This is a genomic window from Fusicatenibacter sp. (genome assembly GCF_977045365.1).
On sequence record NZ_CDRRUH010000022.1, the window covers coordinates 1 to 41,969 of the forward strand.

Sequence of the window (41,969 nt, forward strand, 5' to 3'; positions counted from 1 at the left end):
GGTCGATATAGCTCTGTGCCTCCTCCTGGGAGTCAAAGAGCAGATCGAAATTCGGATCGCTGTTGCGGAAGTAGAGCTGCAGCATCTCTTTGCTGTAGTTCTGTACCTCGCCGTCTGCCTGCTCTACAGTGAGCGCCCAGTCGAGACCGATCTGCGTGTTCGCCGGGAAGTTCTCCGGATTCTGGAATTCCGTATCGAGAATCGACTGCATGTAGGAATCCTGTGTGGTATAGATTTTGAGGCCGCCGCTGTAGACAACGTTCTTTGCCTGCACTTCGGTGTAGCCTTTCTGTACCATCAGATCGTTGATCAGGTTGGTGATGACTTCATCGATAAAGTAGGAGTACGGCGCGCTCTCCGCCTGGGACTGCGTGTGCATGGCGATGCGGTCGTAAACGTTGTCGTTCATGGCAATGGTGTATTCTTCTTCGGTGATGTAGCCCTGCTCTTTCATATTGTTCAGGATCTTGTCGCGGCGCTGCTGGTTTTTCTCCGGGTGATTTTTCGGATTATATGCCGTCGGCGCCTTTGGAATTGCGGAAAGAACGGCGCATTCAGAGAGCGTCAGATCTTTTGCATCCTTTCCGAAATACGTCTGCGCTGCCGTCTGGACACCGTAGCAGCCGGAACCTAAGTTGATCGTATTCAGATAATTTTCCAGAATAACGTCTTTGGCGTTTTCACCCTCTGCGGTCAGTGTTTTTTCCAGCTTCAGCGCCAGGTACTGTTCCTGGATTTTCCGCTTGAAGCTCTGCATCCGCGTCTCTTCCATCCAGTCGGTGAAAACGTTGTTTTTTAAGAGCTGCTGTGTGATCGTGCTGGCGCCCTCGGTAAAGTGAAAGCCGTGGCTGACACCGACAACGAAGGCACGGATAATACCGCTCGGGTCAATGCCGTTGTGTTCGTAAAAACGGGCATCCTCAACCGCGACGATCGCGTGCTGCATGTCGAGCGGAATCTCCTCAATCGAGATCGAGACACGGTTTCCCTGCGCCCCGGTCAGCTTCTGTACCTGGTTGCCGTCAGCATCGTAGATAAACGACGCGTTGCCGAGCGGCATGATATTTGCCTCCGAGATATCAGGGGCACTGTCAATCACGCCGCGGACAGCGCCGATCACAAGCCCGGCACCGCAGACGAGAACGACAAGAAGAAGACAGAACGCGATGCGCAGCGCCGTCACGCCGGCCGTCTTTTCAATCTTTCCGTAATGGGACCGCAGATCTTCACGTTTGTCTTCCAGATGACTTTTTCCAAAGTGCATATAGAAAATCCTCCTTATGTTCCTGCAAAACTGATTCAGTTCAGTAATCAATGGTGTTCCTGCCCTGCAAAAAGCAGGGTATACTTATTTTTATTATACCAAACAAAGGGCCGGAATAAAAGTATTTCGTAAAAAGAATGCTGATTTTTCGGAGGTGATATGATAGAATAAAAACATATTTGGTGAAGGAGTACAAAAATATGATCGATCAGTTTCGGACGGTTTACCGGGGTGGAACCGGGGAAATCGTGGAGAAGAAATCACGTTTTATTGCGACGGTGCGTCTGGTGGAATCTGAGGAGGAGGCACTTTCCTGCCTGGAAGCTCTGCGGAAAAAATACTGGGATGCGCGGCATAACTGTTTTGTGTATATTATTGGAGAAAATCAGGAGACGGTGCGCTGCAGCGACGACGGGGAGCCTTCCGGCACGGCAGGGCGGCCGATGCTCGATGTGGTACAGGGAGCAGGACTCCGCAATGTGCTTGTTGTGGTGACGCGGTATTTCGGCGGTACGCTGCTGGGAACGGGCGGCCTGGTGCGCGCGTACTCGCAGGCGGTGCAGGAGGGGCTGGCAAACAGTGTTCTGATTGACGAGATCTGCGGCGTGCGTCTGTTGATTGAGACGGATTACAACGGCATCGGTAAAATCCAGTATCTGCTCGGCCAGCGGGGGATTCCGATTCTGGAATCCGAGTACACCGATCAGGTGAAAATCCGCGTTCTCGTTCCGAAAACGGAGGTGGACCGTCTCTGCGCGGAGATTACCGAGGGGACGAACGGAAAGGCAAAACTGGAAAAAGAAGAGGAGCTGTACTTTGCGCAGAACGACGGAGAGCTGATCTTCGGGGATGCGCTGACGCAGTATAAGAATCTGGAGGCAGAAGAATTAGGATAAAGGAGGATGCGACATGAGGTTTCCGGAAAATCTGAAAAAGGGCGGAACGATCGGCTTTGTGGCACCATCGTTTGGATGCACAACAGAGCCATACAAGTCCGCGTTTGCAAATGCACAGAAAAAATGGAAAGAGATGGGATATCAGCTGGATCTTGGGCCAAACTGCTATGCAGAGCACGGCATCGGAATCAGCGCGGCACCGGAGGAGTGCGGAAAAGAGCTGACGGAATATTATGTCAGTGAGAAGAATGACTGTCTGATTTCCTGCGGCGGCGGAGAGCTGATGTGCGAGGATCTCGATTACGTGGATTTTGAAAAGATCAGAAAGGCACCGGCGAAATGGTATCTCGGCTATTCTGACAATACGCATTTTACGTATCTTCTGCCGACCATCTGCGATACGGCGGCTGTTTACGGTCCGTGTGCGAGTGATTTCGGCATGGAGCCGTGGCATAAATCCGTAGCGGATGCGTTTGGCGTACTGACGGGAGAAGTGCGTACCGTCCGCGGCTATGAGGGATGGGAAAGAGACGATGCGAAGGGCAGAAGCGAGGAAAATCCGTATCTGCCGTACCAGATTACAGAACCGCGCGTTCTGCGCCGCTTCCCGGATGCGGACAGTGCATTTGAGGGACGACTCATCGGCGGCTGTCTCGACTGTCTCGTCAATATTCTTGGAACGAAGTACGACGGAACGGTTGATTTTGTGGAAAAATATAAAGAGGACGGTTTTGTCTGGTTTCTGGAAGCGTGCGATCTGAACGTCTTTGCGATCCGCCGCGCAATCTGGCAGATGGAGCACGCCGGCTGGTTCCAATATGTGAAAGGCTTTCTGATTGGCCGCCCGCTGCAGTTCGGACAGAAATTCGGGGAACTCGACCAGTACCGCGCCGTGACGGATCTGCTTGGAAAATACAACGTGCCGATCGTGATGGATCTCGACATCGGACACCTTCATCCGGCGATGCCGCTGATCGTCGGAAGTTATGCGAAGGTGGCCGTGGAAGGAAATGAGATTGAAATTAAGATGGAGTGCCGTTAGAACGCTTTTGAAAAATATTTTCTCGAGCGGCAGGGCAGAGCCTGTGGGAAAATGTTTGCGCACGTAGAAGAACTATCGGCGCATCCGGCAGATGCCGCGGAGCTTTTTGACATCGAGAATCGTGACCGTGCCGCGGGAGAGTGCGACGATGCCGTCTTTCTCGAACGACTTTAAGGTGCGGGAAACGACCTCTCTGGCACTGCCGAGGTTCCGCGCGATCTGCTCGTGCGTGGTGGAGAGCACCGGGGAACCGGTGCGGATGCGTTCATCCTCGAGATATCCGGCAAGGCGCTGGTCAAGCCGCGTAAAGAGAAGCTGGCCCATCGCCCACATGACTTCGGAAAAATGCTCCGTTGTTTCCCGGTAAATGTAGTTTTCAACGTAAATATTCTGATTCAACAGTCTGCGGAACGTGCTGGCCGGAGTGATGAGAACTTTCGTCTCCTCCTCGGCCTCAATCAGAATATCAAAGCTGATTTCCTGCATCGCACAGGAGGCAGACAGCGTGCAGACTTCGCCGGGACCGGTGGTAAACAGGGTAATTTCCCGCTGCTCGCCGGACTGGATAAGGATGCGGAGCTTGCCGGAGAGGACAAGCAGAACGCCGAGACAGTCATCGTCGCAACTGTAGAGAAAATCGCCGCGCTGATACGTCGTCAGGACGGAAGAGAGCACGAGTGTCTGCTGTTCATCGGTGGTAAGCTTTGAATAAAATGGATAATGCTCCTGAAAACAGGATTCCAGAAAAGATGACATAAATAAAACTCCTTTCGGAAGAAGAACGTTCTTTTGTAAACTACGGCAGCAGCCGTTTCTTCCATGATAGAAAAGAACAGAAAGAAATGCAAGAAAAAACGTATCGGTTTTTGTGCCGATACGTTTTTTCTGCATTTCCAATATTACGCTGTTTATTTTACAGAGTTAATCAGTTCTTCCAGCTCCTCATAGGAAACGGCGCCGACGTTTTTCTTTACGAGCTCGCCGTTTTTGAAGAAAGCGAGGGTCGGAACGCTCATGACTTTAAAGGATCTTGCCAGCTCCGGTGCTTCGTCAACGTCTACTTTGTAGAACTGGATCTCCGGCATATCCTCAGCTGCCTCTTCGATGACCGGGGCGAGCATTTTGCACGGTCCGCACCAGGTAGCAAAGAAATCAACAACGGCAACGCCAGGTGCTGCCTGCAGAGCTTTTTCAAAGTTTTCGGATGTAACATGAATTAATGACATAATAGAAGTCCTCCTTTTTATTGTACGGGTAATTCCCGGTAAGTGTTTTCCTGTTATGTCTGTAGAATACCACAGCGGAACGGGAATTTCTGTGACTAAGTCACAAAGTGATTTCTTAGTTTTATTTCGGTTCTTTCCCCAGGCGGAAGCATTCGATCATCTCGCCGGTCAGGCTGATGAGGTTCGGGGTCTCCGGGAGGGAAGCACGGTCAAACCATTCGGCAACGGAGAGTTCCTCGCGGTCGAGGGTAATGGACGGATCGCCGTCCACATCGCAGTAAAATCCGGCGAGCAGCGAGCCGCTGAAGGACCACGGCTGACTCTTATAGTATCTCAGATTTTTGACCTTTAATCCGACTTCTTCCATGACTTCACGGTGCACCGTCTGTTCCAGCGTCTCACCGACCTCGGTATAGCCGGCCACGAGGGCGTACTGGCGGTGGCTGCTGTGGGAAGGTGCGTACTTCGTGAGCAGCAGGCGGTCACCGTCGGTGATGGCAACGATGACGCTCGGGCAGATGACCGGATAGGAGAGCGCGCCGCAGGAAGGGCACTGCATCGCGCGTTCATTTCCAGGCGCATGCATCTTCGTTCCGCAGCGGCCGCAGTAGGTGTGGTCGGTGTACCAGGTGTGGATCTGGTAACCGGTGATACCGGCAAACCCGAGCCATCCCGGAACGGCGCTGCGAAGAATTAGTGTATTTTCGTATTTCCAGATGCCAAATTCCGGAAGCTGCGGACTGCGCAGTTCATAATAGTCCGTCTCATCAATGCGGAACAGAAATTTTGCCTTTTCTTTAATCTCCGGAAAAACAGCTGCAATTTCCGCAATGGAAGGGTAGCAGATCTCGGGATCTTCGAAATTGCACAGAATTGTATGATGACCGTAAATTAAAACAAGATCCGTATCGTTCGGAACAGAAGGCTGGTAATCTACATAATATTTATGCGGAGCAATGTCCTGAATCATAAGAATTCCTTTCTTTGGTAAAAAAGTTTTTGGAAAAACAAAAAACCGAAATTCCTGTGAAGAAATTTCGGTAATAAAAAGAGCGCGAGACGGGATTCGAACCCGCGACCCCAACCTTGGCAAGGTTGTACTCCACCCCTGAGCCACTCGCGCATATACATCCTTTTGGATGAAGCGGGTGATGGGAATCGAACCCACGTATCCAGCTTGGAAGGCTGGTGTTCTACCATTGAACTACACCCGCAGATGATTGGCACTGATTTTTTTCTCTGTCTTGTTGACTGCCGTGCCTCACTGACAAAACGTATTCTACAGGAAAGCCGGAGAAAAGTCAACCCCTTTTTTAAAAAAATTAAAAAAAATTTTAAAATACTGAAAAAGGTGAAAATTCAGGGCAAATGGCGCAAGTGAACGTCCGGTGAATAGCACGTAAATATCAGTCTTGTTCCGGGAAGGAAAGTGTACTATAATAAAAAAACGGAAAACAAAGAAAAAGGGGGAACTTCCCTATGCAGGAGAATGGAGCAGAACATCTGGTCGCCTGTACCGGCTGCCAGGGCTGCATGCCGTGTATGGTAAAAATCAACATCCCATTGCTGTTCGAACTCTACAACCGGACGGAGAGCGAAGGCATCGAGGCCGTCCGCGCAGAATACGAAAGCCAGGAAAAACGCGCCGACGACTGCATCAACTGTTACCGCTGTGAAAAACAGTGTCCGCAGCACCTCGGGATCGGCATTCTGATGCAGGATATTGCAGAAACCTTCGAAGAATAGAAAAACCGGCATCTGTGCAATTTAAAGAGGAATTCTAATCTTTCTATAAAATGTTTTGGGAAAAACTGGACTTATCTGAAAAATTTGATATAATAGAAAGGTAGTGACAGGGAAATTTTATGCTAAAATCTGGAAAGAAGAGCCCTGTCAATTCTTATGGGAGGAAAAATACATGGATGCCATTGATTATAAGATTCTGAAGATATTGCAGAAAAATGCCCGCGAGACGGCTTCCAATATCAGCAAAGAGATTCATTTATCGGTTTCTGCAGTCATCGAGAGAATCCGTAAAATGGAAGAAACCGGAGTGATTAAAGAATACACCATTATTGTAGACGAAAAGAAAACGGGAAATGAGATGACCGCGCTGATGGAAGTCAGCCTGGAGCATCCGAAGTTCTTTGACAGTTTTGCAGATGCGATCCAGAAACTGGAGTACATCGTATCCTGCTATTATCAGACCGGAGATTTTGATTTGATTATCCGCATTTCCTGTCACTCATCCGACGAACTCGAAGAAATCCACCGCCAGGTGATGAGCCTTCCGGGCGTCGATGCGACAAGAACGCATGTAGTGCTGAAAAATGTAAAAAATATCTATTCCGCCATCCGCAGACCGGACAAATAAAAACCGGCATAGCCGGAATCTGATACGAGAGCGTGTCTGAAAATAATCCGAAAGAGTTTTCAGGCACGTTTTGGCGTCTCAGAAAAAGTACGGAAAGAAAGAAGGAAAAAAGTGAACAGATACTTACGCTGTTATGCAGAGATTTCACTCGAAGCGATCGGGCATAACATCAGAGAAGTGAAAAAAAGACTACCGGAGGGAGTGAAACTCCTTGGCGTTGTAAAAGCGAACGCCTACGGCCACGGTGCCGTTCCGGTAGCATCCTATCTGGAAAACCAGGTTGATTATTTTGCAACCGCAACCATCGAGGAGGCTGTCGAGCTCAGAGAAAACGGCATTTCCGCGCCGATCCTGATTCTCGGCTACGTGTCCCCGTCCCAGTACGGCGACCTTGTGGAATACGACATCACTCAGACGATCGACAGCTACGCACAGGCACTTGCCCTCGAAAAAGAGGCAGCACGCCAGAACCGGAAAGCAAAAGCACACCTCGCGGTCGATACCGGCATGACGCGGATCGGCTTCCAGGTGACAGAGCACGATGCGGATGAGGCGGCAAAAATCGCGGATCTTCCGCACATCGAGCTGGAAGGTATGTTTACGCATTTCTCCTGCGCCGATCAGGAAGACAAGACGTACTGTTCGATGCAGATGGAAAAATATGATAAGATGACGGCACTTTTAGCAGAGCGCGGCGTGACGATTCCGCTTCGCCATATCTGCAACTCCGCCGGAATCATGGAATTTGACGATCACCACTTTGAGATGGTGCGTTCCGGTATCATCACCTACGGCATTTACCCATCCGAGGAGGTAAAAAAAGAGCGCCTCGATCTGATCCCGGCGCTTTCATGGAAGAGCCATGTCATCCATGTGAAGGAAGTCGGCCCGGGCATCGGCGTCAGCTACGGTGCCACGTATGTGACCGAGAAACCGATGACACGGATCGCAACTGTTTCAGCCGGCTATGCAGACGGCTATCCGAGAGCTCTCTCGAACCAGGGCTGTGTGCTGATCCACGGGAAAAAAGCACCGATCATCGGAAGAATCTGTATGGATCAGATGATGGTGGACGTGACCGACATCCCGGATGTGCAGGTGGAGGACGTTGTAACGCTTGTCGGAACCGACGGGGATGAGACCATCACGATCGAAGAGATCGCCAACCCGGCGGCACGTTTCGATTACGAGATGCTCTGCGATATCAGCAGCCGTGTAACAAGGGTTTATAAATAGTTATCCAAAATAGAAAAATCAAAGTCTCCGAAGACGGAAAAAAGCAGAATCTGCTGACCGTTTCGGAGACTTTTTTGTGTTGGAACAGGTTTTCTGGATTATTTAACCGGTGCGGGTTGACAGGCGGTGCCGGAGTATGGTAGGATACCAATTAGTTTAGCGTAGTACAGTGATAACATGATCACGTAGAAAAGGAGAAGATTATTATGAAAAAGAAAATGGTTAGCATTTTGACAGCAGCCTTTTGTGTATCTGCCCTGCTGGCTGGCTGCGGCTTTGCAGACACAGCAAAAACATCCGCCTCATCAGCAGGAGCAGCATCCTCTTCCACAGACGGAACGACAACCTTTACCGTAGGCTTCGATGCAGAATACCCGCCGTACGGCTACATGGACGATGAGACCGGCGATTACACCGGATTTGACCTGGAGCTCGCCGAGGCAGTCTGCGAGATTTACGGCTGGAAGCTGGTAAAAACCCCGATCAACTGGGATGCGAAAGATACCGAGCTGAATTCTGGTGCGATTGACTGCATCTGGAACGGCTTTACCATGAACGGCAGAGAGGACGATTACACCTGGTCCGATCCGTACGTGGACAACAGCCAGGTGATGGTCGTATGTGAGAATTCCGGCATCAACAGCCTGTCCGATCTGGCAGGAAAGACGGTTGGTGTGCAGGCAGCATCCGCAGCACTCGATCTTTTACAGAGTGAGGAAGAAGGCGGTCAGAAAGAACTCGCCGATACTTTCGCCGCTCTGCAGCAGTTCCCGGATTACAACAATGCGTTTGTAGAGCTTCAGGCAGGTTCCATCGATGCGGTTGCCATGGATATCGGCGTTGCCAAATATCAGCTGGAAAGCCGCGGAGAAGGATACAAAATCCTCGACGAGTACCTGAACTCTGAGAAATATGCGATCGGATTCAAAAAAGGAAATACCGAGCTCTGCGATAAAGTAAACGAAGGCCTGCAGCAGGTTCTGGCCGACGGAACATTCGACAAGCTCGCAGAAAAATACGGAATCGCAGACATGGTGTGTCTGGAGAAAAAAGGAGAGTAAAGCAGCATGAAGTTGTCCATAATTCTATCACAGCTTAGTACCGGAATGGCGGGAACGATCTCGATATTTGTCCTGACGCTCGTATTTTCCCTGCCGCTCGGTCTGCTGATCGCCTTCGGGCGTATGTCGAAAAACCGGATTGTGAGCGGAATTTTCCGGCTCTATATCTCCCTGATGCGCGGCACGCCTCTGATGCTGCAGCTCATGGTGGTTTACTTCGGACCGTTCTATCTGTTCGGTATGAACATCGGAAAATGGCGCTTTCCGGCGATTATCACCGGATTTGCCTTAAACTACGGCGCCTATTTTGCAGAAATCTACCGCTCCGGCATCGTTTCGATGGATCGTGGACAGTACGAGGCAGCAAAGCTTCTTGGTTATTCGAAGGGACAGACGTTTGTCCGAATTATTCTGCCGCAGGTTGTGAAACGGATTCTGCCGGCGATCACCAATGAGGTGATTACGCTGGTCAAGGATACGTCGCTGGCCTTTTCCATTTCCTATGTGGAAATGTTCACGATCGCAAAACAGATCGCGGCGGCCAAGACCACGATGGTTCCGTTCGTCGCCGCCGGTATTTTCTACTACATCTTCAATTTTGTCGTGGCGTGGGTGATGGAACTTTTGGAAAAGAAATTTTCTTATTATCATTAACTATAGAAGAGAGCGGAAAACGATATGATTTATCTGGAAATGAACCATGTAAAAAAGAGCTTTGGGGATCTCGAAGTGTTAAAAGATATTTCCCTCAAAGTAGAAGAGGGCGAGGTGCTCTCGATTATCGGCCCGTCGGGATCGGGAAAATCGACACTGCTGCGGTGCGCGGCAATGCTTGAAACGATGGACGGCGGTGATCTGGCGTACCTTGGCAAGCAGGCAGTTACAATGGAAAACGGAAAATCCGTCTATGCGAAGCCTGCCGTACTACGGAAAATACAGGAGAATTTTGGAATGGTATTCCAGAGTTTCCATCTGTTTCCTCATTATAATGTTATGAAAAATCTCTGCGATGCGCCGATCCATGTACAGAAGCGAAACCGCGCGGAGGTGGAAGCACAGGCGGAAGAGCTGCTTGGAAAAATGGGTCTGACCGGAAAGGAAAAGGCGTATCCGTGTCAGCTTTCCGGCGGCCAGTGTCAGAGAGTTGCGATTGCGCGCGCGCTGATGCTGAAACCGAAGGTGCTCTTTTTCGATGAGCCGACATCGGCACTCGATCCGGAGCTGACAGGCGAAGTTTTAAAGGTCATCAAATCTCTTGCGGAGATGAACATGACGATGGTGATCGTTACCCACGAGATGAATTTTGCCCGGGAAATTTCCGACCGCGTCATCTTTATGGACCAGGGTGTGATCGCCGTGGAGGGAACACCGGACGAAGTCTTCGATTCCGAAAATGCCAGAATGCAGGGCTTTTTGGGAAAATTTCGTGAGAAGTAACGACGTTGCACTTGCCTAAAAAAACAACATGCGTTATACTAGAGCGTGGTTGAAACGTATTTCAAACACGCTCTTTATACGTCCCATTCTGTTTTTGGGGATGAAAAAGAGCGGGGATAAAAGAGAAACCGAATACACATTTTGACAAGAAAAGGAGAATCGTGTCTATGAGCGGAACTGACAGATATGTAAGCCCTCTTTCCGAACGTTATGCAAGCAAGGAGATGCAGTACATCTTCTCCCCGGATATGAAATTCCGTACCTGGAGAAAGTTATGGATTGCGCTGGCTGAGACAGAAAAAGAACTGGGACTTTCTATTACAGATGAGCAGATCGAAGAACTGAAAGCAAATGCCGAGAACATCAACTACGATGTGGCAAAAGAAAGAGAGAAAGTCTGCCGTCATGACGTAATGTCCCATGTGTATGCCTACGGCGTACAGTGTCCGAAAGCAAAAGGAATCATCCATCTGGGAGCAACCAGCTGCTACGTAGGCGACAATACCGATATCATTGTCATGAACGAAGCCTTAAAGCTGGTGAAGAAAAAACTGGTGAACGTTATCGCTGAGCTGGCAAAATTTGCGGATACCTACAAAGACCAGCCGACCCTTGCCTTCACCCACTTCCAGCCGGCACAGCCGACCACCGTCGGAAAACGTGCAACCCTGTGGATGCAGGAGTTCTTAATGGATCTTGAAGATCTCGAGTACGTACAGAGCACCTTAAAGCTGCTCGGCTCCAAAGGAACAACAGGCACACAGGCAAGCTTTTTAGAGCTGTTTGACGGAGATCAGGAGACGATCGACAAGATTGATCCTATGATCGCTGAAAAAATGGGCTTTAAGAACTGCTATCCGGTTTCCGGACAGACGTATTCCAGAAAAGTCGATACGAGAGTATTAAACGTTCTGGCAGGCATTGCGGCAAGCGCAACGAAATTCTCCAACGACATCCGTCTTCTGCAGCACTTAAAAGAAGTTGAGGAGCCGTTCGAGAAAGGACAGATCGGATCTTCCGCCATGGCATACAAGAGAAATCCGATGAGAAGCGAGCGTATCGCATCCCTGTCCCGTTATGTGATCACCGATGCATTAAATCCGGCCATCACCTCTTCTGTACAGTGGTTTGAGAGAACCCTTGATGACTCTGCAAACAAGAGACTTTCCATTCCGGAAGGCTTCCTTGCCATCGACGGTATCCTGGATCTGTGTATGAACGTCGTAGACGGACTTGTGGTTTATCCAAAGGTTATCTTAAAACACATGATGGCAGAGCTTCCGTTTATGGCAACTGAGAATATCATGATGGATGCGGTAAAAGCAGGCGGCGACCGTCAGGAGCTGCATGAGAGAATCCGCGAGCTGTCCATGATCGCCGGAAAACATGTCAAAGAGGAAGGCCGCGACAATGATCTTCTGGATCTGATCGCAGCGGATGAGATGTTCCATCTGACCAAAGAAGAGCTGGAAAAGACGATGGATCCGTCCAAATACACAGGCCGCGCATCCGTACAGGTTGACGCATTCCTGAAGAACGTAGTTAATCCGGTGCTTGAGGCAAACAAAGAGGCACTTGGCATGACTGCGGAAATCAACGTCTGATGCGTTTGATAAACAGAAATAATAAAAAAACAAATTTTATAAGTAATAATAAGTTTTACTTATGAAGAAAACATGGTATACTATGCATGAACGGCCGAAACAAAGAGGCCGCAAGTATACGTTGAATTAGGAGGATGTCACATGATTAAGGCAGTAGTAGGAGCAAACTGGGGAGACGAGGGAAAAGGTAAGATTACCGATATGCTCGCAAAAGAGGCAGACATTATTGTCCGTTTCCAGGGTGGTGCGAATGCAGGCCATACCATTGTAAACAACTATGGAAAGTTTGCACTTCATACCCTTCCATCCGGCGTATTTTACAGCCACACAACAAGCGTAATCGGAAACGGTGTTGCACTCAACATTCCGGTTCTGATCAAAGAGTTAAATGAGATCGTTTCGAAGGGAGTGCCGGCACCGAAGATCAAAATTTCCGACCGTGCACAGATGGTAATGCCGTACCACATCCTGTTCGATCAGTATGAGGAAGAGCGTCTGGGCGGAAAATCCTTTGGTTCCACCAAATCCGGTATCGCTCCGTTCTACTCAGATAAATATGCAAAAATCGGTTTTCAGGTAAACGAGCTGTTCGACGATGAGCACCTGAAAGAGAAACTGAAATCCGTATGCGAGACCAAGAACATTCTGCTCGAGCATCTGTATCACAAACCGCAGTTAAATCCGGATGAGATCTATGCAGAGCTGATGGAATACAAAAAAATGGTTGAGCCATACGTATGCGATACTTCCGCATTCCTGTGGAACGCGATTCAGGAAGGCAAGGAGATCCTGCTTGAGGGTCAGCTTGGTTCCTTAAAAGACCCGGATCACGGAATTTACCCGATGGTAACTTCTTCTTCCACACTGGCCGGCTACGGCGCAGTAGGAGCAGGTGTTCCGCCATATGAAATCAAGAAAATCGTAACCGTATGCAAAGCTTACTCCAGTGCAGTAGGAGCAGGTGCTTTCGTTTCCGAGATCTTCGGCGATGAGGCAGATGAGCTCAGAAGACGCGGCGGAGACGGCGGAGAGTTCGGTGCAACGACAGGACGTCCGAGACGTATGGGATGGCTCGACTGTGTTGCTTCCCGCTACGGCTGCAGAATGCAGGGCACAACCGATGTAGCATTTACCGTACTTGACGTTCTCGGATATCTGGACGAGATTCCGGTTTGTGTAGCATACGAAGTAGACGGAAAAGAAATCCACGATTTCCCGAACACCAGCATTCTTGAGAAAGCAAAACCGGTTCTGAAAACCCTTCCGGGATGGAAATGCGATATCCGCGGCATCAAGAAATACGAGGATCTGCCGGAGAACTGCAGAAACTACATCGAGTTTGTAGAGAAAGAAATCGGATTCCCGATCACCATGATCTCCAACGGACCGGGAAGAGACGATATCATTTACCGCAATAAATAATTCAGGCGGTTTTTAGAGGATTTTTATGAAAAAAGCAGGACAGCTTCTCGCAGTTCTGACAGCGGCTTCCGTGCTGCTGTCGGGCTGTGAGAAGTTAAAAGATGTGACAACGACATCTGTCTATGTGAGCAAAAATGGTGTTGTGACAGAAGCCATTGTGGAAGATTACAGCAAAGACGATGATTACACGGAAGACGAACTGAAGGTCTTTGTGGAGGATGACATCAAAAAATTCACAGAGGAGCGCGGCGATGCGGATTCCGTGAAGCTGGAAAAATGCCAGATCAAAGAGGACAAGGTGGAGATCCGGATGGAATACGGAGATTACCAGTCCTACGCGGATTATCACGGAGCAGAATTTTTCGCAGGCACGCTGGATGAGGCAGAAGAAGCGGGATATGATTTTTCCGCTTCCTTTGTCGATTCTAAAGGCAATGAGGTTTCAGTCGAAGATGCGGTCAAAGGCGTTAAGCATGTACGCGTGATTGTCTGCGAGGAGCCGCTGGAAATCGTAACGGAAGATCCGGTGCTCTGCGTTTCCGGTACAGCCGTGATCAAAGGAAAAAACACGGTGGATACGGCCGGCGAGTGGACCACAAAGTCCACAGAGAGTGATTCTGCGTCATCATCAGAGCAGACTAAGACAGAAGAAACAGAGCAGGAATATGAGCAGGACGTTCTTCTTGCCAGTCCTGTTATTGTTGTTTATGGTAAGTAAACAAATAAAATAGAGGAGTAACTAACTATGGAAAAGACAATGGACAAAATTGTGGCAGTAGCAAAATCCAGAGGTTTTGTATATCCGGGTTCCGAAATCTACGGCGGCCTGGCAAATACCTGGGATTACGGCCCGCTCGGCGTTGAGCTGAAAAACAACGTGAAAAAAGCATGGTGGCAGAAATTCGTCATGGAGAGCCCGCACAACGTAGGTGTTGACTGCGCGATCCTGATGAACCCGCAGACATGGGTAGCTTCCGGTCATCTCGGCGGATTTTCCGATCCTCTGATGGACTGTAAAGAGTGCCACGAGCGTTTCCGTGCAGACAAACTGATCGAAGATTTCTGTGAGGAAAAAGGCATTGAAATCGAAGGCGGCAGCGTAGATGCATGGTCCCAGGAAGAGATGAAGAACTTCATCGAGGAGCATCAGATTCCGTGTCCGTCCTGCGGAAAACATAACTTTACCGATATCCGTCAGTTCAACCTGATGTTCAAAACCTTCCAGGGTGTTACAGAGGATGCGAAGAACACCGTATATCTTCGTCCGGAGACTGCACAGGGTATCTTCGTAAACTTCAAAAACGTACAGCGTACTTCCAGAAAGAAAATTCCGTTCGGAATCGGCCAGATCGGTAAATCTTTCCGTAACGAGATTACACCGGGTAACTTCACCTTCCGTACCCGTGAGTTCGAGCAGATGGAGCTGGAGTTCTTCTGCGAGCCTGGCACCGACCTTGACTGGTTCCAGTACTGGAGAGGCTTCTGCATCAACTGGCTGAAGAGCCTCGGCATGAAAGACGAAGAGATGCGTGCAAGAGACCATTCTCCGGAAGAGCTGTGCTTCTACAGCAAGGGAACAACCGATATCGAGTTCCTGTTCCCGTTCGGATGGGGCGAGCTGTGGGGAATCGCAGACCGTACCGATTACGACCTGACCCAGCATCAGAATGTATCCGGACAGGATATGACCTATTTCGATCCAGAGAAGAACGAGAAATACATCCCGTATGTTATCGAGCCGTCTCTTGGTGCTGACCGTGTCGTTCTGGCATTCCTGTGCAGCGCTTATGACGAGGAAGTTCTCGACGCAGAGAAGAATGATGTTCGTACTGTGATGCATTTCCATCCGGCACTGGCACCGGTAAAAATCGGTGTGCTTCCGCTTTCCAAGAAGCTGAACGAGGGCGCTGAGAAAGTCTTTGCAGAGCTGTCCAAGAAATACAACTGCGAGTTTGATGACCGTGGAAATATCGGAAAACGGTATCGCCGTCAGGATGAGATCGGTACTCCGTACTGCATCACCTACGACTTCGATTCCGAGACCGATGGTGCTGTTACCGTCCGTGACCGTGACACCATGGAGCAGGAGAGAATTAAAATTGAGGATCTCGATGCTTACTTTGCAGATAAATTTACTTTCTAATCTGGCTTTTTAGTCCGAAAAAAGAGTAGAAAAAAGGATTCCCACTCGCGGGAATCCTTTTTTGTATACTTTGTATTACTCGATAATCGTACCTGTTTTTCCCTGGAATCCGGCGAGTGCAGAATCAATGGAAGTGATGACTGCGGTACGGCCGATGCCTTTCTCGAGGAAAGAAACAGCTGCTTCCATCTTCGGCAGCATGGAGTTTTCTCCGAACTGGCCTTCTGCGATGTATTTCTTCGCGTCAGCAACGGTGATGTGCTCCAGCGGTTTTTCGTCCGGGGTACCGTAGTTGATGGAAACGTTTTCCACGCTGGTCAGGATCATCAGCATGTCTGCGTTCAGCATTTCTGCCATCAGGCCGCTGGTGAGGTCTTTTTCGATGACTGCGGATGCACCCTTTAACTCTTCATTCTGCGGGAGAACCGGGATTCCGCCGCCGCCTGCTGCGATGACAACCTGTCCGGCATCGAGAAGAAGACGGATGGAGTCGATCTCTACGATATCCTGCGGCTTCGGAGCAGCAACGATTCGGCGGTAGCCGTCCTCGGTTTTCGTTACGTAGTTTCCTTTTTCTTCCTCTGCGTCGGCCTCCTCTTTGGTAAGCGTACGGCCGATCAGTTTGACCGGATTGTTGAAGGCATCGTCGTACGGATCTACTTCAACCTGTGTAAGAATCGTGGATGTGGTTTTGAAGATTCCTCTGCGGAGAAGCTCAGCACGGATGGCGTTCTGCAGGTCGTAGCCGATGTAGCCTTCGCTCATAGCGGAGCAGACAGACATCGGGGCTGCGCTGTAGTCGGTGTGCATTTTGCCGAATTCATTCATCGCCATGTGGATCATGCCGACCTGCGGCGCATTGCTGTGGGTGATGACAACATCAGCACCGGCAGCAACGAGATCTGCGATTACTTTTGCGGAACGTTTTACGGCTGCTTTCTGTTCCGGCAGCGTCGTTCCAAGAGCTTTGTGTCCCAGTGCAACAACTATTTTTTTTCTTTTCATTGGAAGATACCTCTCTTTGCAGTTCATAGATTTTGATACGAAAAAACCAGGCATCAATATAGAACTATTATAAAGTTTATGGAGGCAAAAATCAAGAAGAAACCGACATTGCGCACATTGAAATGTTTTTCGGACTATGGTATTCTATAAAAGTATCTGAGTCGTAGGGATTTGAAACGTGAAAGGGAGGTCCCGGCATGAAAAACATGCGCACGTTACAAAAACGGATCGCATATCAGCTCCAGCAGGGCAGTCTGGATGCGGAAGTTACAGGAATCACATGCGACAGCAGAAAAGTACAGCCGCAGAACGTGTTTGTCTGCATCCGGGGAAGCAGGATGGACGGGCACGTATATGCAGAAGAAGCAGTCGAGAGGGGCGCTACTGTCCTGGTTGCGGAGCGGGAACTGGAAGGGATTCCGGAAAAGGTAACCGTACTCGTAGTAAAGGACAGCAGAGAAGCACTCGCACAGCTTTCCTGTGCCTGGGAGGACGATCCGGCGCAGCACCTTGTGACAATCGGAGTGACCGGCACGAAGGGAAAGACGACGACTGCATATATGATTTACGAAATCCTGCGAAAAGCAGGGATCCACGCAGGACTCATCGGAACGATCGAGACGAGGATCGGGGAAAAAAGCATTCCGTCAGAAAATACAACGCCGGAGCCTGTTGTGCTGCAGAAGCTGTTTTCTGAAATGATGCGGGAGGGCTGCACCCATGTTGTGATGGAGGTTTCCTCGCAGGCGGAAAAACAGCACCGGTGTGATGGAATTACGTTTGATTACGGTGTGTTCACCAACATTGGAAACGACCACATCGGCGCCGGGGAGCATGCATCGTTTGCAGAATATCTGTCCTGCAAAAAGAAGCTGCTTCGCACCTGCAGAACCGGAATTGTAAACCGGGATGACAAAAGGTTTCCGGAGATCATAAGGCAGAGCACCTGCCGTCTGGTGACATTCGGATGCAGGGAAAAAGCTGATTTTATGGCAGCAGATGCAGCACTCGATCAGGCGCCCGGCGTGCTCGGTGTCTCATACCGGGTGCAGGGCGCAGCGGATTTTCCGGTACGGGTAGATCTGCCGGGTCTGTTTTCCGTTTCCAACTCGCTTGCCGCCATTGCGGTCTGCGCGCAGATGGGAATCCCGGAAAAGGCGATGCAGGAGGCACTTTCCGCAGTCCGCGTCCGTGGGCGGTGTGAGGCAGTTCCGGTGTATCCGGAAATGACGCTTCTCATTGACTACGCACACAATGCGATGAGCCTTGAAAGCCTGTTAAAGACACTGCGGAAATACCATCCGAAGCGCCTGATCTGTCTCTTCGGCTGCGGCGGAAACCGCGCGCGGGACCGGAGATTCCAGATGGGAGAGGTGTCGGGGCGTCTGGCGGATCTGACCGTCATCACCTCGGACAATCCGCGGGATGAGGAACCACAGGCGATTCTGGACGATATCCGGACGGGAATCGGGAAAACAGAAGGCGCTTTCGTTGAGATTGCAGACCGTAAGGAGGCGATCCGGTATGTGATCGAAAACCGGCAGCCGGGCGATCTCGTGGTGCTCGCGGGAAAAGGCCACGAAACGTATCAGATCCGGAAGGGGAAACGGTACGAGATGGATGAGCGCGTGCTGATCCGGGAAATACTGGAAGAAAGTAAGGGGAATGTATGAGCAGCGTTTACGCTGATGTAATCGTAGACATCACAAATGAAAAACTGGACCGGACCTTTCAGTACAAGGTTCCGCCGGAACTGACAGGGGAGATCGGTCCGGGAACGGCGGTACAGATTCCGTTTGGAAACGGAAACCGCACGATCACCGGCTATGTGCTTTCCGTCGGAAACGAGCCGAAATATCCGCAGGACCGGATGAAGGCCATCCTCGCGGTACAAAAGGATGCGGCGACCGTAGAGACGAAGCTCATCGCGCTCGCCGCGTGGATGCGTCATACGTACGGATCGACGATGATCCAGGCGTTAAAGACGGTGCTTCCGGTCAAAGTAAAGGCGCGCGGGAAAGAAACCCGCGAAATTGCGCTTCTTGCAGATCCTGCGAGATGTGAGGAGCTGCTGGAAAACTACAGAAAGAAAAATTATAAAGCGAGAATCCGTCTCTTAAACGCGCTGCTGGCCCAGCCGGTTCTTCCAGGGCCGGTTGTGAGCAAGAAACTGAAAATCACGGCAGATACGCTGCACGTGATGGAAGAGCAGGGCGTGTTGGAAATCCGCCGTACGAGCACCTGGAGAAATCCGGTATCTGATGCGGCAGGAAGAACAACTGCGGGAAAACCAAACGAACAGCAGCAGGCCGTGGTGGACGGCATTCGAAAGGAATGGGAAGGGCAGAACCGCCCCTGCCTGATCCGCGGTGTGACGGGAAGCGGCAAAACGCTCGTCTATATGGAGCTGATGGAGCGAGTGCTCTCAGAAGGAAAACAGGTGATCGTGCTGATCCCGGAGATTGCGCTGACGTATCAGAACGTGGAGCGGTTCTGCGCACGGTTTGGAACAAGGGTCACGGTGGTCAACTCGCGGATGACACCGTCCGAGCGCGCCGACCAGATGGAGCGCGCGCGGCGCGGGGAGGTCAGTATTATGATCGGTCCGCGTTCCGCACTCTTTGCACCGTTTCCGGATCTGGGGCTGATCGTAATCGATGAGGAGCATGAAACCTCCTATAAAAGTGAAGTGACGCCGCGCTACCATGCAAGGGAGACCGCCGTGCGCCGCGCCGGGCTGGAGCATGCCCATGTGGTGATGGGTTCGGCAACGCCGTCGGTGGATGCTTCTTACGCCTGCGAGACGGGAGCGTACGCGCTGTTCCGGATGGATGCGCGGTACGGAAATGCAGCACTTCCGTCCGTATGGATCGCGGATATGCGGGAAGAATTACAGATGGGAAACCGTTCGATTCTGTCCGGAAAACTGCGGGAAGAGATCGAAAAACGGCTTGAAAAAAAGGAACAGGTTGTACTGTTTCTGAACCGCAGAGGCTATGCGGGCTTCGTCTCGTGCCGTGCATGCGGCCATGTGATGAAATGCCCGCACTGCGATGTATCACTGACAGCACACAATAACGGAAAGCTCGTCTGCCATTACTGCGGTTATGAAACACCGCAGGTACATGCGTGCCCGTCGTGCGGTTCCCCGTACATCGGCGGCTTCCGTGCCGGCACACAGCAGATCGAGCAGAACGTGAAAAAGCTGTTTCCAAAGGCACGCGTTCTTCGGATGGACGGCGACACGACAAAAACGAAAAACAGTTATGAAGAAATCCTGTCCTCATTTGCGGCGGGGGAGGCCGATATCCTGATTGGAACCCAGATGATCGTAAAAGGCCACGATTTCCCGAATGTCACGCTGGTGGGAGCGCTGGCGGCGGATCTCTCCCTGAATGCAGTCGATTACCGTGCCGGGGAGCGTACGTTCCAGCTGCTGACGCAGGCAGTCGGCCGCGCCGGAAGAGGCGAAAAGCCGGGAATGGCAGTCATTCAGACGTACCATCCCGAACATTACAGCATTCAGACGGCGGCAGAGCAGGATTACGGGACATTTTATGAGAAAGAAATGGACTACCGCCGTCTGATGGGATATCCCCCGGCGGCGGAGCTTTTGGCGATCCACGGAGCCGGAGAGGATGAAGCGCATCTGATGCAGGCGATGGAATACATTCGCAGATACCTCGTCCGCATCCGGGGAAACCGCGAAGTCCAGATCATCGGCCCGGCAAGTGAGGCAGTATCGAAAATCAATGACCTGTACCGCATGGCCGTGTATGTACGCACACCGCAGGAAGAGGTGCTGGCAGAGCTGCGGGAAAAACTGGAGCGGTATATCGAGATCAACAAAGGCTTCCGAACCGTTTATTTACAGTTCGATTTCAGCAGAAAGTATTAGTTTTTCATAATATTTACACATAGATCATTTATAATGAAAGAGCAAAAGAAAGGAAAAGAATTATGGCAATCAGAGAAATCAGAGTCGTAGGCGACCGCGTATTGACAAAAAAATGCAGACCGGTGGAGGAGATGACACCAAGAATCAGCGAGCTGATCGACGACATGTTTGACACCATGTATGAGGCAAACGGTGTCGGCCTTGCCGCACCGCAGGTCGGCATCTTAAAGAGAATCGTAGTCATGGATGTGGACGGAACCCCGCATCTTCTGATTAATCCGGAAATCCTGGAGACTTCCGGAAGCCAGACAGGAGCAGAAGGCTGCTTAAGCCTTCCGGGAAAATCCGGTACCGTAACCCGTCCGAATTACGTAAAGGTAAGAGCGCTGGACCGCGACATGCAGCCGTTTGAACTCGAGGGAACCGAGCTTCTTGCCCGCTGCATCTGCCACGAGTGTGATCACCTCGACGGACATATGTATACAGAAAAAGTAGAAGGCGAGCTTTGGGACAACACGTACGATGAGTATGAGGAGTACGAGGACGAAGAGTAAGTCTTAAAATAAAGGAGATGACTTCAGATGAAAGTGGTATTTATGGGAACCCCGGATTTCTCCGTGGGAACACTTGAGGCGCTCGTGGAGGCCGGTTATGAGATCACAGGCGTTGTGACCCAGCCGGACAAACCGAAGGGCCGCGGAAAACAGATGATGCCGACACCGGTGAAAGAGGCAGCCGAAAAACACGGCCTTCCGGTCTATCAGCCGCGCCGCGTGCGGGATGCAGAGGCGATCGAGGAGATCCGGAAAATGGAGCCGGATGTGATCGTTGTCGTTGCTTTCGGCCAGATTATCCCGAAAGAGATTCTGGACATGCCGAAATACGGATGCATCAACGTTCATGCCTCCCTGCTTCCGGCTTACCGCGGAGCAGCGCCGATCCAGTGGGCTGTCATGAACGGCGATGAAGTGAGCGGCGTGACCATCATGAAGATGGACGAAGGCCTCGACACCGGCGATATGCTGACAAAAGTGGAAGTTCCGCTTGCGGCAGATGAGACCGGCGGCAGTCTCTTCGACAAGCTCGCCGCAGCCGGAGCAAAACTTCTGGTGGAGACCCTTCCGAAACTGGAAAAAGGCGAAGTGACACCGGAAAAACAGCCGGCGGAGAGTACGACAGAGTATGCGCGGATGATCAAAAAAGAAGACGGAAAGATCGACTGGACGAAGAGCGCCGTTGAGATCGAGCGTCAGATCCGTGCGATGAGTCCGTGGCCGAGCGCGTTTACAAAAGTAAACGGAAAGAACCTGAAAATCTGGGATGCCAAGGTCATTGCCATGTTCGGCGGCGATCTGTTCTCGAAAATTCCGGGACAGAATCCGACGAAGAGTGCCGGAAAAGTCTGGGTGGCAGACGAGACCGGCCTTCACGTAAAGACAGGAGACGGCATTCTGGTAATCGAAGAGCTGCAGCTCGAAGGAAAGAAACGGATGAAAACCGCCGATTTCCTGCGCGGCTATGCGATCGAGCCGGGTACCAGACTTGGCGAATAAAAGAGAAAAAGCAACCTGAAGTTGAGGCGGGGAACTGCACAGCGGCGTGATGGCTGCTGTGCCTGAGAAAAAGGAGAAAAACGATATGGGACTTTTTTATGACAGTACGTATCTGCTGGTGATTCTTGCCGCACTGATTTCCATGGCGGTATCCGCCCGCATGAACACGATTTTCAGCAAATATCAGACCGTCCGCTCGTACAGCGGCATGACGGGACGCGAAGCGGCGATGCGCATTCTGCATCAGGCCGGCATCTACGATGTGACCGTCCGCCACGTATCCGGTAAACTGACCGACCACTATGATCCGCGGACAAAAACCGTGAATTTATCCGATGCGGTTTACGATTCGACCTCAGTTGCGGCGATCGGCGTCGCAGCGCATGAGTGCGGCCATGCCGTACAGCACAATACGGATTACGTGCCGCTGAAAGTAAGAAGCGCCATTGTTCCGGCAGCGAACTTAGGATCCCAGCTTTTCTGGCCGCTGTTCCTGATCGGACTGATTTTCAGCCTTCCGATGCTGGTGAAAGCCGGTATATGGCTGTTTGTGCTGGCACTGGCATTCCAGGTGGTAACACTTCCGGTCGAGTTCGATGCGTCGAGAAGAGCATTAAAAATGCTCAGTGAGGGCGGTATGGTGACAGAGACGGAACACGACGGAGTTAAGAAAGTACTCTGGGCTGCAGCCATGACATACGTGGCAGCGGTAATCGGTTCCCTGCTGCAGCTGCTCCGGCTGCTGATTTTATCCGGAGCATTTAGGAGAAATGATGACTGATACAATCAATACAAGAGAGCTGATTATGAACATTCTGCTTGAGATGGACAGGGAGAAAACGCCCTGCCATCTTGCTGTCCGGGATGCCCTCGATAAATACCAGTTCCTGCCGCGGCAGGATCGTGCGTTTATCAAGCGGGTCTGCGAGGGAACCGTGGAATACGGCATCCAGAATGACTATATCATCAATCAGTATTCCAAAATCAAGATCAACAAATGCAAGCCGGTGATCCGTGCGATCTTACGGATGTCGGTGTACCAGATCCGTTTTCTTGACGCGGTGCCGGATTCGGCGGTCGTCAATGAGGCGGTGAAACTGGCGGAAAAGAAGCATTTTTACAACTTAAAGGGCTTTGTCAACGGCGTTCTGCGCACGATCGTGCGGGAGAAAGATTATCTGCCGATGCCGAAGGAGAACAATACTACGCAGTATCTTTCCGTGAAATACTCCATGCCGGAATTTCTGGTTGAGGAGTTCGTATCCCAGTACGGAAAAGAAACGGCGGAAACGATGATGGCGGATTTCCTGAAAGAAAAACAGGTGACGATCCGTATCAACCGCTGGAACAATACGATCGAGGAGACGAAGAAAAGCCTGGAAAGCCAGGGGGCAGAGCTGGAAAAAGCGCCGTATCTTGGCGAGGCGTTCTATTTGAAAAACTTCGAGACGATCGCATCACTGAATGCCTTCCAGGAGGGCCGGTTCCAGATTCAGGATGTGAGCTCCATGATGGCGGCGCATCTGGCGGATCCCGCGCCGGGTGACCAGGTATTGGATCTCTGCGCGGCACCGGGCGGAAAGAGCCTCCACGCGGCAGATAAAATGAGAAATCAGGGCTGCGTGGAAGCGCGTGATCTCACCGGATACAAGGTGGATCTGATCCGGGAAAATGTGCAGAGAGCAGGTGTTTCCTGCGTCGTGCCGAAGGTAAAAGATGCGGAACAGCTCGATGAGGAATGGATCGGAAAAGCGGACGTTGTGATTGCGGACCTGCCGTGTACCGGATACGGCGTCATCGGCAGAAAGCCGGACATCAAATATTACGCTTCAAAAGAAAAAGAAGAAGAGCTGGTACGGATTCAGCGGGCAATCCTTGCAAATGCCGCAGCGTACGTAAAACCGGGCGGCACACTGCTGTACAGCACGTGTACCGTCAACAGAAAAGAAAACGGCGAGAATGCCGCATGGTTTCTGGAACAGTTCCCGTTTGAAGCAGTCAGCCTGGATGAACTGCTGCCGGACGAGCTGAAAAGCGGAGAAACGGCCAAAGGACAGCTGCAGCTGATTCCGGGTGTACACAAGACAGACGGATTTTTCCTTGCAAAATTCCGGAAAAAAGAGGAGGGACAGGCGTAAACGATGGATATTAAATCAATGACCTTAGACGAATTAAAAGACGCCTGTCAGCAGATGGGAGAAAAGCCGTTCCGTGCCAAACAGTTATACGACTGGATGCATCACCGGCTGGCGGGCAGCTACGATGAGATGACGAATCTTTCGCTTGCCTTCCGGGAAAAATTAAAGGAACAGTATCCGCTCACCTGCCTCGAAAAAGTGCAGGTGCAGGAGTCCAAAATCGACGGAACGAGAAAATACCTGTTCCGCCTCGCAGACGGCAACGTGATTGAGAGCGTCTGGATGAAGTACCACCACGGAAATTCTGTCTGTATCTCATCCCAGGTCGGCTGCCGGATGGGCTGCCGCTTCTGTGCATCGACGATCGGCGGACTCGTGCGGGGGCTGACCCCATCGGAAATGCTTGACCAGATTTACCGGATCCAGGAAGACACCGGGGAGCGGGTCTCCAATCTGGTTGTCATGGGAACAGGTGAGCCGATGGACAACTACGACAATTTCGTGCGCTTCGTGCGGTTGCTTTCGAGCCCCGAGGGACTCAACATCAGCCAGCGGAATATCACTGTTTCCACCTGCGGAATCGTGCCGAATATGTACAAATTGGCAGATGAGGGACTCCAGATCACCCTGGCACTTTCCCTCCATGCGCCGAACGATGAAAAGCGCCGCGAGCTGATGCCGATTGCCAATAAATATTCCATTGATGAAATTCTTGATGCGTGCCGCAATTACTTTGCAAAAACAGGTCGCAGGATTACATTTGAATACTCTCTCGTTGGCGGAAAAAATGACAGAGAGGCCGATGCAAAAGAGCTTTCCGCGCGGATTTCGGACATCAACTGCCACGTAAATCTGATCCCGGTCAACCCGATCAAAGAGCGCGATTATGTGAAATCAACGAAAAAAGTCGTAGAGAATTTCAAAAATAAACTTGAAAAATACGGAATTAATGTTACTATTAGAAGGGAAATGGGCGCCGATATTGACGGAGCCTGTGGACAGTTAAGAAAAAGTTTTATCGATAAATCAAACGAACAGCCGTAAAAAGCGGCTGTCAATACAGGAGAAAAAGCATGAAGGTATTTTCTGCAACCGATATCGGACAGAAACGGACGATGAACCAGGATTTTGTGTTTGCCTCCGCCTCTCCGGTCGGAAACCTTCCGAACCTCTTTGTCGTTGCAGACGGCATGGGAGGCCATAACGCGGGCGACTTTGCTTCGCGTTACGGTGTTTCTGTACTGGTGGAATCTGTAAAAAGAGATACGAATTTCAACCCGGTGCGGATCATTCGGCATGGAATTGAAGCAGCAAACAGCCAGATTTTTGAGCAGGCAAAACGAGATATATCCATGGAAGGCATGGGTACGACGATGGTAGTAGCTACGGTTGTCGGCAACTATGCCTACGTTGCAAACGTAGGAGACAGCAGGCTGTATCTGGCAGCAGATGGCACGTTTGACCAGGTGACGCAGGACCATTCCCTGATCGCAGAGATGGTGCGCCTTGGAGAACTCACTCCCGAGCAGGCGCGGAATCACCCGGACAAAAACATTATTACCAGAGCAGTAGGCACACAGGATACCGTAAAGATTGATTTCTTTGACATTCAGCTTGAAGAGGGCAATCAATTGGTGATGTGCTCGGACGGTCTTTCCAACATGGTAACGGATGAGGAGATTTTCGAACTCATCTGCCGAGAAGACGGTGAGGACAAGGCGAAACGTTTAATTGATAAAGCAAATGCAAATGGCGGCAAAGACAATATCGCAGTCATTGTCGTTGAACCATTTACAAACGAGGTGAAAGAATGTTAAAAGAGGGCGTTATTTTAGGAGAACGATATGAGATCATAAGCCGGATCGGTTCCGGCGGTATGGCTGATGTCTACAAAGCAAAAGACCACAAGCTGAACCGCATGGTGGCCGTCAAGGTTTTAAAACCGGAATTCCGGGAGGATAAAACCTTTATCCGCAAGTTCCGCACGGAAGCACAGGCCGCAGCAGGACTGTCCCATCCGAATATTGTAAACGTGTACGATGTCGGGGAGGACCGCGGCGTTTACTATATCGTCATGGAGCTTGTCGAGGGAATTACTCTGAAGGATTACATTGACCGCAAAGGAAAACTGAGCGTAAAAGAGGCGACCAGCATCGCCATTCAGGTTTCCCTTGGTCTTGAAGCAGCACACAACCGCAATATTGTACACCGCGATGTCAAACCGCAGAACATCATCATTTCCACAGACGGAAAAGTAAAACTTTCCGACTTTGGTATTGCAAAGGCAACTTCTTCCAATACGATCAGTTCGAACGTTATGGGAAGCGTACATTACAGCTCTCCGGAGCAGGTGCGCGGCGGATATTCGGACTATAAGAGTGATATCTATTCCCTTGGTATCACCATGTACGAGATGGTAACCGGAAGAGTGCCGTTTGACGGCGACACCACCGTTGCCATCGCAATCAAGCATCTGCAGGAGGAGATTGAATCTCCATCCAAATATACCCCGAACCTTCCGTTCGCACTGGAGCAGATCATCTTAAAATGTACCCAGAAGAGCCCGGACCGCCGTTACAACAACATGGCGGAGCTGATCGATGACCTGAAGCATTCGCTGATGGAGCCGCAGGGCAATTTCGTAAAAGTGACTCCGTTAAGCTCCCACGCCGAGACCGTTATGGTATCCGCAGAGGAATTAAGCCAGATCCGTTCCGGCGCAGCAGCAAAAGCAAATGCGCAGACGACAGAGGAACCGGCCCGCAAGCGCTACAGCAAGATCGAGGATGAGGAAGAGGACGAAGATTACAGCTACGAGGACGAAGAAGACGAGGATGAGGAAGAAGACGAGGATGACCGCGATTCCTACGATGAGGAAGACGACGATTCCTACTACGACGATGAGGATGACGATGACAAAGCCGGAAACAAACTCGAGAAGATCATCACGATCGGCGGTTTTGCGATTGCAGCCATCATCATCTGCATGCTGATCTACTTTATCGCACAGGCAGCCGGCATTGTCGGCGGAAAAGGACCGACCGCAGCTTCTTCCGGTTCCGCATCATCTTCGAGCAGCACGGAAGTTGTTTCTTCCAGCAGCAAGGAAGAGGAAAAAGTAACCGTTCCGGATCTGTCCAACAAGACAGAGGCAGCTGCAACCGCACTGGCAAACAGCCTGAATCTTGGCGTAGTCAATGGCGGAACCGAGGCATCGGATGTCATTGAGGCAGGAAAGATCTGCCGCCAGGATCTGACACCGGGAACGAAAGTCGATAAAAATGCAACGATTACGTATTATGTAAGCTCCGGAAAAGAAACCGTAACGATTCCGACCGGCATTGTGGGAACACAGAAAGACGCTGCAAGCGCTGCTCTGACCCAGCTTGGACTTCAGGTTTCTACCACAGAGGATTTCAGCGATACGGTTGCCAAAGGATATGTAATTTCCGTTGATCCGGCCGAAGGAAGCCAGGTTGCACCGGGATCCACCGTTACCCTCGTTGTCAGCAAGGGATCACAGGATGCAGAAGAGATTGCAATCCGTGATGTTGTCGGTCTGGATGAGGAAACTGCAAAATCAATCCTGAGCGATTTCAATATCATTGTAAAAACAGGAACCAGCAGCCGGGTAGCTATCGGCGAGGTTATGGATGTAGATCCGGCAGTCGGAACAAAGGTAAAGAAAGGCTCTGACGTTACGATTTATGTCAACAGCCCGAGTACCGAGCCGACAACACCGGACGAAAATACCCCGACTCCGACTCCGGCAGAACCGGATGTGAACAACGGCACGGATGTTACCTGGTCCTGCAGCCAGACGTTAAGCGCACCGGAGCAGTATCAGGGCGGTATCGCCAAGATTGAGCTGATCCAGGAGGATGGAAGCGGAAATGAGAAGTCCGTCACGATCATGGACGGACAGGCCATCACTGGCTGGCCGTATTCTGTCAACACGAGCTGGAGCGCATCTTCCTCTGCTTCTGCGACAGGAAGAATCGTCTTCTACGAGATGGATTCCAGCGGAAGCTATCAGGCAATTGCACAGTATCCGTCTGTTCCGTTAAGCGAAGGTTGAGTATGACAGGAAAGATTATCAAAGGTATTGCCGGATTCTACTACGTAGACGTAGAAGAATCCGGCATTTATGAATGCAAAGCAAAAGGAATTTTCCGAAAAGAAGGCCAGAAGCCGCTCGTCGGCGATCTGGTGGAAATCGAAATTTTAGATGAGGCGGAAAAGACGGGAAATATGACCCGGATTCTGCCGCGGAAAAACGAGCTGATCCGCCCGGCGGTGGCAAACGTGGACCAGGCGCTTGTGATTTTTGCGCTGGAAAACCCGACACCGAATCTGACACTCCTCGACCGCTTTCTCGTTATGATGGAGCAGCAGAACATTCCGACGGCGATCTGTTTCAATAAAAAAGATCTCGCAGAGGCGGATTATACTGACCATCTGCGAAGCGTCTATGAGAACTGCGGTTACCGTGTCTTTACGGTGAGTGCAGCGAAAGAGCAGGGCATGCAGGAAGTGGAAGCATACCTGAAAGGGAAAACAACGGTGGTAGCCGGTCCGTCCGGCGTCGGAAAATCTTCGATCACAAACCGGATGCAGAAAGAAATCCAGATGGAGACCGGAGAGATCAGCAAAAAGCTGAAAAAAGGAAAACACACGACGCGCCATTCCCAAATGATCCCGATCGACCATGAGACGTATCTGTGCGATACGCCGGGGTTCAGCTCGCTTTATACAACCGATATGGAAAAAGAGGAGCTGAAAAACTTTTTCCCGGAATTTCATCCGTACGAAGGAAAATGCCGTTTCCTCGGCTGTATCCACGGAAAAGAGCCGGGCTGTGCCGTCAAAGAGGCACTGGAACAGGGAAATATCAGCAAAGAAAGATTTGAAAACTATACCATGTTCTATGAAGAACTGAAAGAACAGGAAAAGAGGAGATACTAGCATGAGCCGAGTATATCAGTTGGCACCTTCTATTTTATCCGCAGACTTCAACCGTCTCGGAGAACAGATCCAAAGGGTAGAGAAAGCAGAGTGCCGGTGGCTTCATATCGATATTATGGATGGAATGTTTGTACCATCCATTTCGTTTGGAATGCCGGTGGTAAAGTCGATCCGAAAAGAAAGCAGTCTGTATTTTGATGTTCATATGATGGTAAAGGACCCGGAGCGGTACGTAGAAGAATTTCAAAGCTGCGGGGCGGATATGATCACGGTTCACGCGGAGGCATGCCGCGATCTGGCAGAAACCGTGAAAAAGATTCATGAAACAGGCGCAGATGCCGGAGTTGCCGTAAATCCGGATACGCCGCTTTCTGCGGTTACGGACGTGATGGATCAGGTAGAAATGATTCTGATTATGAGCGTTTATCCTGGCTTCGGCGGCCAGAAGTATATCCCGGAGTCGACGGAGAGGATCCGTACGCTCCGCAGAATGCTGGATGAAAAGGGACTGGAGCATGTGCACATTCAGGTCGATGGCGGCATCAACCGCGCGACCATCGATGAAGTCCTTGCGGCAGGTGCCAACATCATCGTGGCAGGCTCTGCTGTATTTGGCAGCAACATCGAGCAGAACGTGCGCGAGCTGCAGGAAAAAATTTATTCATACAGCAAAAAGGCAGAATAAGACACAAAAAGACAGAAAAAAGAGGCAGGGAAACGTGAGAACATGTATTATTTCGGGAGGGATGATCGAACCGGATTTTGCCTTCCCATATCTTCAGAAACAGCAGTTTGATATTATCCTGGCAGCAGACCGGGGACTGGAGTTCTGCTACCATTACCAGATTATGCCGACGTATATTCTGGGAGATTTTGACAGTTTATCTCCGGAGATTTTAAATTATTACAAGGAGAACCATGTCGCACCGATCCGGGAATTTAATCCCATGAAGGACAATACGGACACGGACATCGCATTTCAGCAGGCGATTGTTCTGGGAAGCAGTGAAATCACGATCCTCGGAGCAACGGGGGGAAGACTCGACCATTTCTTAAGTATTGTGCAGAACCTGAAAACGGCATGGGAGAAGAAAATTCCGGCTTACATCGTGGACAGCCGCAATCTGATTACGATTCCGGTGGAAACTTCGTTTGAAATCCGGAAAGAAGAGCAGTTCGGAAAGTACGTTTCGTTCTTCCCGCTGGAAAAGGAAGTCACATCCATCACCCTGGAGGGCTTCGCCTACCCACTCGACCATCACTATCTGCCGAATACTTCGGGTGGTCTGTGCGTGAGCAATGAGATCGTCGAGGAGACCGCGCATGTATCGTACGAGGGCGGCATTCTTCTGATGGTACAGTCAAGAGATTAAAATCCATTGAAATCAAAGAGCCCGTGTGCTATAATTTATAGTTGCATTGGGCTCTTTTTGTGCATAAAAAGAACCCGAACAGAAAAAGAAGCGAAAAATAAAAACAAAGGAGATATAGATTACTATGAAATTAGGTATCGTGGGCCTTCCGAACGTCGGAAAAAGTACACTTTTCAATTCCCTGACCAAAGCAGGAGCAGAGAGCGCAAACTATCCGTTCTGTACCATTGACCCGAATGTCGGCATCGTGCCGGTTCCGGACAAGCGTCTGCAGCAGCTCGGAGATTTCTATCAGTCCAAGAAAGTAACACCGGCTGTCATCGAGTTCGTTGACATCGCAGGTCTTGTAAAAGGTGCATCCAAAGGAGAGGGACTTGGAAACCAGTTCCTTGCCAATATCCGTGAGGTAGACGCTATCGTTCACGTTGTCAGATGCTTCGAGGATCCGAACGTTATCCACGTAGACGGCAGCATTGATCCGCTCCGTGATATCGAGACCATCGATCTTGAGCTGATCTTCGCCGACCTTGAGGTACTCGAGCGCCGTATTTCCAAAACTGCAAAATCTGCAAGAATGGACAAAGAGGCAGCAAAAGAGCTCGAATTCCAGGAGCGTCTGAAAAAACTGCTCGAGGACGGAAAAGATGCCATCCTGATGGAGCTGCAGAACGAGGACGAGGAGAAATGGATCGCAGAATATAACCTGCTGACCAGCAAACCGGTCATCTACGCAGCAAACGTAGCAGAGGATGATCTCGCTGACGACGGTGCAAACAACTCCTATGTACAGTCCGTCCGCGAATATGCAAAAGAGCACAACAGCGAAGTATTCGTCATCTGCGCTGAGATCGAGGCAGAAATCTCCGAACTCGAAGAGGATGAGAAAAAAATGTTCCTGGAGGATCTTGGTCTTACCGAGTCCGGCCTGGAAAAACTGATCGCAGCAAGCTACCGTCTGCTCGGCCTCATGAGCTTCCTTACAGCAGGAGAGGATGAGACCCGTGCATGGACCATCAAAGTCGGAACAAAAGCACCGCAGGCAGCCGGAAAGATCCACACTGATTTCGAGCGCGGCTTCATCAAAGCCGAGGTTGTCAATTATCAGGATCTGCTCGACTGCGGTTCCTACGCAGGAGCAAGAGAGAAAGGCCTCGTTCGTATGGAAGGAAAAGAGTACGTTGTCCGCGACGGCGATGTCATCCTGTTCCGTTTCAACGTTTAACACCAGTAGACAATCAGAGAGAATAAAATCTATGGATATGGAAATTAATTTTCCCAATCTCGGGATTTATCTCGATCATGTGGGAAAAAACATCAGTATTTTCGGGCTTTCCATTGCCTATTACGGCATCGTGATCGTAACCGGTATGATGATTGCGATCTGGATTGCCCAAAGAGAGGCAAAGCGGACGGGGCAGAACCCGGAGCAGTACCTCGATCTTGCGATGATCGGCATCGCAGCCGGTATTCTCGGGGCGCGGATTTACTACGTTATATTTGCCTGGGACTATTATAAAGATGATCTTTTGAGCATTTTCAACATCCGCCAGGGCGGACTTGCCATCTACGGCGGCATCATCGGTGCCTGCATTGCGGTGGTGATCTACAGCAGAAAGAAGAAACAGAGCTTCGGCCTTCTGATGGATACCGCGAGCATGAGCATCGTGTTCGGCCAGATTATGGGACGGTGGGGAAACTTCTTTAACCGCGAGGCATTCGGTGACTACACTAACAACCTGTTTGCAATGCAGCTTCCGGTTTCCGCGGTCCGTGCCAATGAAATCACACAGAAAATGTGGGATCATGCGGTGACGGTAAACGGCGTCGAGTATATTCAGGTGCATCCCACCTTTTTATATGAAAGTTTATGGAATGTGGGTGTCCTGCTTTTTCTTTTCTGGTTCCGGAAAAGAAAAAAATTTAACGGCGAAGTGTTCCTGATGTATCTGATCGGATACGGCCTTGGAAGAATCTGGATCGAGGGACTCCGCACCGACCAGCTTCTGCTTCCGGTGGTGGGACTTCCGGTTTCCCAGCTCCTTTCGGGGTGCCTTGTGGCGGGATGTACCATCCTGGTGGTATGGAAACGAAAAAAATTATCATCCGGTGGGGAGACAGCCCATTCTTAAGGATAAAACCAGTGAAAAAAACAGAATAAAAATACAGAAAAAGGGAAAACCGGCAAAAAAGGTTTTCTCTTTTTTTAATACAAAATTGGTATAAAAAAGGCGGAAAATGCGCATAAAAATGTTGCATTTTGGGGAAAATCTTAAAAATGAAATAGAAAAAAGACCTTGCTATTTTCCATGAGTTGATATAGAATAAAAACATAAGTGGTAGAAAGTGGTGAAAAGTGGTGCGTTGTGGAGCGGATGTGGCAGTCCGGCTGCGGCGCGATACATGAAGTGGTGCGTGGGGAGACCGCCATTTCAGGTGATAAGAGGGTTTTCATTATGTTCATGGGAGAGTACAGTCATACGATTGACGCGAAGGGAAGATTGATCATACCGTCCAAGTTCAGGGAACAGCTGGGAGAAGAGTTCGTACTGACGAAGGGATTGGACGGATGCCTTTCCATTTACCCAAACGACGAATGGGCTGCCTTTGAAGAGAAGCTGAGAGCCTTACCACTTACAAACAAAAACGCCAGAACTTTTTCCCGTTTCTTTGTAGCAGGTGCTACGTCATGTGAACTGGACAAGCAGGGGAGGATTCTCGTACCGGCAACGCTGCGGGAATTTGCTGGTCTGGAAAAAGATGTAGTCCTTACCGGAAATATCAACCGGATCGAAATCTGGAGCAAGGAAAAATGGAACGAAAACAGCAATTATGATGATATGGATGCCATCGCCGAATCAATGGAAGAGATGGGCATTGTGATCTGATCTGTTTCGTTGGGATACAGGAGATGACCATGGAATTTTCGCATACATCAGTATTACTGAATGAAACCATTGAAAACCTTAAGATAAAACCGGACGGAATCTACGTGGACGGGACGTTGGGAGGCGCTGGACATTCCAGTCATATATGTGAGCGCTTATCTGCCACGGGGAGATTAATAGGCATAGATCAGGACGAAGCTGCGATAGCTGCTGCGGGTAAACGCCTGGAACCATTTCAGAACCAGGTCACGATTATCCGCAGCAATTATTGCGATATGGTTCCGCGTCTTGCCGAAATCGGAGTTACCGGGGTAGACGGAATCCTGCTGGATCTGGGAGTTTCATCCTATCAGCTGGATAATGCAGAGCGTGGATTCACATACCGTGAGGATGTTCCGCTGGATATGCGGATGGATCAGAGAAATGCTCTTTCCGCGTACGAAGTCGTGAACGATTACAGTGAAGAGAATCTTTCGCGTATTCTCCATGAATATGGAGAAGAGCGTTTTGCAAGAAAAATTGCACACAATATATGCGTAAGCCGGCAGCAGGCGCCGATTCGAACAACTGGGGAGTTAATCGAAATCATCAAGCGCTCGATTCCGGCAAAAATAAGGGCGACGGGCGGCCATCCGGCCAAGAGAACCTTTCAGGCAATCCGTATCGAAGTGAACCAGGAACTTACCGTTCTGTCGGAGTCACTGGACGGCATGATTGATCTCTTAAATGACGGTGGAAGACTTTGTGTCATCACCTTTCATTCTCTGGAAGACCGTATCGTAAAAAACATTTTCAGAAAAAACGAGCATCCATGTACGTGTCCGCCGGAATTTCCGGTCTGCGTATGCGGAAAGAAGTCCAAGGGAACCGTAGTAACTCGGAAACCGATCCTGCCGGGAGAAGAGGAAATGGAAACAAATCCCCGTTCCAAGAGCGCAAAACTGCGCGTCTTTGAACGAAAAGTGTGACGGCTCGGCACGAAGGAGACAGAGAAGTTATGGCCAGACGGGCAGATGGAAGGGTAAATTCGACAGATAGAACGAAACGTTATACGCCAGATACGTTTGAGGACGGAAGTGCGGTACGGCGTCTTGCAGCACAGCCGCAGGAAGCACCAAAAGAAGCACGGCCTCTGAAACCGGGTGTGAGCAGCCAGACAAGAAGAAACCGGGCACGGGCGACACAGATCAGCGCGGGCTACGCTGTTTTTCTTGCCATTGTCTGCACACTGTGTATCGCGGCGTGTGTTGCGTATGTCAAGCTGCAGACCGTGGTTACCACGCAGGCGGAAGACATTACCGGCAAAGAAAAAGAATTGAGCGATCTGAAGGCGGACAATGACGCCTATTACAATACAACGGTTGCCTCCGAGGATCTTGAGGCAGTCAAAGAAGCAGCACAGAACCGGCTTGGCATGAAATATGCAGATGAGTCCCAGGTAATTTATTTCGATGATTCAGAAAACAGCTATGTGAGACAGTATCAGGATGTTCCGGATGCGAAATAGGTGAAAACGTGAGTAAACAGAAAAAAAATAAAAAACGAAGCGGGGCATTCCGGAGACGGAAGACAAGTGGGCGTATGAGCAGAAAACTGGTAGCACTCTTTTTGGGAGTGATGCTGGTTTTTGTTGCTTTAGCGATTGACATTACGTATGTGAATGCCACAAAGGGAGAAAAATACGAAAGACAGGTTTTAAGCCAGACGCAGCAGTCCTACGACAGCAGGACAATTCCATTCCAGCGGGGAAGTATCACCGACCGGAACGGAACGATTCTGGCAACGAGTGAGAAGGTTTACAACGTCATTCTTGACTGTAAACTTGCCAATACGACGGTAAAAGATGAAGAAAAAAACGATACCCATCCGTACGTCGATCCGACCGTAGCAGCACTGGTCGAATACTTCGGACTCGATGAGACGGATATCCGGGATCGTCTGACCGGCGAAACGACAAAAGAAAGCCAGTACCAGGTTATCGCCAGAGGGGTCTCGATGGACGCGAAAAAAGCGTTTGAGGCCTATGTGGACGAGTACGCGGACAAAAAGAACAAGGAGCTCGATGAGAACGAGCAGGCGGAAAAAGCATACCGTGCCAACATCCGCGGCGTCTGGTTCGAGGAAGCCTACCACAGAACGTATCCGTTAAATTCACTTGCCTGCGATCTGATCGGCTTTACGTATTCAGGAGACACGGCAGACTGGGGAATCGAAGGGTATTATTCCAGTATCTTAAATGGCGTGAATGGCCGTCAGTTCGGCTATTACAACGAAGATGCGGATATGGAACAGACGATCATCGAGGCACAGCCGGGCAAAAACGTGGTTACGACGATTGATGTAAATATTCAGAAGATCATCCGCACGGCGATCGAGAATTACAATGAGCGGATTCATGTCCAGAACGGCGCGGACGAATCGGACACTGAGACGAACCGTCAGACAAAAGCAGCAAAGAATATCGGCGTTGTTGTGATGGATCCGAACAATGGAGAGATTCTTGGTATGGATTCTTCCGACTGGTATGACCTGAACAATCCAAGAGACCTGACACCGTTCTATTCGCAGGAAGAAATTGATGCGATGAACGATAACGAGACAATGGAGGCTTTGAGTGCCGTCTGGAAAAACTACTGTATTTCCGATGCATACGAGCCAGGTTCCACGGCAAAACCGATGAACATGGCGGCGGCATACTCCCTCGATGTGATCGATGATGATACCCTGTTTGACTGTGAGGGGTTTGAGACGATTGCAGGGCAGATGATCCGCTGCGGAGCTTATCCGGGAGCACATGGCGTACAGACACCGGCCGATGTACTGAAAAACTCCTGCAACGCCGGTATGATGCAGATCGGACAGAAGATGGGAGCAGCGGAATTTCTCCGCTATCAGGATATTTTCGGTTTCGGCAGTCTGACGGGAATTGACCTGCCGGGTGAGGCGTACGGCCTGGTTCACACGGAGGATACCATGGGACCGACCGAGCTTGCAACGAGTACATTCGGACAGGGCTACACCGTGACGATGGTACAGCAGGCAGCTGCGTTTTCCTCTCTGATCAACGGAGGCAATTATTACCAGCCGCATGTGATGAAGACGATCACGGACAGCACAGGAGCCGTTGTTGAGAGCAATGAGCCGAATCTGGTGCGTCAGACGGTTTCCGCGGAAATCAGCGATAAAATGAGAAGTTTCCTCCAGGGAGTCGTGACCGATGGAAGCGGCCAGAGTGCAAAGGTTGCCGGTTACACGATGGGAGGAAAAACAGGTACTGCACAGAAGTATCCGCGAGGCAATGGAAAATATCTCGTTTCCTTTATCGGATTTGCACCGGTAGAAAACCCGAAAGCTGTTGTTTACGCGATTGTGGACGAGCCGGATGTAGAAAATCAGGCGAACAGTGTGCTGGCACAGGAGATCGTAAAAGAGATTTACACAGAACTGCTGCCGTATTTGAACGTATTCCCGGATGATACGGACGGTGTGACGGGCGAAGGCTCCGAGGCAGGAACGGATGATCCAAACGTAGCGGCACCGGTACAGGGAGACGATACGGAAAACAGTGCTGAAAACAGCAATATCGAGAACGGCGGTCTGACAAACGCCGAGCTGGATCTCATCAATGAAGAGTAAAAAAACATAAAAAACAAAAGACATAACCCCATAGCAGTTTCCATATAGTGTTATCATAATGGATTCGGCTATGGGGTATTCTATGCGTAAAAACAAAACGTATCACCGGAAAAAGACGGTTCTTCTGTGGGTACTCTGCATGGGAATGATGGTCGGACTTGCCGGGCGGCTGGTGTATCTGTGTGTGTTCCGGTCCGTCTATTATTCCGAGAAGGCGGATGATCTGCACGAGCGGGAGCGCGGGATCAAGGCGGCGCGCGGCCGGATTCTTGATGCAAACGGGGAAGTTCTCGCGGCAAACCGCACGGTCTGTACGATTTCCGTGATCCACAGCCAGATCGAGGAGCCGGAGGCGGTGACTGCGATGCTGGTAAAAGAGCTTGGAATTTCGGAGGAGACGGCGCGGAAACGCGTGGAGAAGCGGTCTTCAATCGAGCGTGTCAAGACGAATGTGGACAAGGAGACGGGTGATACCATCCGGTCGTACGGATACGCGGGGGTAAAAGTGGATGAGGATTTCAAGCGGTATTACCCCAAAGGGGAGCTGGCGTCGCGCGTTATCGGCTTCACCGGAGGCGATAATCAGGGCATCATCGGACTGGAAGTGGAATATGAGGAAATTTTAAAAGGCATCAACGGAAAAATCCTGACGACAACGGATGCGCGCGGGATTGAGCAGAACGGCATCGGGGAGAGCCGCCAGGAGCCGGTGGCGGGAAGGGACTTAAAGGTCAGCCTGGATGTCAATATCCAGGCGTACTGCCAGCAGGCAGCGGAAAAGGCGATGGCAGAAAAACAGGCGGACAGCGTCTCGATCCTTCTTATGAATCCGCAGAACGGAGAAATCTATGCCTGTGTCAATGTGCCGGAGTTCGACCTCAACGATCCGTTCACGCTGCAGCAGGATACAACGGGACTTTCGGAAAAAGAAATTCAGGATCTGCTGAACCAGATGTGGCGGAATGCCTGCATCAACGATACGTACGAGCCGGGATCTACCTTTAAGATCATCACGATGTCGGCGGGACTTTCGGAGGGCGTTGTGTCGCCGAACGATTCGTTTTTCTGCCCCGGCTACAAAATCGTGGAGGACCGCCGGATCCACTGCCACAAGCGGACGGGACATGGAGCCGAAAACTTCGTGCAGGGCGCGCAGAACTCGTGCAACCCGGTGTTCATTGAAGTGGGGCTGCGGCTCGGTGTGGAAAAGTTCTGTGATTACTTCCGGAATTTTGGTCTGATGGAAAAGACGGGGATCGATCTGCCGGGCGAGGCATCGACGATTATGCACAAGGAGGAAAACATCGGAGAGGTTGAGCTTGCGACGATGGCATTCGGCCAGTCCTTCCAGATCACGCCGATCCGCCTGGCGGCGACGGTCTCTGCGCTCGTCAACGGCGGAAAAATGGTGACGCCGCATGTCGCAACGGATGTGCTCGATGAAGAAGGAAATGTCGTAAAGCATCTGAAATTTCCGGAAAAAGAAGGGGTTCTTTCGGAAGAAACTTCCAGGACGGTGCGGGAAATTCTGGAAAGCGTCGTTTCGGAAGGGTCTGGAAAGAATGCGTACCTCGAGGGATATTCCATCGGCGGGAAGACGGCAACCTCGCAGACACTTCCGCGGAGCGCCAACCGCTATATTTCCTCATTCCTCGGCTTCACCCCGGCGGAGCATCCGACGGTGCTGGGGCTTTGCATTATCCGCAATCCGCAGGGCGTCTACTACGGCGGAACGATCTGCGCGCCGGTGATCCGCGATATCTTTTCCAATGTACTGCCATATTTAGGGATTACAAAAGAAGGTTGCGAAACAGAACAAAAAGCTATATACTGAATAGGCTGGAGAAAATATTTTGACATGCCTGTTCCGTACACAATCCGTACAAAAAGGAAGAGGTGCGTCTATGAAAAGAGAAATGATCCTGCCGGTTCTTCTTTCCTTTGGCATCAGCCTGGCGCTGGGGCCGGTTCTGATCCCGTTTCTGCGAAAAGTCAAAGCGGGGCAGAAGGAGCGGGAAGAGGGTGTGCCGAGCCACCAGAAAAAAGCGGGAACCCCGACGATGGGCGGCGTGATGTTTCTGTCGGCGTTTACCGCAGTTTCCCTCCTTTTCCGGAAAGAGGGAGCGGAAGTGATTCCGGTGCTGTTTCTGACGCTTGGTTTTGGCCTGATCGGCTTTCTCGATGACTATCTGAAAGTCGTGCTGCACCGCAGCGACGGGCTGTACCCGAAGCAGAAAATGGCATTGCAGGCAGTGATCACAGCAGTCTTTCTGTGGTATCTGGCGCGTTTTTCCGGAATTTCCCTCCGGATGCGCATTCCGTTCCTTCCAGGCAAAGAGCTGGACGCAGGGATTTTTACGATTCCGTTTCTCGCCTTTGTGATTCTTGGAACGGTCAACGGTGTCAACTTTACCGACGGGCTTGACGGGCTGGCGGCGAGTGTGACGATTTTAAATGCTGTTTTCTTTTCCGTGGCATCGATCGGCCTCGGAAACGGTGTTTCCCCGTCCTCGCTTGCGGTTATCGGGAGTCTGCTGGGGTTTCTGGTATTCAATGTATTTCCTGCCCGCGTCTTTATGGGCGATACCGGAAGTCTGGCGCTCGGCGGTTTTGTCTCGGGAATGGCGTGTTTCTTACGTCTCCCCTTATTTCTGCCGCTTGTGGGATTCATTTATATGATGGAGATTCTCTCCGTGATCCTGCAGGTGTCGTTTTTTAAGCTGACGAAGGGAAAGCGGATCTTCAAGATGACGCCGATCCATCACCATTTCGAGCTGATGGGCTGGTCGGAGACACAGATTGTGACAGTGTTTGCTACAATCACAGCGATATTATGCCTGATCGCATTGATGGGGCTTTAAAATATGGAGGTAATCAAACATGATTTTCGCAGGAAAAAAAGTACTGGTTTTCGGAACCGGAAAGAGTGGAATTGCAGCGGAGGATCTGCTGCACAAAAAAGGTGCTTCTGTCGTTCTCTACGATGGAAATGACAAACTCGAAAAAGAAGAAATCTTAAAAAAATTAGAGAGCCGTGACAGCGTGGAAGTTGTCTTAGGCGAGCTCCCGGAGGAGATGCTCGACAGCCTTGATCTTGTCGTTTTAAGCCCTGGCGTTCCGACGGATCTGCCGGTTGTCCTTAAAATGAAAGAAAAGGAGATCCCGGTCATCGGTGAGGTGGAGCTGGCGTATCAGGTAAGCCGCGGAAAAGTGCTTGCGATCACCGGTACCAACGGAAAAACCACCACAACATCGCTGCTCGGCGAGATCATGAAAGCATATCAGCCGGAAGTAAAAGTGGTCGGAAACATCGGAACCCCGTACACATCCGCAGCACTCGACACGACAGATGATACCGTAACGGTTGCCGAGATCAGCAGCTTCCAGCTGGAAACCATCAAAGAGTTCCACCCGGCGGCAAGTGCGATCACAAACATTACCGAGGATCATCTGAACCGCCATCATACGATGGAAGAGTATATCCGCGTGAAAGAGTGTATCACCGAAAATCAGACGATGGATGATCTCTGTGTACTGAATTATGAGGACGAAATCCTGCGCCCGTTCGGCGAAAAGCTGATGGCAGAGAAGAAAGTACAGGTGATGTACTTCTCGAGTCTGCGTGCGTTAAAGGACGGCATCTATTATCAGGACGGCGAAATCCGCATTGCAAAGAACGGCGCGACGGAGCTTCTGACCAGAACCGACGACTTAAAGCTGCTCGGCTTACATAATTTTGAAAACGTCATGGTTGCTTCTGCGATGGCACTTCATGCAGGCGTGCCGATGGAAACTGTCCGCAAAGTCATTCAGGAGTTTGCAGGGGTAGAGCACCGCATCGAGTATGTCTGCGAGAAGGACGGCGTGGCATATTACAACGATTCCAAGGGAACGAATCCGGATGCGGCCATCAAAGGCATCCAGGCGATGAACCGCCCGACTCTGCTGATCGGCGGCGGCTACGACAAGCAGTCCACCTACGAAGAGTGGATTCAGGCATTCGATGGAAAGGTACGCTTCCTGGTTCTGATCGGAGATACGAAAGAGAAGATCGAAAAAGCGGCAAGAAGCGTCGGATTCAACGACATTATCATGGCAGACAACTTAAAAGAAGCCGTACAGATCTGCCACGACAAGGCAAATGCAGGGGATGCCGTTCTTCTTTCCCCGGCCTGCGCAAGCTGGGATCAGTTTAAGAGCTATGAGCAGCGCGGTGAGCTGTTTAAGGAGTACGTAAGAACACTGTAAAAAGGTCATATCAGGAAAATATCCCGCATAAGCTGAAAAAGAGCGAACGGCGGGTGTGGCGCGGATGCAGAAGGAAAAAGAGAAAAAAATAGATGGAACGCTGCTGGTGACGGTATGGATTCTGCTGGGTCTTGGCCTTGTGATTCTGTACAGCGCCAGCGCGTATAACGGCCGGGTCAGATTCCATGACCCGGCTTATTATTTCAAAAAGCAGCTCTTTGCGAGTGCACTCGGTGTGATCGGTATGTATGCGGTCGCAAAGATGGATTACCGGCGGCTGTTTGCACTGGCACCATGGTTTTATGCGGCTTCCCTTGCACTCTCGACGGCGGTGCTCTTTTTCGGAAGTGAGTACAACGGCTCGAAGCGGTGGTTAAAGCTTGGCCCCTTATCGTTCCAGCCCTCGGAATTTGCCAAGATGGCGGTGATTCTCTTCCTGCCCTGGGTGATGGAGCGCACGAAAGGCCGGTTCGACAGTCTCTGGTTTATGGCAAAGGCGGTGCTGTGCACCCTGCCGATTGCAGCGCTTGTCGGAAGCAATAACTTAAGTACGGCGATTATTC

General features: G+C 50.6%; 39 protein-coding genes and 2 tRNA genes. 34 read left to right on the forward strand and 7 right to left on the reverse strand.

From position 1 onward, the window contains the following. Nucleotides 1–1,264 (reverse strand): transglycosylase domain-containing protein (locus ACY2VW_RS06715; RefSeq protein ID WP_461877507.1); only part of this gene is annotated, 1,264 nt, incomplete at its 3' end. 200 nt (nt 1,265–1,464) lie between these two features. Between ACY2VW_RS06715 and ACY2VW_RS06720 the strand changes: the two genes are divergently transcribed. Further along, nucleotides 1,465–2,160, forward strand: coding sequence for a YigZ family protein (locus ACY2VW_RS06720; RefSeq protein ID WP_022463129.1), 696 nt, complete (start codon nt 1,465–1,467; stop codon nt 2,158–2,160). A gap of 13 nt (nt 2,161–2,173) precedes the next feature. Then, nucleotides 2,174–3,202: a S66 family peptidase gene (locus ACY2VW_RS06725; RefSeq protein ID WP_117509660.1), complete on the forward strand. Its 1,029-nt coding sequence runs from the start codon at nt 2,174–2,176 to the stop codon at nt 3,200–3,202. A 72-nt stretch (nt 3,203–3,274) separates the two neighbouring features. Here the strand turns inward: ACY2VW_RS06725 and ACY2VW_RS06730 are convergent, their stop codons facing one another. From ACY2VW_RS06730 to ACY2VW_RS06750, 5 genes are all read right to left on the reverse strand, one after another. Then, nucleotides 3,275–3,958, reverse strand: a complete 684-nt coding sequence (locus ACY2VW_RS06730; protein ID WP_461877508.1) for a Crp/Fnr family transcriptional regulator — start codon at nt 3,956–3,958, stop codon at nt 3,275–3,277. 152 nt (nt 3,959–4,110) lie between these two features. After that, entirely contained in the window at nt 4,111–4,428 is a 318-nt protein-coding gene (gene trxA, locus ACY2VW_RS06735; RefSeq protein ID WP_117509658.1) for a thioredoxin, read from the reverse strand. Nucleotides 4,429–4,549: 121 nt separating this feature from the next. After that, on the reverse strand, nt 4,550–5,398 hold the full coding sequence (gene nudC, locus ACY2VW_RS06740) for an NAD(+) diphosphatase (RefSeq protein ID WP_118660178.1): 849 nt from the start codon (nt 5,396–5,398) through the stop codon (nt 4,550–4,552). Between the two features lie 81 nt (nt 5,399–5,479). Continuing rightward, nucleotides 5,480–5,551 (reverse strand) — tRNA-Gly (locus tag ACY2VW_RS06745). Between the two features lie 20 nt (nt 5,552–5,571). Beyond that, nucleotides 5,572–5,642: transfer RNA gene (locus ACY2VW_RS06750), tRNA-Gly, on the reverse strand. A gap of 265 nt (nt 5,643–5,907) precedes the next feature. Here ACY2VW_RS06750 and ACY2VW_RS06755 point away from each other — a divergent pair. The 10 genes from ACY2VW_RS06755 (at nt 5,908) to ACY2VW_RS06800 (ending at nt 15,705) form a co-directional block, all read left to right on the forward strand. Further along, the gene (locus ACY2VW_RS06755) at nt 5,908–6,174 is read left to right on the forward strand and encodes a 4Fe-4S dicluster domain-containing protein (protein ID WP_118660180.1); all 267 of its coding nucleotides are present in this window, start codon (nt 5,908–5,910) and stop codon (nt 6,172–6,174) included. A gap of 172 nt (nt 6,175–6,346) precedes the next feature. Continuing rightward, nucleotides 6,347–6,802: an Lrp/AsnC family transcriptional regulator gene (locus ACY2VW_RS06760; protein ID WP_022463135.1), complete on the forward strand. Its 456-nt coding sequence runs from the start codon at nt 6,347–6,349 to the stop codon at nt 6,800–6,802. A gap of 111 nt (nt 6,803–6,913) precedes the next feature. Beyond that, entirely contained in the window at nt 6,914–8,038 is a 1,125-nt protein-coding gene (gene alr / locus ACY2VW_RS06765) for an alanine racemase (RefSeq protein WP_055226992.1), read from the forward strand. Between the two features lie 206 nt (nt 8,039–8,244). Continuing rightward, a complete protein-coding gene (locus tag ACY2VW_RS06770) occupies nt 8,245–9,099 on the forward strand; it encodes an amino acid ABC transporter substrate-binding protein (protein WP_118594609.1) in 855 nt (284 codons plus the stop codon). A gap of 6 nt (nt 9,100–9,105) precedes the next feature. Continuing rightward, nucleotides 9,106–9,753 carry an amino acid ABC transporter permease gene (locus ACY2VW_RS06775; RefSeq protein ID WP_055226988.1) on the forward strand — a complete coding sequence of 216 codons (648 nt, stop codon included), beginning with the start codon at nt 9,106–9,108 and terminating at the stop codon, nt 9,751–9,753. A gap of 24 nt (nt 9,754–9,777) precedes the next feature. Further along, nucleotides 9,778–10,536: an amino acid ABC transporter ATP-binding protein gene (locus tag ACY2VW_RS06780; RefSeq protein ID WP_118594610.1), complete on the forward strand. Its 759-nt coding sequence runs from the start codon at nt 9,778–9,780 to the stop codon at nt 10,534–10,536. A 167-nt stretch (nt 10,537–10,703) separates the two neighbouring features. Then, nucleotides 10,704–12,140 carry an adenylosuccinate lyase gene (gene purB / locus ACY2VW_RS06785; RefSeq protein WP_022463140.1) on the forward strand — a complete coding sequence of 479 codons (1,437 nt, stop codon included), beginning with the start codon at nt 10,704–10,706 and terminating at the stop codon, nt 12,138–12,140. Between the two features lie 141 nt (nt 12,141–12,281). Next, nucleotides 12,282–13,562, forward strand: coding sequence for an adenylosuccinate synthase (locus ACY2VW_RS06790; RefSeq protein ID WP_022463141.1), 1,281 nt, complete (start codon nt 12,282–12,284; stop codon nt 13,560–13,562). A 25-nt stretch (nt 13,563–13,587) separates the two neighbouring features. Beyond that, entirely contained in the window at nt 13,588–14,280 is a 693-nt protein-coding gene (locus tag ACY2VW_RS06795) for a hypothetical protein (protein ID WP_117509654.1), read from the forward strand. A 27-nt stretch (nt 14,281–14,307) separates the two neighbouring features. Beyond that, nucleotides 14,308–15,705 (forward strand): glycine--tRNA ligase, encoded by a 1,398-nt coding sequence (locus tag ACY2VW_RS06800; RefSeq protein ID WP_055265793.1) that lies wholly within the window; start codon nt 14,308–14,310, stop codon nt 15,703–15,705. Nucleotides 15,706–15,780: 75 nt separating this feature from the next. Here ACY2VW_RS06800 and arcC read toward each other — a convergent pair whose 3' ends face one another. After that, nucleotides 15,781–16,710, reverse strand: coding sequence for a carbamate kinase (arcC, locus tag ACY2VW_RS06805; protein WP_022463144.1), 930 nt, complete (start codon nt 16,708–16,710; stop codon nt 15,781–15,783). A 197-nt stretch (nt 16,711–16,907) separates the two neighbouring features. On the opposite strand from arcC, the gene ACY2VW_RS06810 reads away from it, so the two are divergent. The 22 genes from ACY2VW_RS06810 to ACY2VW_RS06915 all read left to right on the forward strand — a co-directional run. After that, nucleotides 16,908–18,383 (forward strand): UDP-N-acetylmuramoyl-L-alanyl-D-glutamate--2,6-diaminopimelate ligase, encoded by a 1,476-nt coding sequence (locus ACY2VW_RS06810; protein WP_461877510.1) that lies wholly within the window; start codon nt 16,908–16,910, stop codon nt 18,381–18,383. Next, complete coding sequence (priA, locus tag ACY2VW_RS06815) at nt 18,380–20,608, forward strand: replication restart helicase PriA (RefSeq protein ID WP_461877512.1); 2,229 nt, start codon at nt 18,380–18,382, stop codon at nt 20,606–20,608. The genes ACY2VW_RS06810 and priA overlap by 4 nt, the downstream gene beginning before the upstream one ends. A 62-nt stretch (nt 20,609–20,670) precedes the next feature. After that, nucleotides 20,671–21,162 (forward strand): peptide deformylase, encoded by a 492-nt coding sequence (gene def / locus ACY2VW_RS06820; RefSeq protein ID WP_349141709.1) that lies wholly within the window; start codon nt 20,671–20,673, stop codon nt 21,160–21,162. A 27-nt stretch (nt 21,163–21,189) separates the two neighbouring features. Next, nucleotides 21,190–22,161, forward strand: a complete 972-nt coding sequence (gene fmt / locus ACY2VW_RS06825) for a methionyl-tRNA formyltransferase (RefSeq protein WP_461877513.1) — start codon at nt 21,190–21,192, stop codon at nt 22,159–22,161. A gap of 85 nt (nt 22,162–22,246) precedes the next feature. Further along, complete coding sequence (locus ACY2VW_RS06830) at nt 22,247–22,942, forward strand: zinc metallopeptidase (protein ID WP_022463149.1); 696 nt, start codon at nt 22,247–22,249, stop codon at nt 22,940–22,942. Continuing rightward, the gene (gene rsmB / locus ACY2VW_RS06835; RefSeq protein ID WP_461877528.1) at nt 22,935–24,299 is read left to right on the forward strand and encodes a 16S rRNA (cytosine(967)-C(5))-methyltransferase RsmB; all 1,365 of its coding nucleotides are present in this window, start codon (nt 22,935–22,937) and stop codon (nt 24,297–24,299) included. Before ACY2VW_RS06830 ends, rsmB begins: the two co-directional genes overlap by 8 nt. Nucleotides 24,300–24,302: 3 nt before the next feature. Beyond that, on the forward strand, nt 24,303–25,343 hold the full coding sequence (gene rlmN, locus ACY2VW_RS06840) for a dual-specificity RNA methyltransferase RlmN (protein WP_461874160.1): 1,041 nt from the start codon (nt 24,303–24,305) through the stop codon (nt 25,341–25,343). 29 nt (nt 25,344–25,372) lie between these two features. Further along, nucleotides 25,373–26,116 (forward strand): Stp1/IreP family PP2C-type Ser/Thr phosphatase, encoded by a 744-nt coding sequence (locus ACY2VW_RS06845; protein ID WP_461874161.1) that lies wholly within the window; start codon nt 25,373–25,375, stop codon nt 26,114–26,116. Then, nucleotides 26,110–28,377: a Stk1 family PASTA domain-containing Ser/Thr kinase gene (gene pknB / locus ACY2VW_RS06850; protein WP_461877515.1), complete on the forward strand. Its 2,268-nt coding sequence runs from the start codon at nt 26,110–26,112 to the stop codon at nt 28,375–28,377. The genes ACY2VW_RS06845 and pknB overlap by 7 nt, the downstream gene beginning before the upstream one ends. 2 nt (nt 28,378–28,379) lie before the next feature. After that, complete coding sequence (gene rsgA, locus ACY2VW_RS06855) at nt 28,380–29,264, forward strand: ribosome small subunit-dependent GTPase A (protein ID WP_461877516.1); 885 nt, start codon at nt 28,380–28,382, stop codon at nt 29,262–29,264. A 1-nt stretch (nt 29,265) separates the two neighbouring features. Then, nucleotides 29,266–29,949 (forward strand): ribulose-phosphate 3-epimerase, encoded by a 684-nt coding sequence (gene rpe / locus ACY2VW_RS06860; RefSeq protein WP_461877518.1) that lies wholly within the window; start codon nt 29,266–29,268, stop codon nt 29,947–29,949. A gap of 34 nt (nt 29,950–29,983) precedes the next feature. Beyond that, nucleotides 29,984–30,637 (forward strand): thiamine diphosphokinase, encoded by a 654-nt coding sequence (locus tag ACY2VW_RS06865; protein ID WP_461874165.1) that lies wholly within the window; start codon nt 29,984–29,986, stop codon nt 30,635–30,637. Between the two features lie 124 nt (nt 30,638–30,761). Next, complete coding sequence (gene ychF, locus ACY2VW_RS06870; protein ID WP_461874166.1) at nt 30,762–31,859, forward strand: redox-regulated ATPase YchF; 1,098 nt, start codon at nt 30,762–30,764, stop codon at nt 31,857–31,859. Nucleotides 31,860–31,890: 31 nt separating this feature from the next. Continuing rightward, entirely contained in the window at nt 31,891–32,766 is an 876-nt protein-coding gene (lgt, locus tag ACY2VW_RS06875) for a prolipoprotein diacylglyceryl transferase (protein WP_461877519.1), read from the forward strand. Nucleotides 32,767–33,090: 324 nt separating this feature from the next. Next, nucleotides 33,091–33,522 (forward strand): division/cell wall cluster transcriptional repressor MraZ, encoded by a 432-nt coding sequence (mraZ, locus tag ACY2VW_RS06880; RefSeq protein ID WP_022461070.1) that lies wholly within the window; start codon nt 33,091–33,093, stop codon nt 33,520–33,522. Nucleotides 33,523–33,551: 29 nt separating this feature from the next. After that, on the forward strand, nt 33,552–34,490 hold the full coding sequence (gene rsmH / locus ACY2VW_RS06885) for a 16S rRNA (cytosine(1402)-N(4))-methyltransferase RsmH (RefSeq protein ID WP_022461069.1): 939 nt from the start codon (nt 33,552–33,554) through the stop codon (nt 34,488–34,490). Between the two features lie 29 nt (nt 34,491–34,519). Further along, nucleotides 34,520–35,029 carry a hypothetical protein gene (locus ACY2VW_RS06890; RefSeq protein ID WP_461877521.1) on the forward strand — a complete coding sequence of 170 codons (510 nt, stop codon included), beginning with the start codon at nt 34,520–34,522 and terminating at the stop codon, nt 35,027–35,029. Nucleotides 35,030–35,103: 74 nt separating this feature from the next. Next, nucleotides 35,104–37,158 carry a peptidoglycan D,D-transpeptidase FtsI family protein gene (locus ACY2VW_RS06895; protein ID WP_461877522.1) on the forward strand — a complete coding sequence of 685 codons (2,055 nt, stop codon included), beginning with the start codon at nt 35,104–35,106 and terminating at the stop codon, nt 37,156–37,158. Nucleotides 37,159–37,240: 82 nt separating this feature from the next. Continuing rightward, complete coding sequence (locus ACY2VW_RS06900) at nt 37,241–38,992, forward strand: peptidoglycan D,D-transpeptidase FtsI family protein (RefSeq protein ID WP_461877523.1); 1,752 nt, start codon at nt 37,241–37,243, stop codon at nt 38,990–38,992. 70 nt (nt 38,993–39,062) lie between these two features. Beyond that, on the forward strand, nt 39,063–40,019 hold the full coding sequence (mraY, locus tag ACY2VW_RS06905) for a phospho-N-acetylmuramoyl-pentapeptide-transferase (RefSeq protein WP_461877524.1): 957 nt from the start codon (nt 39,063–39,065) through the stop codon (nt 40,017–40,019). Between the two features lie 19 nt (nt 40,020–40,038). Then, entirely contained in the window at nt 40,039–41,406 is a 1,368-nt protein-coding gene (gene murD / locus ACY2VW_RS06910; RefSeq protein WP_461877525.1) for a UDP-N-acetylmuramoyl-L-alanine--D-glutamate ligase, read from the forward strand. A 64-nt stretch (nt 41,407–41,470) separates the two neighbouring features. Then, on the forward strand, nt 41,471–41,969 hold a 499-nt coding region (locus tag ACY2VW_RS06915; protein ID WP_461877526.1), incomplete at its 3' end, for an FtsW/RodA/SpoVE family cell cycle protein.

Coding starts and splice junctions, on each gene's coding strand:
- ACY2VW_RS06900 (WP_461877523.1), top strand. CDS start 37,241: ATGCGTAAAAACAAAACGTATCACCGGAAAAAGACGGTTCTTCTGTGG.
- nudC (WP_118660178.1), bottom strand. CDS start 5,398: ATGATTCAGGACATTGCTCCGCATAAATATTATGTAGATTACCAGCCT.
- ACY2VW_RS06730 (WP_461877508.1), bottom strand. CDS start 3,958: ATGTCATCTTTTCTGGAATCCTGTTTTCAGGAGCATTATCCATTTTAT.
- rpe (WP_461877518.1), top strand. CDS start 29,266: ATGAGCCGAGTATATCAGTTGGCACCTTCTATTTTATCCGCAGACTTC.
- ACY2VW_RS06790 (WP_022463141.1), top strand. CDS start 12,282: ATGATTAAGGCAGTAGTAGGAGCAAACTGGGGAGACGAGGGAAAAGGT.
- rsmH (WP_022461069.1), top strand. CDS start 33,552: ATGGAATTTTCGCATACATCAGTATTACTGAATGAAACCATTGAAAAC.
- def (WP_349141709.1), top strand. CDS start 20,671: ATGGCAATCAGAGAAATCAGAGTCGTAGGCGACCGCGTATTGACAAAA.
- trxA (WP_117509658.1), bottom strand. CDS start 4,428: ATGTCATTAATTCATGTTACATCCGAAAACTTTGAAAAAGCTCTGCAG.
- rlmN (WP_461874160.1), top strand. CDS start 24,303: ATGGATATTAAATCAATGACCTTAGACGAATTAAAAGACGCCTGTCAG.
- ACY2VW_RS06795 (WP_117509654.1), top strand. CDS start 13,588: ATGAAAAAAGCAGGACAGCTTCTCGCAGTTCTGACAGCGGCTTCCGTG.
- murD (WP_461877525.1), top strand. CDS start 40,039: ATGATTTTCGCAGGAAAAAAAGTACTGGTTTTCGGAACCGGAAAGAGT.
- priA (WP_461877512.1), top strand. CDS start 18,380: ATGAGCAGCGTTTACGCTGATGTAATCGTAGACATCACAAATGAAAAA.
- rsgA (WP_461877516.1), top strand. CDS start 28,380: ATGACAGGAAAGATTATCAAAGGTATTGCCGGATTCTACTACGTAGAC.
- ychF (WP_461874166.1), top strand. CDS start 30,762: ATGAAATTAGGTATCGTGGGCCTTCCGAACGTCGGAAAAAGTACACTT.
- fmt (WP_461877513.1), top strand. CDS start 21,190: ATGAAAGTGGTATTTATGGGAACCCCGGATTTCTCCGTGGGAACACTT.
- ACY2VW_RS06760 (WP_022463135.1), top strand. CDS start 6,347: ATGGATGCCATTGATTATAAGATTCTGAAGATATTGCAGAAAAATGCC.
- ACY2VW_RS06775 (WP_055226988.1), top strand. CDS start 9,106: ATGAAGTTGTCCATAATTCTATCACAGCTTAGTACCGGAATGGCGGGA.
- ACY2VW_RS06755 (WP_118660180.1), top strand. CDS start 5,908: ATGCAGGAGAATGGAGCAGAACATCTGGTCGCCTGTACCGGCTGCCAG.
- ACY2VW_RS06895 (WP_461877522.1), top strand. CDS start 35,104: ATGAGCAGAAAACTGGTAGCACTCTTTTTGGGAGTGATGCTGGTTTTT.
- mraY (WP_461877524.1), top strand. CDS start 39,063: ATGAAAAGAGAAATGATCCTGCCGGTTCTTCTTTCCTTTGGCATCAGC.
- pknB (WP_461877515.1), top strand. CDS start 26,110: ATGTTAAAAGAGGGCGTTATTTTAGGAGAACGATATGAGATCATAAGC.
- ACY2VW_RS06770 (WP_118594609.1), top strand. CDS start 8,245: ATGAAAAAGAAAATGGTTAGCATTTTGACAGCAGCCTTTTGTGTATCT.
- rsmB (WP_461877528.1), top strand. CDS start 22,935: ATGACTGATACAATCAATACAAGAGAGCTGATTATGAACATTCTGCTT.
- ACY2VW_RS06845 (WP_461874161.1), top strand. CDS start 25,373: ATGAAGGTATTTTCTGCAACCGATATCGGACAGAAACGGACGATGAAC.
- arcC (WP_022463144.1), bottom strand. CDS start 16,710: ATGAAAAGAAAAAAAATAGTTGTTGCACTGGGACACAAAGCTCTTGGA.
- mraZ (WP_022461070.1), top strand. CDS start 33,091: ATGTTCATGGGAGAGTACAGTCATACGATTGACGCGAAGGGAAGATTG.
- ACY2VW_RS06830 (WP_022463149.1), top strand. CDS start 22,247: ATGGGACTTTTTTATGACAGTACGTATCTGCTGGTGATTCTTGCCGCA.
- lgt (WP_461877519.1), top strand. CDS start 31,891: ATGGATATGGAAATTAATTTTCCCAATCTCGGGATTTATCTCGATCAT.
- ACY2VW_RS06725 (WP_117509660.1), top strand. CDS start 2,174: ATGAGGTTTCCGGAAAATCTGAAAAAGGGCGGAACGATCGGCTTTGTG.
- purB (WP_022463140.1), top strand. CDS start 10,704: ATGAGCGGAACTGACAGATATGTAAGCCCTCTTTCCGAACGTTATGCA.
- ACY2VW_RS06780 (WP_118594610.1), top strand. CDS start 9,778: ATGATTTATCTGGAAATGAACCATGTAAAAAAGAGCTTTGGGGATCTC.
- ACY2VW_RS06890 (WP_461877521.1), top strand. CDS start 34,520: ATGGCCAGACGGGCAGATGGAAGGGTAAATTCGACAGATAGAACGAAA.
- ACY2VW_RS06800 (WP_055265793.1), top strand. CDS start 14,308: ATGGAAAAGACAATGGACAAAATTGTGGCAGTAGCAAAATCCAGAGGT.
- ACY2VW_RS06720 (WP_022463129.1), top strand. CDS start 1,465: ATGATCGATCAGTTTCGGACGGTTTACCGGGGTGGAACCGGGGAAATC.
- ACY2VW_RS06810 (WP_461877510.1), top strand. CDS start 16,908: ATGAAAAACATGCGCACGTTACAAAAACGGATCGCATATCAGCTCCAG.